Origin of the sequence: Bacillus cereus group sp. Sample62 (assembly GCF_036851315.1) — a bacterium.
GTDB classification, from domain to species: domain Bacteria; phylum Bacillota; class Bacilli; order Bacillales; family Bacillaceae_G; genus Bacillus_A; species Bacillus_A wiedmannii.
Genome location: NZ_JAFLPK010000002.1, coordinates 230,685 through 288,355 on the forward strand (window position 1 = coordinate 230,685; position 57,671 = coordinate 288,355).

Consider the following 57,671-nt stretch of genomic DNA (forward strand, 5'->3'; position numbering starts at 1 on the left):
ATCTACGTTCGTTTTACATTGAAACTGTCATCGCTTGTCTTCCCATTTGAATCCAGGCTTGTTCAAAACTATTCCGATCAATTGCTCTGTGTTTGTCCTTCTTTAGTGGATCGTTAATATATACATATTGTTCATCATAATCGGTCACAACGACACTATGCTGGTGATATGTCACTTTCATTTCTCCTGCATCTGTACGCCATGTATAAAATTCATCATCAGGTAACCGTTTAAAACGGGCATTTGTTAATACCCATACAGGTTGCCCTCTGTCTATCGCCTCATATATTTGCTGAGGTTCTTTGTGACTTAGATCCTTCACTTTCTCTTCTGAAACATACTCCTTTGCCAATTCTAAAATCGGCTCTACATAAACACCTAGTCCAGGTTTATCAAATGTAGCTATATCCCCAATAAACCCTTTGTGCATATTCCCCTTTATACCCTTTCCCTGAAATGGTACAGACTTTATCTTTGCAGCGAGTTCCATCTTATCGACTTGTACACCTGAAAATTGCAACACCATAGCAAGGCTCGTTACTTCACAACCTCTCATCAATTCTGGTTTTTGTAGAATCAGCGGCACATCCAATGGCCTTACTATCACTTTTTCTTGCTCTATGGGCCTATTTTCTTTTTCAAGTACCTTTTCTGATTCTACTGATTCATTTCTCATATATTCTACTTCTGATTTTGCATTCTCCTCTTGTGGTATTGCAGGTTGTATTTTAGTAAATATAGGAATATCACCATGTGACATACCAATGTTTGTATTTAATACTGATAGTGTAAATACAAACAGGGTTGTTTTTCTAAATGGATTCATCATTATCTCTCCTCGATGCTTTATAAGGAGAGTGTAATTTGTTTATATTTAGATAAAATCATATTTATAGAAAGACAAAGTAAAATTCATATCAAGATTATATAAAGATAATTGCTTTACGTATTAATCTTATGTGCTACAAATATTGCTTTCAACAAGCAATATTTAACTTCTTTAAGTTCACGTTCTAATTTTTCGTACTTTGCAAAAAGTCCTCGAATTCTTTTCATTAAAGTATAATCTTCGAGATTTTAGGTATGTGGTTTGATTATTATTTACAAATCCTATTGCTATATGGTAATTACTATTTATCAACAATTATTTGTGAGATTTTAGTTTAGACTTTTATGTCTTTCTACACTTGTACATGGACATAAAATAGATACTTTTTAGAAGAGAAAGTATCCATTTTCATGAATATCTTTTGTTACTTATGTAGAATTAAATTTTAGTTGAATTTCACATTTAATTAGGTTTTACTATTTAGTTTTGTTTCAAATGCAGTTAAATTAGTTGAAGCCTTACTAAAATTTGGTTCAGAAAGTTGTTTAGGTCTTCGTACTTCTGTCTTCTATTGGAGCTACACCTTGTATCTCTTGTAATATAGAATTTGCTACATTTTCTCTATAAAATTCTTCAACTATATTTTTCAAATAAATACAATTTCTTTATTCCTTGAATAAAATCAATAACTCGGCATACAATACCTCTGCATCGAGCAGTTAGACTGGGCTAACTGCTCTTTTATTGAATAAATTTTTAGGGCATGTTAACAATATAGGTAATCCAAGTTTGAATACGAATAAACATTGTATTCATAGTATTTACTAGAGCAGTTAGTTTTTTCTAGCTGCCTTTTTGAGTTTTTCCGAATAAAATTCTAAATTATGTGTTCACGAGTAATAATGGTAGATAAAGAAATAGGAATTCATCATTTATTTAGTTGAGTGGATATGCAGGGGAATTTACTCCGTTATTGGATAAGGACGGAAAGTCAATGTTAAAACTATATATTCGAATAAAACAATTTATATTATTCAACTATATGGTAGCTTTAGTTTCACAAGGAAATAAACAACTTTATTATCTGTTTTGATTTCAGAAGTAAAGCTGAACTTAACTTTTTTAAAAGGAGATACTACAATTTAAGCAGTGCCTCCTTTACGTTTTTATAAGTGAGTTTTAATGACCTTATTGTTTCTATTCATTATGTCCAATGCTATAGATGGGCTGATGCAGCTTGAATTCACAGTGACTTCTTTAATTTTGTTTTTCCTTTTCTTCTAGGAATGAGCAGTTAGTTTTCTGCTGAATGCTCTTTTATATTAACTTGTTTGTCATCATATATTACGGATATGTAGCTATTAACTCATAGGGTCTTCTTTTAAAGAGCACTTGTACCTAGTGCTCTTTTTAGTTTCCTTATTTAGCTCACTTTTAATTTTACATAATATTTTTAATTCCGTTTATACTATAGTTGTAACTTTAAGTTACAACGTATTGTGGGTATCGTTATTGTTGGACAATAAAGCAGTTAGTTCATTGAGCTAGCTGCTTTATTATTTAAATAATAACAACATTAAACCTCTCCCTATAAATTGTTATTCATAACATCATTAGTTACTATATTTTAGTTTTATTTCCCACTTTTCCAGCATATTCTTTAAGAAGGGTGTTTAGCTAAAAAAGTTACCTCCTTATCGATGAGCACTCACTTATGTAGTGCTCCTTTTCATGCTGTACAATTCTGTTTTACTTGTATAATTATATATAGTTTCTTTTTTGAACCTCCCACATTCTTTTTTACAAGTTGCAATGAAACAGTTAGCTTTTTTCTAACTATCCTGTTTTTATTTTTCACTTTTTAGTTAAACGTACATATATTAACTTTGAACAATGGCCAATAGGATACTTAACCTACCTCTCTAAGAGCACATTTATATCTGTGCTCTTTTTTGAGTCACTTTAAAATAACGATTTTGTTTAGTTATCATTTGATTAATCATATTTAAAATTTTTTAACATATCTTAATTTTAATCAGGAATTACACTACCCCCCAGTAGATCTGTAGTTCCTGTAATTGAGCCTATAACTCTGATTAGAACCTGTTATAAACAACAGGTTCTATTTATGGTCATTCTTCATCCCCATCGTTGCGATAGGTAAGACTTTGAAGTTATCTCCATCTTTTGCGCCACTTAACACTGTACGTGCGAAATTCACTACATTCAAACACCTCTAGGCTACATTAAGCAATACAAACTTTATTAATGTATTCATTTCTAGCTTGAAGATAAAAAAATTCATGATTCCACATATTTATATTCTCTATCCATTTTGGATACTTTAAAAATGGATACTTATTTTATACATATTTTACTTGTATGATTTTAATCAAAATGTGAGGTGGTCGTTTATGATAAAAGGCTATGCAGCATTGCTTATTATAGATGTACAAGTGGGTTCATTTAAAGAAGAAAGAATGCTATATAAAGGAATTGAATTATTAAAAAACATTCAATTGTTAATCCATAAAGCTCGTACTGTCCAAGCGCCTATTTTTTACATGAAGTTTAATGGGAAAACAGGATCTTTATTAGAGCATGGAAATCCGGAATGGGCAATTCATGAATCTGTAGCTCCACTATCTGAAGATATCGTTCTTGAAAAAAACCACCCTGATTCATTTCATGAAACAAGTCTTCAACAAGAATTGAATAAAAGGGACATCGAACACATTGTGATTACAGGCGTTCAGTCTGAAATATGTATAGATGCGACGTGTCGACGTGCATATAGCTTAGGGTATGATGTTACTCTTGTTGAAGATGGGCATAGTACATATGACACTACATTATTATCGGCATCCCAAATTATTAAGCATCATAACGATATAATAGGTGAATGGTTTGCTGATTTGAAAAAAGCTCAGATAATTGAATTTTAATTAATCTTGAATAGGTTTTTCTTGATAGATATAGTACGAATCATTTAAATTTAGCTAAGGTATTAATCCTGTTTCCTATTATTAAATATATGTTTTACTGTATGCGATAATGTAATAATTATATTCTAATAATTAAATGCCCCTTTTAGGGCTACAGACACACCGTTATTAAGTAACAAAAAGCTTATTTTTTTCATTTTGGGGTAATTCTAAATTCTTAAGTTGATGGGCATGTGGTGCTATCCAAAAGTCAAAATAAACAAAATAGAGGAACAAATGCAGTTTTATAAATCAATGTTTGTGTCCCTGGAGTTTCCTTTAATGTTAATATTAACTGATTTAAAAATAGCCCTTGTTACTATTAAATTCCTTCCAATGATTAAGGAAGGAATTTATAGTTCAATTATACATGTTCCTTTTGATTGTTTATATGCATATCGTATTTTGACCAAAACTATATGCAAATGAGGTGAAAAAATGCCCATTACGAATCGATTTTCTACCACTACTAACGGGGCACTTGCGATTACAGGGAACACACTAGGTTTAAGTAAAATTAGTAACCAAAACCGTGCTGGTACAATCGGGGCAATTGGTGCATTCGTAACTACGAATACCGCTTTACAAGTACCTACTTTTCCTGCTGGTACAACGTTAAACTATACACAAAATAGTTCTACCGCTGTATTAAATATCCCTGCTGGTAGTACGATTCTTTACGCAGAACTCGTTTGGGGTGGAAACTATTTATCTCGTGATCAAAACATTACGAGTGTTTTAGGAAACCCTGTTTCTTTTACTACACCTGTTTCAACATACCCAATTACCCCTTCGGCTGTTACAGCTTCAAATCAAACTTTCGTTTCTGGATCTGTCACATTTGGATTCTATACACGTTCTGCAGATGTAACATCTCTCGTTCAAGCTGCTGGATCTGGCTCTTATACAACTGGCTCTGTCCCTGGACTTGTTGATCCTTTAGATGCTTCTAATGGGGCTATCAATTCTTCTGGATGGACGCTCATTGTCGCTTATCAAAATGGGACATTGCCAGCAAGAAACTTAACCATTTATGTAGCGGGTAACCGTGTTTCTGCTGATACCGGTAGTGCAGATGTAGCTGTTTCAGGATTTTTAACACCTTCCGGAGGACCTGTAAGCGGACGATTATTTTTGAGTTCTACCGAAGGGGATGCTGATTTAATTGGGGATCAGGCTCTATTCGGACCAAATTTCAGTTCATTAAACGCTTTATCCGGACCAAATAATGCCATAAATAATTTCTTCGGTTCCCAAATTAATAATGCTGCAGGAAACTTAGATACAACAGGGACATTTGGAACGCGAAATCAAAGTGCTTCTTCAGGTACAAACATCTCTGCAGGAAGACAAGGCTGGGACATTACTTCCATTGATATTTCTCCCTATTTAACAAATTCTCAAGTATCTGCCGCAATCCGTTTAACAACTAACGGAGATGCATACATGTTAAATACAGTCGGTTTACAAATTAATATAAACTCACCTAATATACAAGCAACGAAAAGCGTGAATAAAAGTGTAGCTACAATTGGAGACATTCTCACTTATACAGTTACTATCCCTAATACCGGACTTCTTCCCGCCAATAACGTTATTTTGACAGACATTCTCCCTAATGGGACTTCCTTTATACCTGGCACTGTAATGGTAGATAACATACCACAAACAAATGCAAATCCTGCCGCTGGTATATCTCTTGGAACAATCAATAATGGTGCTTCTCGTACAGTAACTTTCCAAGCGACTGTCGTTTCTCTGCCAAATCCAAATCCGATTTCTAACACTGCTAATATTACATTTCAATATACACCAATCGCCGGTGGAACGACCTTTAACGGTCTTGCAACAAGCAACTCTGCTGGAACACAAGTTAACCTCGCAGATATTAATGGCACAAAATCAGTTAATAAACTTTTTACCGATATTGGTGAAACGCTAACTTACAGTATTGCCTTAGCTAATATAGGAAATATCGCTGCAACAAATGTTATATATACGGACCCGATTCCTAGCGGGACTACTTTCATTCCAGGGAGCGTAACTGTGAACGGAGTTACCCAAGCTGGCGCAAATCCCGCTACTGGTATATCAATTGGATCTATTGCTGCTAATTCTACGACTACGGTTTCATTTCAAGTATTCGTTCCTTCTATCCCGTAAACAAATCCCATATTAAATAGTGGTACAACAACTTATCAATACATTCCTGTGCCAAATCAACCGGCAGTAAGCGGGACTGATACGACGAATATTGTCTCCACTCAAGTGAATAATGCTACTGTAACAATGACGAAAGCAGTAGATAAAAATTTTGCAGATATTGGTGATATACTAACGTACACCGTTTCCTTTACAGGTACAGGTAATACGAATGCAAACAATGTTATTTTTACAGATGTCATTCCTACTGGAACAACTTTTGTTGTAAACAGTGTAACAATTGATGGCACGACACAAGTGGGCGCAAATCCCGCTAACGGTGTGAACATTGGATCCATCCCAACTGGTACAACAAAAAATGTTTCATTTCAAGTAGTAGTAAATACAATACCCGCGTCAAACGTCGTATTTAATGGATCAAGCGCTTCTTATCAATATACCGTCAACCCTAGCCAATCACCAGTTACAAAAAACATTTCTTCTAATCTCGTTTCCACTCAAATTAATAATGCGAATGTAACATTAACAAAATCAACTAACAAACAATTTGCCACAATTGGCGAAACGATAAGTTATACAATCCTTATTACAAACAGTGGAAATACAGCTGCAACTAACGTACAGCTAACAGATTCACTTCCAAATGGAACGATATTAACACCAGGTTCGGTAACACTCAACGGTGTTTTACAAAATGTAGATTCACTCGTTTTCGTACCTATTGGTACAATACCAGGAGGAGCTACTTTCACCTTATCCTTTCAAGTAACAGTCATCAATATTACGACCCAAAATCCTATCATTAATAACGCCTTCGCTTCTTATCTATATACTGTAAATCCAAGTTTGCCACCGACTTCAAAAACAGCAAATTCTAATTCTGTTACATCAACAATTAGACTAGCAAATCTCCATGCTAATAAATCTGTAGATAAAACGTTTGCGGAAGTTGGTGATGTATTAACTTACACCTTTGCTCTTACTAACGATGGAAATGTTGCAGCGAACAATGTATTACTATCTGATTCAATTGCGAATGGAACCGCTTTTGTCCCAAACAGCGTTATAGTTAACAGTGTTACTCAGCCAGGCGTTACACCAGCTAGCATCAATATTGGTAGCATCAATGCTAATACTACAATTACAGCTTCATTCCAAGTAGTAATCACTAGCATTCCAAATCCAAACCCTATTTCAAATAGCGCTTCCATCTCCTATAACTTTATCGTTGATCCAAACACTTCACCTGTAAGTAAGAACACTACTTCAACCACTACATTTACTCAAGTAAACGATGCAAATGTCATTTCAGCCAAAACAGTGGATCGAGCGTTCGCTACCGTAGGGGATATATTAACTTATACTGTTACTTTGACGAATGCAGGAAGTGTTTCTGCTGATAGCCCTACTTTCGTAGATACGAATCCAGACGGTACTACCTTTATTCCAAATACTTTTCTTATTAATGGTGTACTTCAAAATAACGCAGATCCAAATATAGGTGTTCCACTACCTTCCATTGCTGCTAATGGCTCACTTACTGTCTCTTATCAAGTAACCGTCACCTCTTTACCAACACAAAATCCAACATTAAATTCATCTAGTACACAGTATAGCTTTATTCTAAATCCGGGCGATCCACCAACTATAGAAACATCTGTAAGTAACACTGTAAGTACACAAATTAATTTAGCAAATGTAGTGATTGTCAAAGAAGTAGATTTAACTATCGCCGATGTCGGGCAACCAATCACATATACAATTTCTTTAGCTAATCTTGGCAATACTACAGCAAATAATGTTATTGTTACCGATATAATCCCTAATGGCTCCACTATCGTACCAAATAGTATTTTTATAGGTGGTACTTTACAACAAGGTGCAGACCCTAGTACCGGTCTTCAAGTCGGCTCCATTCCTTCAGGTGGTTTTACAACGATTGTTTTTCAAATAAGTGCAAATAGTTTACCTTCACCAAATCCAGTTCAAAATAGCGCTGCACTTCAATATAGCTTTATCGCAGATCCAAGTTTACCTGCCGTTGTCAGAAACGCTACTAGCAATATAGTAACGACGCAAATTAATACTGCTAATATTGTTGCCACAAAACTAACAAGTACAAATTTCGCTGATGTTGGCGCTGTCATAACGTATGCAACAATTTTAACAAATAACGGCAATATCCCTGCTTCTAACGTAACGTTTACAGATATCATTCCAGCTGGTACCATCTTCCTTCCTAATACTGTAACGATTAACGGTGTCCCTATAGCAAATGCAAACCCTGCTAATGGCATTTTAATTGGGACGATAGGAGCGAATTCATCACGTACTGTTGCATTCCAAGTTTCTGTACCAACTATTCCTAGTCCAAATCCGATTACGAATCAATCGAGCACTACATTCCAATACACATACGACGCATCCAAATCAGTTGTAACGCAGATGGTGGCCTCTAACACCGTACAGACAACTATTAATAACGCTACGATTGCCGCTGTAAAATCGGCAGATAAACACTTTGCTAACGTAAATGATATTATTACGTATACAACTACTTTAACGAATAACGGGAACACACTTGCATCAAATGTAATTTTTACAGATGTAATTCCAAACGGAACATCATTTATTCCTAATAGTGTAACAGTAAATGGCAATACACTTCCTAATACAAACCCAGCAAGTGGAATTGCAATTGATCCAATAAACCCTAATACAAGTGCAACAATCTCATTTCAAGTAATAGTAAATTCCATTCCTAGTCCAAATCCAATCCCGAACCAAAGCAATACAGCGTACCAATATGTCATAGATCCTAACTTACCTCCAGCGTCCGCCAATGCGTTAAGTAACGTAATAACAACTCAAATTAATAACGCTACAATCGTCGCTACGAAGTCAGTGAATACACCGACAGCTGCAATTGGGGATATCGTTACTTATACGATTGCAGTTACGAACACAGGGAATATCCCTGCTAGCGCTACAGTTTTAACAGATGGACTCGGTGCAGGCGCCTCATTTGTGCCAAACTCTGTAACTATCGATAATATTCCGCAGCCAGGGTTAGATCCATCACTTGGTATTCACTTAGCAGATATTCCCCCAGGAGATACTGTATTCATTACTTTTCAAGCACAAATTTTAGCGATACCACCTAGTGGCACATTAACAAATAATGCTCTTGTAAATTATGAATATACCGTAAATCCAAACCAATCACCCGCTGTTGGTAGTACAGTTACGAATACGACGGTTACGCCAATTATTGATGCAACTCTTTCTATAAATAAAACTGTCAATTCAAGATTTGCTACTATTGGAGATACACTGACTTTCACTGCTATCATTACTAATTCCGGTAATACTACCGCAAACAATGTTATTTTTACAGATGTAATTCCAAATGGTACATCATTTATTCCAAACAGTTTTACGGTAAATGGAACAACTATTCCTAATGCAAATCCACAAAATGGTATCAATATTGGCAACTTGAATTCAAATGCATCTGCTACACTCAGTTTTCAAGTAAACATTACATCACTCCCAAATCCGAATCCAATCCCAAACCAATCATCGCTTCAATATAGCTTTATTGTAGGTATAAATGAACCGCCAGTTTCACGAACAGTTCAATCTAATAAAACTTTTACACAAGTAAATACTGCTTCCGTTATCGCAACAAAAACTGCAAGCAGTGCATTTGCTGCTGTTGGAGATACAATTACGTATACAACTACCCTCACCAATAGCGGAAATACTACCGCAAACACACCTGTTTTTATCGATATATTACCACCTGAACTTTCATTCGTTCCTGATAGCGTACAAATTAATACCATCCCACAACTTGGATTTAGACCAGATAGCGGGATTTCTTTAGACTCAATTCCAGTTGGAGGAACGACAACAATTAGCTTTCAAGCTATCGTTGGCTCAATACCAGTTACAAATCCAACTTTGAACCAGTCTAGCACGACATACTCGATCATTGTTGATCCTACCCAGCCGCCGGTGACAGAAACAGCTACAAGTAATCCAACTTTAGTTCAAATTAACGAAGCGATTATTCAAGCAACGAAAAGTGTGGATCGACTATTTTCTGACGTAGCACCTGGAAATTCATTTTTAACGTATACTGTTTTATTGGAGAATATAGGAAACACAACTGCTACGAATATCATTTTTACAGATCCGATTCCAAATAATACAGTGTTTATAGCGGATAGCGTTCGAGTAGGCGGGGTTTTATTACCTGGGGTAAATCCAGCGAATGGGGTACCAATTGGGGATATTATTGCAGGAGATTTTACAAACATTACCTTCCGCGTGCAAGTAGTTAGCATTCCAAATCCAATTTTCACAATTGGACCTGGGGGGCCAAACTCACCAGTTGTAAATGGCGCTTCTATTGATTATCAATTTATGACAGGACCTAATTTACCACTCGTTTCAAGAAGTACGACATCCAATCCGGTTTCGACACAAATAAATTCCGGAGAAATTACACTTGTTAAATCTGTAGATAAAACTTTCGCAACAATTGGCGATACAATTTCTTATACGATTACATTAAGTAACCCTGGAAATGTTACTTCACAAAATATAATTTTCACAGATATTTTACCTGACGGAACGACATTCATATCTGGCACTCTTACAAACGATTCTGGTACACAGCAGATCGGAAATCCAGCTAACGGGATTCAGATTGGAAATATAAATCCAAACGGAACGGCTGTGATTACTCTCAACGTACTTGTTACAAATATTCCAAGTATAAATCCAATTTCTAATTCTAGTTCTGTACAATTTTCACATGTGGTCGACCCTAGCCAACCTTCCGTATCACAAATGAATGTATCTAATGCTGTTTCGACAACTATTAATAGTGCAATTTTAACAACCCAAAAAAGTGCTGATAAATCTATCGTTTCAGTTGGAGATACGATTACGTATACAACTACTATTACAAATACAGGAAATACAGCCGCTACGAATATTACTTTCACAAGCGCTATTCCAGCTAGCATTACCTTTATACCAAATTCATTCACGATAAATGGCGTTCAGCAGTCTGGTGCACAACCAGCACTGGGAGTAACTATACCAAATATCGCACCGGGTGAAACAGTAACTGTTACTTTCCAAGTAAATGTTATTTCTGTTCCCCCTTCAAATTCGATTATGGGTAATGACACAATTTTATATTCTTATACTGTCGATCCAAACGGAACTCCTATTACAACTTCTATTTCAACAAATATCGTTACAAACCCGGTACTAGATGCTATGATAACGATGGTGAAATCTGTAGATCAAACACTTGTAACACTAGGTGATACCATTACCTATACGACAATTTTAACGAATAGCGGTAATACAAACGCTACGAATATTACTTTCACTGACCTCATACCAGATGGTACGACGTTTATAACTGATAGCGTTACAATAGATGGCATCACACAAATCGGGCTCAACCCTAATACAGGTATTACAATTGGATTAATTGCTCCTAACAGCTCAATATCTATAGCATTTCAAGTTACCGCTACTTCTACACCAGCCCAAAATCCTATTGCCAATTCCGCTACTGCTTCTTACACATTTATCGCTGATCCTAATGCCCCTATTGTTTCAAGGACCGTTACTTCAAACACAGTGTTCACTACGATTAATACAGCTACCATTCTTTCATTAAAACAAGTCGATAAATCCTTTAGTCGTATTGGAGACACACTCACTTATACTGTCGCTTTAACAAACAATGGAAACTCATCTGCGCAAAATGTTATATTCACAGATACCGTACCGAGCGGAACAGCATTTATTGCAGACACATTTTCTATTAATGGAATTCTTCAAAGTGGTGCAAATCCAGTGAACGGTGTAAATATCGGAACTATAACAGCTGGGACTACAGTAACAATTTCGTTCCAAGTTACTGTAACGTCATTACCAACTGAAAACCCCATTGTAAATTTCTCATCAACATCGTACCAATTAGTCTCACCGCCTGATGCAGAAACTTCAATTAGCAATCCTGTTTCAACGCAAATTAAAGAAGCACTATTATCCATGACGAAAAATGAAAGTGTATCCTTTGCAGATATCGGGCAAACTGCTTTTTACACTACTTCTATTTCGAATATAGGAAATACAGATGCAACTAATATTGTATTCACAGATGTATTACCAAATGGAGTCACATTTGTTCCTAACACATTAACTGTCGATGGTGTTTTACAACCTGACGCGAATCCAAATACAGGTGTATTACTTGCAACACTTCCGCCTAATGAAATATATAGTATCGTCTTTCAAGTTACAGTGAACAGCATTCCCCCTATTAATCCAGCACCAAATACAGCATCAACAACATATGAGTTTACTGTTGATCCTGTTAATCCTCCAGTATTAAGTGCGGCTACTTCCAACACTACGCTTCTTCAAATAAACAACGCGAATATTATAAGTACAAAAACAACAGATCTTACTTTTGCGGATGTTGGTAATACAATAACATTTACACTTAACCTCCCGAATACAGGGAATGTGACTGCAACTGATGTTACCGTTATCGATACGCTTGATAGCAATTTAACTTTTGTTCCAAACAGTTTCACAGTTAATGGGCAAACCATTCCAAATGCTGATTTATCTACTGGTGTAAATATCGGTTCAATTAACGGTGGTACTGCAGCAATTATCACATTCCAAGCTACCGTTACAACCCTACCAATCAACAACCCTATTTCTAATTCAGCTCTTACCACTTATCGTTATATTGTTGATCCAGACCAGTCACCTATTACAACTTCCAATCAATCTAATACAACGACAACACAAATTAATAGTGCTATTCTTACTGCACAAAAAAATTCAAATGTGTCAACAGTAGATATTGGGCAAGATATCATCTACTCCGTTACAATTACAAATAGCGGAAATGTTAATGCAACGAATGTTATTTTTACCGACGTTATTCCAGACGGAACTTCCTTTGAACCAAATAGTTTTACACTTAATGGAACTATTATCGAAAATGCAAACACCATTACAGGTGTCCCAATTGGTGATATCGCGCCAAACGAATCTGCCATTGTAGAATTTCATATTACTTCAAATGAAATCCCGGCTATTAATCCAATTACGAATCAAGCTAGCGTTAGCTTTCAGCATATCGTTAATCCAGATAATCCTCCTGTTTCAAAAAACATTACTTCAAATAGTGTTATCACAACAATTGAAAGTGCTATTTTAACTACTACTAAAATCGGTGATAAAGCTTTTGCAACGATTGGTGATACAATTACGTATACAACTACAATTACGAATACTGGAAATATCCCTGCCAATAACGTTATTTTCTCAGACCCGATACCATCGTGGACACAATTTGTTGCCGGATCCGTTATTGTTGATGGCACTCCATTACCATCCACTTCTATTACCAGCGGTATTGGCATAAATACGATCATTCCAAATCAAACTGTAACAATCATATTCCAAGTTCAAATCGTAAGCAATCCATCAACATTCACACCTGAACTCCAAAACTTAGCATTTGTTAACTTCCAATATAACGTAGGCAATGCATTACAGGCTCAGCCTGGCAATGTGGAAACGAACGTCTTCGTTACTTCTATTCATTCAGCAATACTTTCAGCTGTAAAAACTGCTAGTACAGCCTTTGCGAATATTGGAGACACGATCACTTATACAGTTTTAATACAAAATAGCGGCAGTACAAACGCTACGAATGTAAATTTCTCAGACCTCATTCCAGCTGGAACGACCTTTATTGAAAATAGTTTTGCCGTAAATGGAAGTACCATTCCAGGTGCAAATCCAAATAACGGAGTTAATATCGGAACCGTTAGTACGAACAGTTCCTTAACCGTTACTTTCCAAGTCATAGTTACATCTACTCCGCCTTCAAACCCAATTACAAACGTTGCATCCGTTCAATACGAATTTCTTGTTGATCCGACTTCTCCTCCTGTTACAGGCACAATTACTTCTAATAGTGCTTCTACACAAATTAATAATGCTACTGTTACAACGGTTTTAGAAGCAAATCGAACAATTGTATCTATCGGAGATATAATTACGTATACAGCAACATTAACAAACACTGGAAACTTCCCTGCAAACTCGGTATTACTCATTAACGGTGTTCCTGAAGGGGCATTATTTGTTCCCAATAGTGTTACGCTTAACGGAATTTCACTTCCAGATGCAAGTCCAACTCTCGGTATTCCAGTTGGCATTATCGCACCAGGTGATTCTGCTACAATTACGTTCCAATTTCTTGCAAACTCTATTCCGCCACAAGGAGCAATTATAAATCAAGCACTTACAAGTTACACATATATTGTCGATCCAAGTCAACCTCCAGTTACAGCAACATCTTCATCTAATACGGTTAATACAGCTGTCGTTGATGCATCACTATCTGTAATTAAAAATACAGATTCCCTCGTACAGTCTACTGACGGTACAATCACTTACACTGTAGTCGTTCAAAATAACGGGAATACAACTGCAAATACAGTTACTTTAACAGATTTGGTCCCAGAGGGAACTGCATTTATTCCGGATAGTGTGACCATTAATGGTGTTTCAGCTCCAGGTACTGATCCAAACGTAGGGATCTCATTAAACTCCATTGCACCTTCGGAAATCGTCACCGTCACATTCCAAGTTATCGTTCAATCCATTCCAAGCGTGAATCCAATTTCTAATATAGCTCGTATTGACTATACTTTTATCGCTGATCCAACTGCTCCTATCATCTCTCGAACAATTACGTCTAATCCAGCTTTCACACAAATTTCGGATGCGAATGTTCTTTCTTTAAAAGCAGTCAATGCACAACAAGCAACAACAGGTGATATTTTGACCTATACGATAACGCTAGAAAATACCGGAAATATTCCAGCTACGAATCTCATATTTTCAGATACGCTTCCAGAAGGGACTACATTCGTAGACAATAGTTTTACACTTAACGGAACAACTATACTTGGTGCCAATCCAAATGTAGGTGTTACTTTGCCTAACCTAGCAGCAAACGCTACTCACCTTATTGCTTTCCAAGTTCTTATTAACGATCCATTCTCGCAACAATCGATTACAAATCAATCTAATACAACATATACAATTCAACCAGATCCAGGGCAACCGCCTATTACTGAAACATCTACAAGTAATATTGTCATTACAAATTTCGTGCAAGCACAATTAACAATTACAAAAACGTCCAATCCAATAACTGTAGATATTGGCGGAACTATACTTTATATTTCTGAAGTGAAAAATAGCGGCAATGTTGACGCAATAAATATTATTTTTACAGATTCGATTCCAGTTGGGACTACATTCGTTCTCGACAGTGTCACAATTAACGGTGTACTTCAGCCTGATGCAAATCCCGAAAACGGAATACCAATTGGAAAGATTCCACCAAACAGTTCCAAAACAATACTATTTCAAGTACAAACAAATAATCCACCTACTGAAACCGAAATTGTAAATCAATCTTCAGTAACTTACCAATATATAAGTATTCCTACAGCTCCACCAGTGAATCGCTCTGCAAATTCTAACATTGTTACAACATCACTTCAAAATGCGAATATTATTTCCGTTAAAAGCGCAGATGTAACTTTCGTCTCCATCGGGCAATTTATTACCTACACAAATACACTACAAAATATCGGAACGGTTCCAGCTAACAATACGGTGTTCATTGACAACATTCCAGAAGGGACAATATTCATTGAAGATAGCTTATCAATAAATAATGTCATTCAGCCTGGTACGAATCCTGAAAATGGAGTAACTCTCGGCACGATACAACCAGATGAAACAGTCACTATTTCATTCCAAGTACAACTTACAAATATACCTGAAGACAATACAGTCATTAACATCTCAGACACTTCATATGAATACCAAATTGACCCTAGTTCTCCAATTATTCAGCGTAGATCATTATCAAATACAGTAAACACGGAAGTCCGTACAGCAAATGTTAGTGCAATTAAATCTGCTAACAGATCCATTACACGCATCGGTCAAATTATCACATATACCATCGCAGTTACAAATGCTGGTACAGTACCTATTACAAATACTCTCCTAATTGACGCAATCGCTGCTGGCACCACATTCGTTCCAGATAGCATTCTTGTAGATGGCATACCAAGACCTAACGAAAATCCAAGTACCGGAATCTCACTTAATATTATCCTTCCAAACAATACAATTATCGTTACATTCCAAGTAAATGTAGACTCGATACCTTCTCAAAATAACATGAATAATATCGCCGTCATCCACTATGAGTATCAGCCAGACCAAAGCTTACCACCAATTTCAGAAACGACATCTTCCAATACTACAAATATACAATTTATTGATGCCATTCTTATCGCTACAAAATCCGCTAATACAGTATTAGCTAATATTGATGAAACTATTGAATATACAGTACTCATTCAAAATAACGGATCCACTACAACTAACTCCATCTTTTTTACTGATATTATAGAAGATGGAACAGTATTTATTTCGGGGAGTGTAACAGTTAACAACACTGTACTTCCTGCAGCAGATCCGAATATCGGCTTTTCCATCCCGAATATCACATCAGGTCAAGTAGCTACAATAACATTCCAAGTTTCGGTTACGAATTTACCTGCTGCAAACCCAACACCTAATACTGCAAACATCGTCTACGACTTTATTTTCAACCCTGACTTTGCACCAATTCAAAAATCGACTACTTCCAACACTACTTTCGTTCAAATTAATGATGCTGATATCGTTTCACTTAAAACTGTTGATTTGACTTCTGTAACAATTGGTGATGTTTTAACTTATACAACAACTTTAACAAATACAGGGAATACGGATGCTACTGCTCTTGTATTTACAGACAATATTCCTGGTGGAACAACCTTTATAGACGGTAGCGTTTTAGTAAATAACATTCCGCAGCTTAATGCCAATCCAAGTACCGGTATATTGTTAGGAACGATTGCTCCTAACATTTCTATCCCAGTCACATTTTCTGTTACTGTCGTAGCGCTTCCAGCTAGTGGTCGTATTCAAAATCAATCCACTTCTCGTTATACAATTAATAGCGAAGAACAAATATCAACTAGTAATATTACCTTCACTGAAGTTATTTCTGCTAATATAATTGCAACAAAAACAACGCCTATCCAATACGCTGACCTACAAACGATTATCCCTTACACTATTTCCATCACAAACAATGGGAATATACAAGTGGAAAATATTATCGTTACAGATATCATCCCAGCAAATACGAGCTTTATAGAGAATAGTGTTATTGTGAATGGAAGCGCTCGTCCAAATGATAATCCACTTAGCGGGATACAACTTGATAACATTCCGCCTAATACGACAGCAACTATTCTATTCCAAGTACGGGTTACTTCAATTCCGCAAACAAATCCAATCTCTAATACGAGTACAATTGAATACCAATACACGTTACCAAACCAGCCGCCTATTACCGAAACTATTATTTCATCAGCTGCCGTAACAACAATTAATCATGCGACTTTGAATAGTAATAAAACTGTTGACCTTGCATTTGCAACGGTTGGTGATGCGTTAACGTATACGATTACACTAAATCAAACCGGTAATGTTGCAGTAAATGATGTAATCATTCAAGATATTATTCCTCAAGGTACTACGTTTATAGAAAATAGCGTCATTGTAAACGGAGAAACTCTTCCAGGAGTGAATCCAGTAAGCGGCATACCAATTGGTACTATAATTGTAGATGGAGATGCTATCGTTTCATTCCAAGTAACTGTGACTACTATTCCAACACCAAATGAACTAAACAACAACGCAATTACTACTTTTAACTATATAGTCAACCCAAATAACGTACCCGTTACAAATACGACTACAACAAATACCGTCACAACTACTGTCCAAAATGATAATGTCATTGCCATAAAATCTGTTGATGTAACGAATGCCTTACCTGCTCAAACTTTAACGTATACAATTACGATTATGAATAGCGGTAATGTAACGATTGAAGACCTTCTTGTTATAGACACCATACCAATAGATACGACTTTTGTTGCTGGTAGTGTTACGATTAACGGAATCAATCAGCCTAATGAGAATCCGGAAAATGGTATTACGTTAGGAAATCTTGCTCATAATGACTCTGTCATTATTACGTTCCAAGTGACAATATCTTCTTCTACTCTTCAACCTACAATTAATAACGATGCTACTGTTTCCTATACCGTTATCATTGATCCAGATGAACCACCTATTACAATTACAAAGCAAACAAATACCGTTACAACAACATTAATCGAGCCAATAATTAACATTGAGAAAACAGCAGACAAATCTATCGTCGTTATAGGAGATGTTATTACATTCACATTAGAGGTATTTAATGATTCCACAATTCCGACAATTAGTACTTCTGTTATAGACACAATTCCAGCTGGTACAACATTTATAGAAAACAGCGTAACTATTAACGGTACTTCGGTTCCAAATGTTCGTCCAGACACTGGTATTAATATTGGTTCTTTATCTGCAGGTACAGTAGCAACTATAACATTTCAAGTCCTCGTAACTTCTATTCCTTCAAACAGTACAATTATAAATTCTGCAACAGTTACCGCTGCTTTTCAATTGACACCACAGGATCCAATTATTACTTTCATTGTTAATTCAAATATTGTTCGTATACCAGTTCAATTTATAACTACAACAGTCACGAAAAATGCTTCCGTCAGCTCAGCTTATTTAAATCAATATTTTGATTACACGGTACGCATTACAAATACTTCCAAAATTTCACTCTCAAATATTTCGTTACAAGATACTATTCCAGCAGGTTTACAATTTATAAACGGCACTGTCTTTATTAACGGTGAACGCTCTCCACTAGCGAATCCGAATATCGGTTTCCTAGTTGCCACTAATTTAGAGCCAAACGAAACAATTATCGTGTTATTCACAGTACAAGTAATAAGTCCACCTGTTAATAATGAGTTTAAAAATACGGCCAATATTTCGTTACAACTTCAAGTCTCGCCTACCGATCCACCAATTACAGTAACCGTTACAAGTAACGAGAACATCGTCACCTTTGTTCCAGAAAATCCAGATGAAACACTTCCAAATTTAAATTGCTTCTTTGACGGTGAACGCTTCATTCGCATTACTCCTCGAAATATAAGAAATTACCTTTGGGCTTGGATTTGGTGGCAGTAATTAAATAAAAAATAAAAAGCTTGTAATTTGGATGTTATCCAAATTACAAGCTTTTTTGACATGGTACCTCTAGTTACTTAATCTATTTCAAACCTCTGATAAAAAATTATTCAGTCAATTTTTTAGTTGAAAAGAAAATATTAAGAAAAGTAAAAGGTGAAATTGAAAGAAAAGTGTAAAAGCTTGTTCACTTATATAATTTATGTAAGAAATACAGGTAATGTATATGAAGCAATCGAAGTTATGAAAATAAAATATATAATACGGGGTATAGCTAGTATTGATATTTGGCAGCTAATATCTAATTCGGTAACCAATCAAATTAACTCATTTTACTTTCTTGGGTAAAGCTGAACCTGAATGTTCAATTATTGAATGAACATGAACATTAATTTGGGCATCACTAAAATAATTTTCGCCTTGATCCCAATTCTTACGTATTTTCTTCCATTTTTTATAATTATGCCGCTTATATACTTCTCCTAACGCTAATACATCTACCTTATATTTTTTTTGAACAAGCTTTATTGATTTTTGAATCCTTTGTTCCACCTCTTTTGAAATATCCTTCGTTAAGCGTTTTTCATTCATGAATTTTTTATGATCACTAAAATGCAACTCCGCTAAAGCACCTTCGAGAAATAGATGAATATCAAACTTCGGTTTTGTAGTATTTTCAGTAAATACCTGTATTTTTCGGTGTAGCTTATGAATTTCATATGTAATAAGCTGGTCCTTTTTACGTATGGTAAAATAACCTCCTAATTTTTCACCGATTATAAAGTTTATTCCCACTGTCTGTTCGCCGTTTAACATTCCAACACACTTGTTATCCTTCCCACGAAACAACGCAGCCCCATCCATTTCTATCCCCTGTTTTGTAGGTTTTAAGACAGGTAGTACAAAACTTCGGTTTGAAATTATCTTTTCCTGCACGTCACCAATTCTTGCTGCCTCAACCATCTGAGCATTTTTAGGAGGGTGTTCAGCTAGCATATCAATATACTGTGCCGGTAAATTTTCTGATTTTGCATTTTGTTTCAAGATTGCTTCTGCATTTTTCTCAGAAACAAATAGACGAATATTTCTTCTCATTTCATGATCTCGAATGTATACATCTAACGTATTTTGTAAAACATTTGGATTCGATAGTAATTCTTCAGAAAAAATGATTACTTGTATATGTGGAAAAAATAAAGTACGACTAATCTTTTTAGCGATTATTCGTATTTGTTCAAACACACTATCTCCTTTTGCACTCACATCAATATAATTATTCCCTGCGCCTTTTCCACCTTCTTGCGTTAACTTACTGGGAAGTACCATTTGATACGTCCCTTTCATAATTGGATTAGATTTCTTTTCCTTAACAATATCGTAAGCGGCACCTACTACAAAGCCTCTTTCTTCTATCTCCGCTAACTCAGAGCAACCGCTGATAGCCCCAGCTATAAGCGCAATTGTTATAACTTTAAAAAGACATTTCATTTCCACCATTCCTTCATTTTATCTTATATACAATAAAAATTAGTAAAGGCGCTAACACAATAAATCTCATATCAAATCACTTAAAATCCAAATAAGCCCACTGTGTGAAAAGAAAGTTTGGATAGCGATATCTCGAGGCATAGAAGATGCACCTATACATCACTGGTTGAAGATGCCACAAAAAACAAGTTCCCAACATCTAAGTTTTTCATCTCTATACTCAAATGATTTCAATTATTTTTGCTTCTCAAGATTCATTATAGAACCTTTATTTTTTTGATTAACTTAACAATTAATCTTCATGTAATTAAAAAGATAGATTATTGATTTTTATGAAAGGAAAAGATGTTTATGACACTACATGGACGTTCAGAATATTTACTGAAAGAATGAATGAAAAAATTACACTGTAAGAATAAATTTAATTTTGTGTTTTTTGAAGACAGCAGATGCAACGGACCTGAAGGTAGCTGTTTTAAGATGGGTGGTGAATTCGAACTTTTATTACAAAGAGCAGCTAAATTAGATCCCTTGTTTATTATTCATGGAGGAGACAAGGTTTATACAGTAGAAAAGAAATATGTATAACACTAAACAAAATCATTATCCCTAAAAACAAAATATACGGATTAAATAATTATAAAGTAGACTATTTAGAAAAATAATTATATCTTACCCGGCTTAATCCTATTTTAGCAATGCATGCGCAACCTAATATAGGGGTAGCGTCACATGCCCATCAACTTAAGAATTTTCACTACCCCCAAGTGACAAAAAACGTTATTCTTTCTAAAAAGCTAGCTAGAAAGGGTGACATTTTTTATGAATCTTTCGATTCAAGATGAATTACAACTATTTTCTGAAGAACTGTATCGTCATTTAACCCCTTCTCTTTTGGAAGAACTCGCAAAAGAATTAGGTTTTGTAAAAAGAAAACGAAAGTTTTCTGGAAATGAATTAGCTACCATATGTATTTGGGTAAGTCAACGTACAGCGAGTGACTCGCTTGTTCGACTATGCAGTCAATTACATGCGGCCACAGGCACTCTTATGAGTCCAGAAGGACTCAATAAACGCTTTGATAAAAAAGCGGTTGAATTTTTGAAATATATTTTTTCGGCATTATGGAAAAGTAAAATCTGTGAAACATCGGCCATTTCAAGCGCGGCGCTCACGTATTTTCAACGAATTCGTATTTTAGATGCGACGATTTTCCAAGTACCAAAACATTTAGCCCATGTATATCCTGGATCAGGTGGTTGTGCACAAACAGCGGGTATCAAGATTCAATTAGAATATGACTTACATAGCGGACAGTTTCTAAACTTTCAGATAGGTCCAGGAAAAAATAATGATAAGACCTTTGGAACAGAATGCTTAGACACATTACGTCCAAGCGATTTATGTATCCGTGATTTAGGTTATTTTTCATTAGAAGACTTAGATCAAATGGATCAACGAGGTGCTTATTATATATCCAGATTAAAATTAAACCATACCGTGTATGTAAAAAATCCGTTTCCAGAATACTTTCGAAACGGAACCGTAAAAAAGCAATCACAGTATATCCAAGTTGATTTAGAACATATTATGAACAATTTAAAACCCGGTCAAACATACGAAATAAAAGAAGCTTACATTGGAAAGAATCAAAAACTATTCACACGTGTAATTATCTATCGTTTAACAGACAAACAGATACAGGAACGTAGAAAAAAACAAAGTTACACTGAAAGTAAAAAGGGTATTACATTTTCAGAAAAGAGTAAACGATTAACGGGTATCAACATATATGTCTCAAATACGCCTGAAGGAGTTGTTCCGATGGAACAAATACATGACTTTTACTCCCTTCGCTGGCAAATAGAAATTATTTTTAAAACGTGGAAATCCTTATTTCAAATTCATCATTGGCAAACTATCAAAAAAGAGCGATTAGAATGTCATGTGTATGGAAGACTTATTGCCATCTTTATCTGTTCTTCTACGATGTTTAAGATGCGTAAACTTCTTTTGCAAAAGAACAAAAGAGAATTAAGTGAATATAAAGCCATTGGGATGATTCAAGATCATGTATCGCTGTTATATCAAGCGATACAGAGAAACACCCAAAATCTAACAAAGATTTTAATCCGTTTGTTCGACCTCCTACAGAAGAATGGACGGAAATCTCATCGATATGAGAAGAAAACTATCTTTGATATTATGGGTGTTGTCTATGAGTATAATGGGTTTGGAAAACAAAAGAAAGCTGCATAATTTTTAAAATGAAACTCGTTAGAGTTTATTTGGTGTGTGTACTTTTCAATACCAAAAGTACATTACGTGTTTTTTAGTTTGTTTGAACGAAAGTTCATTTTGTTTTCGTTCTTAAGTTGATGGGCATGGGGTAGCGTCAGGAAAATGCGGATTTACAACGTTAAGGAATTCAATATAAAAAAGCCTAATTTCTCGGTGTTGCAAGAGCTTAGGCCTTTTTAAAAAACTATAAATACCGTTTGAATTAATATTAGGATCCATCTTGGTACTTCAACTTTCCGGAGTTAACTAAATTAACTTTAACTTTTAAATTCTTTATACTGTGTTCATTTAAGTAAAACGAGTCTGTTTTTACTTCTTCTTTCCATTTTCTTGGATTCTGACGGTATAATGATTCACCTAATTTGTAGATATCTGCATTTATTTCTATTCCTTTTTCAAAGGATTTTAGAATTTCTAATTTGATAATATCTTCAGTTTTTGTAATCAACTCTTTATCACTAATTTCCTTGATCTTCTCATTTATTCCAGCTTGAACTTCAACTCGAATATTAAAAAGTATGGGCTTACTACTCATAATAGGGGAAATTGTAATCTTAGGTTTCTCTATCACTACGGAAACAACAGCGCTATCATTCTCAATAATCCACACAGGAGATCGAACGTTTTTTTCATCCATCCATCTTAGACCGTTTAAATCAGTCTCAGAAAGCCATCCTTCTAGGCGATTATTCCTTACAAAGAACGCTCCATCATTTCTTAATAATGGTGCTTTTTTGGATTCTTCTTTCCAATTTTCTGTTGAAATTTTAAGTGATGGGATATAAGCAGTTTGCCCCATCGGATCACTATCTCTAATAAATTGATAAAATTGTTTAGGTTGTATGTAAGACCGTTGTTTATACCTTTCCTTTGGTTCATGGAGAATGGTAGACAACCCCGATAATGTAAAAAAGGCTTTTGTTTTAAGTATATCATCAATGGGTTCCTTTGTAGCGTATAAGAGAATATTATAGCGTATTTCTCGGTACCGATTAATAAAATCAATAGAGTCTTTAATATCTTGTCTGAGCAGTCTTTCGCTTAATATTATTGTAGATACATGTCCCCAAAAAAGTCTTTGTTGAGCATCCTTATATAATTGATTTAATGCTTCCGTAATGGTAAAACCTTCACCTCTTCCTATCCACACTGGTGGTTGTTTATCAGGTCTAGCCCCCTCTAACTTAGCAACGTTAGAAAAGTCAAGTAACTGAGCATAAGCTATATATTTTCCTTCTTTAAAATCTATACCAAGAGCTGCAACATAATAAATATCTTGAACTTCTTTAATATTCCAACATCCAGATAACATTGCACTAGTGATAAGCATCATAATTATTAGTTTTATTTTGTGCAGCTTCACTGTTTTCCTTCTCCTTCGTCCGTTTTAGAACTATCATTGGTTCGGAGATAATCAACTCTATGTCTATAACTTCTCCACGGTAAACGAAACAATCCCTTGAAAAAATCTGAACTAGATTTTGGGAAAACTAAAGCTAAGTAAGGGATTCCAAAGGAACGTAATCTTGAGATATAAAGAACGATTACGAATCCGGCAAGCATAAATCCATATAACCCCATCAAAATTGAACATAATAGTACAAACCCTCTGAGTATGGATACTGCTCCTGCTAATATTTGGTTTACTAAGGTATATCCCGCAATAGCAGATAAAGCAGTAATAACAATGACAGAAGGGGAGATAAAACCCGAACGGATTGCAGCATCCCCAATGATTAGTCCGCCTACCACTGAAAGGGTTTGACCAAGGGGGGAGGGTAATCTTTGACCGGCTTCACGGAACATCTCAAAAAGGAACAAAACAATTATAAGCTCAAGTGGTGCTGGAAATGGTAGACCTGATCTTGCAACAGTCACAGTCGCAAGAAGAGGGAAAGGAATTTGATCTTGGTGATAAGCAAGTAATGCCATCCAAAATCCGGGTAGGAAGACAGCTAAAAGAAATCCTATCCACCGATAAAAGCGTGCAAATGATACAGTTAGAAAATTAAAGTGGGAATCTTCTGCAGCTTTTATTAGGGGTACCGCCAGCATTTCGGAAAAAAACCACGCTAAGAGAATATATATAAGAAAAGAGCCAGAATTTACCCCGCTAAGAGTAAATCGGCTCTTTAATATATAAAGGATGCACAGAAAAACCTAGAGGGGTTCAGCCGAGATACTTGTAGAAATGGGTCATAATCATACATTATTTTACAAATACATCTTATCTTGAAGGTATATGGATTATATAAAGTTAAAAATATAGTGTTAAACCCAAAAAAACACCATAACAGTGTTCACGGTGTTTTCCATATTAAAAATAAGACTATTATTTAAGTACTCTGAAACTGATTCATATTGTAGAAATATCCATTTTAAGATAATGATACGCTTCAAAATCTTCATTAAATATATCTGTAACTAATTTTATAGCCTCCGTATCATAAAAGCTCTGATATGTCGGCAGCCGAGGGAAAGATGGATCTGTAATGTCAGCTTCAGCGTAGTTTCCCTTATGAATCATCTTAGGCGCCTGATGATGCCATGATCTCGTTAATGTGTCTAGTGGGATAGTCTGTAAGTTATATTTGTTTTCTATTTTTGAGATTTCATTAGAGAAATTCTCTAAATATATATAATTGGTTACAAACTCTTCTTCTCCTTGAATATATTGTTGTGAATAGTGTGGATTAAGATAGTCAGAATCTGCCCCATTCGCGTGAAGATAATGTAAAAAATGTTTAAATGATTTTTTCTTTTTGCATGTACTGTCGTTATAAATAAACTTTCTAATAGGTTCCCACTCTGGATTTTCTATACCTGGTGGAGCAATAAGGGGTCACCATACCCAAAAAAGAAAATTGTACATTTAGACAAAATTTAGACACATTTAAACTGATTCCTGTACGTTAAGGAACCGATTACTTAGTTTACTACTTTTTTTAAAGAATCAAATAGTGAAAATTTCGTGGAAATTTGCTTAACGTAAGTTTTATATCAACTATTACGTTGGAGTACAGCCAAGGTACGTGTATTATCTACTATGAAAATCAGGAATATTTAAAGTATTCTAAGAAGAAGAATTGAGTGATAAGCTACGTTAACTACTTGATATCTTAACTAAGTAAATTATGTATTTAATGTATTCAAGGTAGTGCAATGAGAAGGTATCGAATAACCTTGCTTGGATAAACCGTGTCTCTTAAGAGCTCCTTAAGGCGCGTCCGTTACCTTGAGGGCAACGAACGGTTGTAGACTTCGATGTTGCAAGGATCGTTGTCAAACAAATTGTTTACATGTATTCAATGTAAAACTCTTATTAAATTAAGGTTTTTACTCCTAAGTATAGATAACATGTATATCTCGTCTGTATCCCTTTTTGACTTGCTCTTGATTGACCAAATAAGTCAAAATACCTTTCTAAATTTCCCTCTGATATTCCCCTATTTTATCTTATTCAAACTTGCATTCCAATAACCCATTTCTCATACGCCTGTTTCTAAAATAATAATTTAAATTGGGACCTCTGAGAGATCCCAATTAATTAAAAAGTAATGTCTCCTCTTGTTACATCATTTACAATTTTTATACTAATCCCTCTAACATCTCGAAGACTTCTAAATTATTTTTTTGGTAGTTCAGGGAATAAATAATGTAATATACAGATGGTCAAACGTCTGGATTTGCCTTTATACGGATATATATGCATATACATCGATGGATTAAAGTTTGCCTCAATAATTCCATAAGCATTTTTATTAGCTGCAGGAACTTCTGTATTTTCAATAATCAAATCAATACCACTAATATTTGCTCCAAGTGCCGACACAGCATCTACGGCAATTTTCTTATAATCATCGGGAATTTGATCTGTCATATCAATTGAGTCTCCACCTGTACTGACATTAGAATTTTCTCGCAGAAAAACAATTTCATCACTTGTTGGAATAGAATCTTTTCGATACCCTTGAGCTTTAAGCATTAGGACCTCTAATTCACCTAATTGTATATTTTCTAAAGGTGTTCTATGGTCCATTCCTCTTAATGAATTCAGGTTCTTTTGAGCGACTAACTCTTCAATCGTATGTGAACCGTCTCCTATAACATTGGCTGGAATTCGTAATAAAACGGCAGAAACTTTGCCATCTAGCACAAAAAATCGATATTCTGTTCCATTAATAAATTCTTCTATTAATACTGATGAGTCCTCTTTAAATGCTATTGTGAGTGCTTTTTGATAGTCTTCGTAACTTGCTCCGTTTTCTTTAAAGATAGATATTCCTAAACCATAATTTGTTGTTTTTGGTTTAACGACAAAAGGCTTTCCTGCAAATATATCATAGGAACGTAAGGCTTTTTCTATATCACTAAATTCCTCACCTATTGGTACACGAAATCCATGCTGTTGAAGAATTTTCTTTGTTACTGTTTTATTTTCCATAATTAATGGTGATATATAACTATCTTTACTTGTCATATTCCCATTTTTCACATATTCAACATGATTTCCTAACTGTAGTTTTAAAAATTGATCTTGTCGATCTAAAACGTCTACTTGTAATCCTTGTTGAATAGCATCAAACATTAAAATTTGTGTAGACAACTCCATGTCAGTAAATCCTGATAGTTGATATGGTTTATCCCATGCTTTTTTATAATTTTCTTTAGCAATACGGGAAGCTACCTGACTTTGACTACTTTTTATAATCTCTTTATAAAGTCTTCCAGCTAAAGTCTTACTTGGATCTGTTAGCATTTCTCTCAAGTTAACAAATAAGGTATTCGAAACAGTTATGTCTAACAGCCCTGTTAAATGTTCCATCTCATCAATAATACGCTCAGCATCTGTTTTAAATTGCGTATGTTCTAACGGATGTTCAAGAGCCACTAAATTATTTTGAAAATCACCGATTTTTACCCATTCATCATTATTATCGTCTTGATCAATCCAGAGTAAATAGATGAGGAAAAGATGTAGAAATTCTGCTTGTTCATGGCTAATTCCATATGTTTCAAAAGGATTTAAATCTAGGTTTCTTAATTCAATATAACGAATCCCATGATTTTTTAAATCTGAAACTTGAGGACCGCCCCTTAAACGGACAGATGCATAAAATTCTTTTTCTTCTAATAAAACCCCTTTACTTACCAGCGAAGAAAGATCAGATATATAGTTCTGTAAACTACTATAGGATACTTGAACATCATTTTCATTACTATAACCATATTTACTATTTCTAATGCTTCTTACGGCGTCATTTAAAGGATTTATTTCAAAGAAATTCTTTTCACTACTAGGAGAAGCACCGAAGAAATAAGTTATTAACCATCGATAGTGTAAATAATTCCTTGTGACTTTCAGATAAATTTCTGTTTTAAATTGATGATAATCTTTTATTTCTGATTGTAATTCAAATAATGCCTGAATCAAATTATCGCTAAATTCAAAATTGTAATGAATACCACTAATCATTTGTTTTCGTCGACCATAAGAATTAGATAAATATCGACGATATAAAACATTTTCATGATTATTAAGTTTCGCAATAACAATATCTTCTTCTTTTTCGGGCAACTGTGGTGGCATGCTTAATGGCCAAAGCATTTCGTTATTTCCCATAGAACGATAGGCAACATCATGGATAGCTGCTAAATAATTAAATAAATCTCCTAGTGTCTCAGTAACTGGTGTGATTAATTCCATTTGTGTTTCAGAGAAATCTCGCTGAATATAAGGATGTTCATCTCTTACTGAAATACTTTTGGGATGTTCCGTTTTAGCTAAACTTCCTGATAGGTCAACTCGTTGACTTTCTTTTTCAACTCCAAAACGTGCTTTTAATAAATATGGTTTAATACGGTCATTGTTTAACATTTTTTTCATTTCCATACAAACTGTACCTCCCATCAACTCAAATATTTGATATAGAAATAGCTAAAATTATAACCATTATTTTTTTGAATTTAGCATTTGGATATTAATGGCCAAAGCATTTTATTCTTATCCACGGAAAGAGAAGGGATTTCACGAATAGCTGCTAAGTAATTAATCATGTCTTCTAATGTTTTAGTATTAGGCTGAATATATGATCTTGTATCTCTTATCGAAAACGGTTTAGACGTTTCAGTTGAACTTTCAAATAAGTCAACTTGTCGATTTTCCTTTTCAATCTCATAACGAGATTTTAATAAGGATGGTTTAACACGGTAATTAAATAACATTTTTTTAATCCACATGAACTCTTCCTCCCAATTTATTTGTTTTTACAAACTATATAATATGACAAAATATAACAATCAAAAGCACCCACATCTCTACATGCGGATACTTTTGTTACTATATTTTGCTGTAAACTTAAATACTTCATATGCCATTGGAAGTGGGTATTGTTGTAAATAAGAATCATCTTAAATACTTCATATGGAAAGAGAAATGCTCATTTAAGAAAGTGGAAATAAAGAAGTAGCTATGATCATAGCCCTCCATTTTTTTATAAGTTACCATTTGACTATTTTTTTGAGCGTTCTCTAAGAAAATATGTTCTTCCAATTGTTTCGGATAAAACTCGTCTTGACTACCTTGCATAATAAGAATTGGTGGAATAGTAGCTTCTTTAATTAATTCTGAAGCATCCCATTCTTTCCAAGAATCTTTGTCTTCACCTAAATAAGAGGTGAAAGCATTTATTCCCCATGGTACTTGACTAGGAGTTAAGATTGGAGAAAAAGCAGAAACCGCTTTGAATCTCTTAGCATTTTTCAAACCGATCACTAAAGCCCCATGTCCTCCCATTGAATGCCCCATTATGCTTTCTTCACCTGAAAAATTAGGTACTATAGTCGAAGCAATGGATGTTAATTCATCTACGATATACGAATACATTTTATAATGCTGTGCCCAAGGATCCTGGGTAGCATTTAAATAAAAACCTGCCCCTTGTCCAAGATCCCATGCTGCAACATCAGAAACGTATTCTCCACGTGGTGAAGTATCTGGCATAATCACTGCAACTTGATGTTTTTCAGCCAAACGTTGAAATCCACTTTTTTGACTAAAATTATCATCTGTACAAGTTAAACCAGATAACCACCATATAAGTGGAATTTTTTTCTTTTCTTTATTTGATGGTAAGTAGATACTAAATTTCATATCACATTGCAAGACTTCGGAATAATGGCTATACTTACGTTGCTCTCCTTCGAAAGAACGATGTTGTTCAATACATTTAAGACTCATTATCTCACTCTCCGTAAGTTAAAATCGTACGAATGGATTCACCTTTGTGTAATAAGTCAAATGCCGCATTGATGTCTTTAAATTCTAAATGATGAGTAATAAATGAATCTAAATCAATATCACCATGCATATAATCTTCGACCATTTCTGGAAGTTCAGATCTTCCTTTAACTCCACCAAAGGCTGATCCACGCCATACTCGGCCCGTTACTAATTGGAATGGACGAGTATGGATTTCTTTACCAGCACCAGCTACTCCGATAATAATACTTTCGCCCCAACCTTTATGACATGCTTCAAGAGCGGATTTCATTACTTCAACATTACCAATACATTCGAAGCTATAATCCACGCCACCATCTGTCATTTCGACTATAACTTCTTGAATTGGGCGATCATAATCTGCAGGATTCACAAAATCAGTCGCTCCCATTTTTTTAGCGAGTTCCCATTTTTGGGGATTCAGGTCAACTGCAATAATTCGGCTTGCTTTTGCTTGAACCAATCCTTGAATAGCTGCTAATCCAATCGCTCCTAAACCAAATACAGCTGTTACAGCTCCTTCTTCAACTTTTGCAGTGTTGTGTACAGCACCAATACCTGTAGTCACACCACATCCTAATAAAGCAACTTTATCTAACGGAGCGTTTTCATCGATTTTCGCTAAGTTAATCTCATTAACAACTGTATATTCACTGAATGTACTAGTTCCCATGTAATGATAAAGGGGCTCTCCATTATAAGAGAAGCGAGTTGTTCCATCAGGCATTAAACCTTTACCTTGTGTTTCTCGTACAGCACTACATAGGTTTGTTTTACCAGAACGACAGAATTTACATTCTCCACATTCAGGTGTATATAGTGGAATAACATGATCCCCAGGTTTTACTGAAGTAACTTCATCACCTACTGAAACGACAACACCAGCACCTTCATGGCCTAATACAGCAGGAAATACTCCTTCTGGGTCGTCACCTGATAATGTAAAAGCATCTGTATGACAGACAGAAGTATATAGTATTTTTACTAATACCTCTTTTGCTTTTGGCTCTTCTACATCGATTTCTACGATTTGAAGTGGCTCCCCTGGCTTAAATGCAACAGCAGCTCTACTTTTCAATTGAATCCCTACTTTCTTTTTTTATTGTTTACACCACTAAGATTACACTTTATAATTTTAATTACAATACTGACAAATTTGTCACTATAAACATTTTTTTCGCGAGAGGAAGGTCAAAAATTATGGTTATTCATTATAAGGACAAGGAATTTTTCACTGGAAAAGATTTAGCTTTATCTGTGATAGGAGGGCGTTGGAAAATAGCAATTATATGGTGTTTGTTACAACGTTCGCCATTAAGATTAAGTGAAATACAAAAAAAGCTGCCTGAAGTTAATCAACGTATGTTGATTAGACAATTAAGAGAATTAGAAGACGATAAAATAATTACTCGATGTGTATACCCCGTAGTGCCTCCTAAGGTTGAGTATGAACTTAGTGAAATTGGTCATCAACTAGAGAATGTTGTAACAGCCATCTGTGATTGGGGAGATGACTTTAGTGATTTTGTAGAAAAAGATTCGGACGAACTTAGTTGAAGAAACAAGTAAATATCGATTCATTAAAAATAGTGCGTAATTGTATGACTTAATCCATAAATTTGCATACAAAAAACCGATAACTTTGCATCGAATGCTGTAAAGTCATACGTAACGACTAGTTAAGATAATTAACGAAAATATACGCTAAGTAAATTTCGACATAAAATGAGCCGAATTTCCTACTCTAAGGGGTCCCGCCACATGCCCATCAACTTAAGAATTTTCACTACCCCCAAGTGACAAAAAACGTTATTCTTTCTAAAAAGCTAGCTAGAAAGGGTGACATTTTTTATGAATCTTTCGATTCAAGATGAATTACAACTATTTTCTGAAGAACTGTATCGTCATTTAACCCCTTCTCTTTTGGAAGAACTCGCAAAAGAATTAGGTTTTGTAAAAAGAAAACGAAAGTTTTCTGGAAATGAATTAGCTACCATATGTATTTGGGTAAGTCAACGTACAGCGAGTGACTCGCTTGTTCGACTATGCAGTCAATTACATGCGGCCACAGGCACTCTTATGAGTCCAGAAGGACTCAATAAACGCTTTGATAAAAAAGCGGTTGAATTTTTGAAATATATTTTTTCGGCATTATGGAAAAGTAAAATCTGTGAAACATCGGCCATTTCAAGCGCGGCGCTCACGTATTTTCAACGAATTCGTATTTTAGATGCGACGATTTTCCAAGTACCAAAACATTTAGCCCATGTATATCCTGGATCAGGTGGTTGTGCACAAACAGCGGGTATCAAGATTCAATTAGAATATGACTTACATAGCGGACAGTTTCTAAACTTTCAGATAGGTCCAGGAAAAAATAATGATAAGACCTTTGGAACAGAATGCTTAGACACATTACGTCCAAGCGATTTATGTATCCGTGATTTAGGTTATTTTTCATTAGAAGACTTAGATCAAATGGATCAACGAGGTGCTTATTATATATCCAGATTAAAATTAAACCATACCGTGTATGTAAAAAATCCGTTTCCAGAATACTTTCGAAACGGAACCGTAAAAAAGCAATCACAGTATATCCAAGTTGATTTAGAACATATTATGAACAATTTAAAACCCGGTCAAACATACGAAATAAAAGAAGCTTACATTGGAAAGAATCAAAAACTATTCACACGTGTAATTATCTATCGTTTAACAGACAAACAGATACAGGAACGTAGAAAAAAACAAAGTTACACTGAAAGTAAAAAGGGTATTACATTTTCAGAAAAGAGTAAACGATTAACGGGTATCAACATATATGTCTCAAATACGCCTGAAGGAGTTGTTCCGATGGAACAAATACATGACTTTTACTCCCTTCGCTGGCAAATAGAAATTATTTTTAAAACGTGGAAATCCTTATTTCAAATTCATCATTGGCAAACTATCAAAAAAGAGCGATTAGAATGTCATGTGTATGGAAGACTTATTGCCATCTTTATCTGTTCTTCTACGATGTTTAAGATGCGTAAACTTCTTTTGCAAAAGAACAAAAGAGAATTAAGTGAATATAAAGCCATTGGGATGATTCAAGATCATGTATCGCTGTTATATCAAGCGATACAGAGAAACACCCAAAATCTAACAAAGATTTTAATCCGTTTGTTCGACCTCCTACAGAAGAATGGACGGAAATCTCATCGATATGAGAAGAAAACTATCTTTGATATTATGGGTGTTGTCTATGAGTATAATGGGTTTGGAAAACAAAAGAAAGCTGCATAATTTTTAAAATGAAACTCGTTAGAGTTTATTTGGTGTGTGTACTTTTCAATACCAAAAGTACATTACGTGTTTTTTAGTTTGTTTGAACGAAAGTTCATTTTGTTTTCGTTCTTAAGTTGATGGGCATGGGGTCCCGCCAACCAAATGACATAAAACCCACGTTAATAAATTTTATGGAAAATAAAAATCCGGTTTTCCTGTATTAAAAAATATTTTACAAAGAAAAAGCTGATTTCCTTATCTTAAAGAAAATCAGCTTTTGGCGTAGTTATTAATTTAGAGGTTGATGGGGTTCAGCCGAGATACGTGTAAAAACGGGGCATGAGCTGTAATATATTTCCATTGTTGGGTTTTTAGATAAAAATATCTACCTCATGATTAACAAAAAGCTGATTACCTATGCGCTATAAATGAACTGCCCCAATTGTTAAACAAAACCTAGCAATTGGGGCAGTTCATAGTTATCATTTGACTCTTCTAGTGACCTTCTCAAGTAAAGCACCCTTTGGTTGAATAAGATTTATTTATTCATTCCCATCAATCGCTTAATTGTTCTTATTTGGGGTACAGTCACATGCCCATCAACTTAAAAATATTAATTACCGTCAAGTGTAAAAAAACGGTATTTTTATTTGTTAGTTTGATGGACATTTTCACCTTTCAGATAGTCTCTTTTATTCTAATTTCTTTATTTCTTTCAGCTGTTCTATATCCTTTTCTGAAGCATTTTCTATTTTATACAGTTCATAGCTACCTTTTATTTCATTTATCACTGCAAATTCAATTTCATTCCGAACATAGCTTTTATTTTTTCCCTTTTTATAACCAATAACATTATCTAATATAGTTTCCCCACTATCTTTTTTATACAAATTATAGCTAACAGGTGGACGACCAATTACATACTTATTATCAGAAAATCCGACTATATCATCCCTCCCTAATCCTGCCGAAACACTCCAGACAAACATAATCTGAAATATAGAAAAAACAACAGTACCACATAAGAACAAAAATAGGATTAATTTAAAAAATAATTTTAAAAGTATCCTGCCCAAAAACATTCCCTCCCATTTCATCTCAGGCTAGCAAGAACAAAACGCGAATTTTTTAGATTATTGAACTCAATCCCCCGTTTGTTCCATAAGAAAAAGAGTTACCGCAGTAACCCTATTATTTATAATACACGTCACTAGGAAAAACTATGGATGAATTAATTCAATTTCCCACAATCTTTTAATCTCCACCAATTCCTGTCCATTAAATTCCATTCTGTATATATCTGGTTTTGATGTCTGTAGTAAAAAATTCAAACCATACTTACTATCATAATACCCCATCATCAAAGTCATAACAGCTCCATGGGTTCCTAATACTACTTTCTGTCCTCGATAGGTGTTTAATAATTCTTTTAAGACTTTTATAGCACGTTTCTGACAGTCGACATTAGACTCTCCCCCCGTTAAAGCAAAATCGGGTTCTAAAAATGACTTTGTTATCAAAGGGAATAATTCTTTATCTGACATTCGTTCCTCTTCAGCAATAAAAATTCTCTCTTTTAAGTCTTCAAATACTAAAACTTCTTGTCCTATTTGCTTCGCTAACTGCTGAACAGTTAGAATTGAACGATTGTATGGACTTGAGATAACAATGTCAATTCCCTCACCTTGTAATACATCTGTTATTCGTTGCACATCTAACTTTCCTTTTTCAGTTAATCCTCTTGTTTTTTCTTTTCCAGATTTCGGAGAATCCCCATGTCTCACCATATATATGAAAGTTTTCATAATTCCCTCCATTTTTCCAGGTTCCTTTACAATTCCTTTCTCATATTAGCATATATATCCAATTCAGTCCTTACGAAAATAAAAGAAAACTGCGAATTCTAAATAAATTCACGATATTTGTAAGAAAAACACGAAGTTTTCAATATCCTCTGGTATAAAAAAGCGTTATTCTTTCTAATCTAGCTTGTTTAGAAAGAATAACGCTTTTTGATGAATCTTTTGATTTATAGTGAATTCCAATTATTTGCTGAAGAATTATATGAAGATCTTACTCTTTCATTTCTGGAAAACTTCGCTAAAGAACTAGGGTTTGTACAACGGAATAGATAAAATTAATACACTCTTATGGATTGGTTCTATTGCTAAAGACTTATTTTCTCCTCTATTCAACCTTTTAATCAAATAATATAAATTTAAAATCACCTCTAGAGAAAATTAAGCACATACTAGCAAGCAAATTCTATTAGAAATGCTCCCAAAATAAATAGCATAAAGCTGCAAACATCTCCCTCTCTAAAAAACAGTGCATATTTACAGAAATGAACGCTTTTGTAATAAATAATTCCATTAATCCCCATAATCATCCACAATCACTTGAATGACACGATACGATTCTTCTGCCACTATCTTATTACTTGCCTTATTGGCATCATATGTAATTAACGCCTTCCAAAGTGCCCAACCTCTTGCTCTATTCCACGTTTCTTCATCTATTTGCAATACTTCTTTAAATACGTTTCTACTACTTTTATCAAAAAATGTCCATGCCATCGCTGCATCACAAGCCGGATCTCCTACTCCTAAAATACCAAAATCAATTACGGCACAAAGCTTTCCGTCCTTAACAAGTAGATTTCCTGGTGCAACATCTCCATGAACCCAAACTGATTTACGCTCCCACGTTGACTGAAGGGCTACATCCCAAAGATGCTTTAATACGGTTTCATCAAAAACGTCCTTATTATTTTCGATAGCATCTCTCGCCTCTTCATCATATACAGATATAAGCCCGCCTCGGTAAAAATTATGTGCTCCAGCTATTGGGCCGTTACTCGCATCAATGGATTGCAATTCTACTAAAAATGATCCTAAGTCCGCCGCAAATTCATGTAAATCACGAACATTTTGTTTCGTAACAGTATCTCCTTCTATCCACTTATTAATAGACCAAGGCCATGGATACTCTTCAGATGGATTTCCTTTCGCAACTGGTGCAGAAATCGGTAAAGAAAGCTCCTTACATAATATAGGTAGCCACTTATTTTCTTTCTCTACTTGCGGTGCATATGCCTCATCACTTGGTAATCTAACACTCATCTCATCCCCTAGATGAAACGTTCTATTATCATGTCCACTAAACTTTACAGGCTTCACCTCTAAATGTGCCCATTTAGGAAACTGTTCCCCTATCAATTTTTTAACTAACTCCGTATGAATTTGATTCATTCACTTACCCCCTTCTCTTTTGAAACTTACTAAGTCCATCTGTACTCCCAACATATTCAAAACCATTTTTCTTATAAAAATCATTCAACGTACGATTATGCCCAACACAATCTAGTTTTAAAAACTCTTTGTCATTTTGTACATTCTCTTCTACCCACTGTAAAATCCATTCTCCAATCCCATTCCCCTTATACTTCCGTTTCACCGCAAATCTATGAATATATAAAGAATCTGAAACTTCCTCCTTACCAAAAATACGCTCATCCCATTCATTTTGTTTAGGAGATACTGTAACCGTACCGACAATTTCATTTTCTTTCACAACAACATACGTATATTTCTCTTTTATACCTTCTAATATTTCAGCCGTAGCCTCTCCGCATAGCAGATACTGCCATTGATCCACTTCTTTATGTTGTAGCCACTCTGCTACTTCTTTTAATAGAGTGATGATGCTATCGCTTTCCTCTTCAGTAGCAGTTCGAATTGTATATTCTTTAACTGTATTTCTCTCCATATTGCTGTTCCCCTTTCAAAACTTACTTCTCTCTTTATTCATTTTCGTTTTATACATTATATACCAAAATTAACCACTACGCCTTCAAAGATATCTAACCTGTATTTCATCAAAAAAAACCGCTCACTACTAGTGAAACGGTTTTAATTCCTTCAACATTCACTTCGTCTTCACAAAATAATATAAAAACCACACCGCATGATTTTGTTCATCGGCAGCTATTCTGCGCAACAACTCTTTCAGATGTGCATCCGATGTTTCATCGGAAATTTCCAAATAATAATCTACCGTCTTCTGTTCATCTTGTATAGCGAATTCTAATCCTTGTAAGTACGTATTCGGGCATTCTTCTGTAATTTGTGGCTTTGGCTGCTGACCTGTTAAATTTGTATAGATTTGTACAAAATGATGAAAATGCTTTATTTCATCGTTACGAATTTCAAGAATTTGATTTCGTTCCGCCGCATTTGGAGCCATATTAGCTAATTTCGCATAGCAACTTATTGCACTAAATTCTCCATTAATTGCTTTCTCAATATCACGAATCAACTTATCATTTTGCCTATACCAATCATAATAATTCGAATTATCCATCGTATCCCCTCCATTATTCCGCATAACATTTTATGCAATTTGAAATAGCAGGAGCATGTATAAAATAAGGAACTGCAAATCCGAATTCTTCTATTCCCTTTAACCTATAAGTTAATAAAAAGATAAAAACGCTTCACTCCTAGTGAAACGTTTTTATCTCTTATGCATTTACTTCCGTTTTATGTTCCTTTACTACACGTTTGAATGCAGTCGCTAAAATAATCATCATACTTACTACGCCAATCCAAACGAGCACTGTTACAGGTGTACTCCAGCTTAAGTCTTTTCCGAAGAAGAATATTTCTCTAAGCCCTTCAATCATAAATCGCATAGGTAACCATGCATACACCCAGTCTTGGTAAAATGGCGACAACATTTCAGGCGCTAATGATAATAACGGTGCACCAAAGAATAGTAAGAGAGCAAATACACCAATTCCCTTTAATCCAACTAATGAAAGTACCGCCGATATCATTAAGAAGAAACTAAAGGACGTAATAGATAAAAACAGTGCCGTATCTGTGAAGTTCGTAATATTTAACCCTACCATACCATCCGCGATCCATGTAAGGCCAAATCCAATGACAAGTGTCGCAATAGCTCCTGTTATTATTTGTTTTAGTTTTAATAAGAAGTTTTCTTTTCTTGTACCTACTGGTATTTTACTTATCGCAATAAAAATAATTGCTGCGCTCGCTAAACTTGCAATCCATAACGGCTGGAATAAAGACATTGGCGAGTTACCGTTCGCACTATTTTTGCCGGTTTCATTTACGTTTGTCACTTTCTTTGCAATCGGTGTGACTACCTTTGAAACTTGGTCTGCTGTTAATGTAGCTCCTTTTGCTTTATATCCTTCTAATAATTGCGTGCGAACAGTGTTATTCATATTATCAACTACAGCATTTAACATTTGTCCTGCCATAGTTGAAGCTGCTGTATTCATTCCTTGATTTATGAATATTTCTACCTCTGGCGAAGATGGCTGTGGTGTTCGTAATAATGCCTGCTTTGTACTAAAATCTTTCGGAATGACTAATGCTGCGTAATACTCTTGATTATTTAATCCTTTTTGCACAGATTCTTTATTTTTTACTTCTACCCACTTTACCGCGGGTTCTTCCTCTGATTTTGATGTCTTTTTCATATTATCAACAATCGTTTGCCCCATATTCATCTTCGGTTGATTCGGGATTTCTACTCCTTGATCCTCATTTACGATTGCGATTGGCAAGTTTTTCGGCTGTGGTTGAACAGTTGGAAATAACGTTAATGAAAAAATAAAAACAACAAGTAGTGCAATAACTGGTGATAACAATAACAGTTTATTTTTAAACATTTTCTTTTCTCCTCCTATAATTTGATTTATAATAACCAACAACGTGTTGTTTATTTATATTTTGAATTATATGTTCGAGTTGAACCTTATACAATAATCAAAAATCGTGAATGTGTCGGTTATAAGACACATCCTTGAAATGTGTTGGCTAAAATGAAGGAGGACATACTTTGCGTGATAGTAATTTAGATTTACGTGTTGTTCGTACGAAAACTGCTATACGAAATGCATTTGTAGAATTAATTGAAGAAAAAGGTTTTGACGCCATTACAGTGAAAGATATTACAACGAAAGCAAACATTAATCGCGGTACTTTCTATGCGCACTATCAAGATAAATTTGATTTAATGACGAAATGCCAAGAAGACATTATGTATGAGTTTTCCAGCATTGCAAAACGGAAGTTTCCAGAAGTTATTGCTGACCTTGGATCAAATCCTTCCCCAACGATGCCGTTTATACTTATCACTTCTATTCTTGAATTTCTAAATGAAAATAGTGATTTTATGAAAGCTGTACTGAGCCCAAAAGGAGATTTATCTTTCCAAACAAAACTGAAAGACTTTATGTGGAAAACACTATTTGAAGATACGAATGGTGCTCTCATTAACAAGGAGAATTTACTTGTTCCAAGCCAATACTTAGCTTCTTATATGGCATCTGCCCATATTGGTGTTATTCAGCAATGGTTAAATAACGGACAAAAAGAAACACCTGAGGAAATTGCTCGCATTTTATCAACAATCGCCGTTCATGGACCTTTTTATGCGGCTGGTTTAAAGAAATGAGCCAGCTATATATGACAAAAGATCATCCACTATAATAGCGGATGATCTTTTGTTTCATTACAACACTTCAATATATCCTTCTGTTCCATGTACTCGAATTCGTTGCCCATCTTTTATTAATTTCGTAGCATTCTCCACACCGACAACTGCTGGTAAACCATATTCACGCGCAATCACTGCTCCGTGTGTCATAAGTCCACCAACTTCGGTAACTAACCCTTTTATAGACACAAATAACGGTGTCCAGCCTGGGTCAGTAAAAGCAGTAACTAATATATCTCCATCTTCTAAATTCGCATCTTCCATGTTTAAAATAACGCGTGCTCTTCCCTCTATAACACCGGAAGAAACCGGCAGACCAACAATCGCATCAACTGGAAGATTTTCTCGTTTATATTTACCTGTAATGATTTCCCCATCAGACGTCATTACACGCGGTGGCGTTAGTTTCTCATATAATTTGTACTCATTTTCTTGTTGATGAATAACCTTGTAATCTAGTTTATTCGTGCGAATAACTTCGTGAAGTTCTTCAAAAGTTAGATAGTATATATCATCGACTTCACGAATGACACCGCTCTGCACAAGTTGCTCAGCTTCTTTCAATAATGCCTGCTTATATATGAAATAACGATTAATCATGCCGTACTTTGGATATTCACGATAACCGATAAAATTACGTATATTTCGAATCATTCGCTTCGTTTCTTCTACCTTTTGTTTACCATCCGGCAAATGCTGCAATCGCTCCACTAACTCTTCTTCTTTTTTCAAAGCTTCCTGCAGTCCTTCTTCAAACTTCCGTTTACTAGCGCCAGCTTCAAAGTCTCTTATATTATTTAAAATCATTGGGATAATGGTTGTTGGCTTTTCACTCCAGCGCGTTTTCGTAATGTCGATTTCTCCGCTGCATCTCATTCCGTATTTATTTAGAAAAGTTAGAATGGCATCTCGAGCTTTTTCTCCGCCTTTAAATTGAACTAATTCATCTAAAAAGCTATCATCTTCTACATGTTGTAAATACGCAATAACTTCTGGGTACGGCCGAATCACATCTGCAACATCCAGTAATGCTAGCCCCATTTCAGACGTAATATTATTTTGTACGGATTGAGAAAGTGTGTCTGCTGCATTCTTTTCGCCTAGCCATTGCTCCATTTTTTCATTGATCCATGTTGAAGCATCCATACCTGCCATAATGACAGCCATACTTTGCGGATGAAATAATATTTTCTTTAATTGCTGCATGTCTCCCAAAATAAAATCAAGTACATCCACACCTGATTTCGTTTGCATGTTTCGTTTTAACTCTTCGATTGATGCTTGATTCATCTTTATTAAATCCGTAACGATCGCTGGATTGTTTTCGATTTCTGGTTGTGAGCTTGCAGGTGGTCCACTTTTACGAACGCTCTTTTCTTTTTCATCATCTGGTAACAATGTAATAAAATCATCTCGCTCGACTACAGTCGTTAATGCATCTTTAATAAGCGGTTCCGAATTCCCTATCATATTTAATAAAAGTTCTCTACTAGTAGGCGAAGCCAATCTTTGTGCAACATCAACAAACAACCTTCCTCCAGCTTGAAACCTCTGTCCAAAAGATGTTAACTGGAATAAAGACATTCCTAATGGCTTCAAAGGATCGGTCATCATTTGCTGGTGACCAACCGATACATATACATGATTTTCCTCATCATTTACTTCTGGTATTGGATATAAAGTCGTGATTGGGCGACTTTGGACAATATAAAATATATCATCCACTAAACACCATTCAATATCTTGCGGACAACCAAAATAAGCTTCAATCTGTCTTCCAATCTGTGCTAGTTGTAAAATTTGTTGTTCAGACAATGTTTGAATTTTTTGCTGAGTCCGATCAATCTGTTTCGTCTCTGTTCCACCCTCTTTTAAAGCATAAATAGCTATTTTTTTAGTCGCTATCATCGTTTCTATAACTTCGCCTTCTTTTACTTTATAATTATCGGCAGAGACCAATCCTGATACTAATGCCTCACCAAGTCCAAAACTGGCATCGATTGATACTACCTTTCGGTTAGAAGTAACCGGATCAGCAGTAAATAAAATGCCCGAAGCCTCAGGGAAAACCATTTTTTGAACGACAACACATATAGAAACTTGATTATGTTCAAAACCATTTTGCATGCGGTACATAACTGCTCGCTCTGTAAATAAAGAAGCCCAGCACTTTCTTACATGCTGCAAAATCGCTTCTTCTCCGATAATATTTAAATACGTATCTTGTTGACCAGCAAATGAGGCATACGGTAAATCTTCAGCCGTAGCACTAGAACGCACGGCATACGCATGTTCATTTCCAAAACGTGAGAGATAATGAGCTACCGCTTCCACTACATCAACTGGAATTTCCACTGCCATAATGGTTTCTCTAATTTGCTTGCTGATTTCACCAATTTGAGCTCGCTCTTCCATTTTCAACTTTGTTAGCTGCTGCAACAAAGTTTGAAGCTCTTCATTTTGCTCGACGGCTTTTTCATATCCTACCGTTGTCACACAAAATCCTTCTGGCACTTGTATCCCTTGAATTTTTGATAACTCACCTAAATTCAATCCTTTTCCACCAACGAGTGAAAGCTGCGTTTTTTCTATTTCCTGAAAATCGAGAACGAAAGAACTCATTTAACATCTCTCCTTACTAATCATGTGTTCTTGATTGTAACAGTAGTAAATGAGAATAAACAGTCTATTTCGAACGTGATTTACATGATATAATTAAGTTAGGAAGAAAGTAATAAGATGCCCCGCTTTTTAAAACTGGGGCATCTTATTTAATATCCATGTTCATCTTAAATATTTCTATTGTGTCAGCAGCTTTAATATATCCACCAGCATCTTTTAAAGTACATTTGATTTTATGACTATTTTCTAAGTATACATCATTATATAATACCTCCATTACTGTATTATATAATGTCGCTGGAGTAAGGTTTTTTAGATTTAATTGTATGCCAGCTTTTATATCTTCTATTCTTTGAGCCACTATCGGTTGATCTCCCATAACTGGTATAACGATCATAGGAACACCGAAATACAAACTTTCACTAGAACTATTCATTCCCCCATGTGTAATAAAAAGATTAGCCTGTTTCAAGACCTCTAGCTGAGGCACATAATTATAAACCTTGAAATTATGTGGAACATTTTTCAATTGGTTAATGTCAATATGTTTTCCTACAGATAATATGATAGTAGCAGGAAAATTTTTAAATGTTTCAAAACATGTATAATAAAAATCCATTTGTTGATTAAATACAGTTCCCATAGAAATATAAATAAGTTTCTCTTCTTCCTTTTGTTTAAAAGTAATTTCTTGCATATCTTTCCGTGATGTAATAGAGGGACCAACAAAAATATAAGAATCATCTAATTCCTCCACATCTGGTTGGAAGAATTCAGATGTATATACAAGAGTAATATTTCCAGCACACGTCATTACATTTTTCTTTTCATTCATAGAAAAACCATATACCTTTTGCCATTTTTCTAGAATACGCGTAACTTCTTGATAGGAAGGTGATGTTTTATCTCCTTCATTGTGATTGTTCATCAGGGCGTTAAATACCTTTTTAGTAACTGCAAATGTTGTACATGAAGAAATTCTAGGTACATTTAGTGCTTCAGCTATAATCCATCCTACTGCAAAATTGTTATCATATATTACATAATCATATTTTTCTTCTTCCAGCTCTTCTATAATAATCTTTATTATTTTGTCCATGGATTTTACCATATGCAATAATAGTTCAGAGGGATGTATTTTTCCATTCACCCTTTCCAACATGTCTACTTTTGCTAAAAAATTTTCATATGGACGAAACGAAGCTCCTGTTTTTTCAATTTTCCCCTTATACTCCTCTACACAATAGTAAACAACTTCTTCTCCTCTTTTTACTAATTCTTCAATAAGCGCAAGAGTTGGATTCACATGTCCTTCCCCTGGAAAATTAAACATCAGTACCTTTGCCATATGATAGTTCCTCCTCTAAAATTAAAATTCCCTATAATAAAGTGCGTTTCTCTCTTCATTTTAATAATGGATACTTGTGATAGTAAATGTAATAAACGAGTAAGAAACAAAGTCGATATACTATAAATTCTCCAAAGATGGATGCCTACAGTGGAGACTTTCTGAATTGTGACAGAAATAAGTTTGAATATGCACCCTATGTAAGTAAACAGAATGTGAAATACTAAAAGAAATGAATGAAATTGTATTTATAAAACGTCATCCACCAAAATGGATTTTCAAAATTAGGGAACTATAATGTTGTATTAACATATATTAAGGGGGATAAAAATTGGACAATGAAATGAATTACGGAAGTGATTACAAGTTTATTCCAGCAACTTCAATTGAAAGTGGTCATGGCATCAAAGTATTGTCTGATTTATTTTGTTACACGATTCAAATCGTCAACATATGTTTTGTTGGGAATCCGCATACCGATGATTTTGTTTTAGTTGATGCTGGAATGCCTAAATGTGCAAATGAAATTATCTCTGTTACCGAGAATCGATTTGGTACAAATAGCCGCCCAAAAGCAATTATTTTAACTCATGGGCATTTTGATCATGTTGGAGGAATAATTGAACTCATTAAGTATTGGGATGTTCCAGTCTATGCCCATGCAATGGAGATACCGTTTTTGACTGGACAACAAAGCTATCCTGAACCAGATCCATCAGTTGAAGGTGGTATGGTAGCGAAAATGTCTCCCCTATTCCCTAATGAACCGATTGATTTAGGAAATAGCGTAAAAGCACTACCTACCGATGGAACTGTTCCCCATATGCCAGAGTTTAGATGGATTCATACACCAGGGCATACTCCTGGGCATATTTCATTATTCCGAGAAAAAGACCGAACTTTAATTGCTGGGGATGCTTTTGTTACAGTGAAACAGGAATACTTATATAAAGTAATTACTCAGGAGCAGGAAATAAGCGGCCCCCCTCGTTATTTAACAACAGACTGGAAAGCCGCTAAAGAATCAGTCATTAAATTAGAAGAAGTAAAGCCTCTGGTCGCTATTACTGGACATGGGATACCAATGTCAGGTGAATTGCTATCAACAAGCCTCAAAACACTCGTTCAAGAATTTGATAAAATCGCTGTACCCGATTATGGAAAATATGTAGACAAAAAGATACATTAAGCATGAAAACGGAAAAAATTATTAAGTTTAATAAAGAAACACTGTACTTAGGCAACATCTGTATTATAAGAATGGAACTGCGCCTTGTGAATAAAACTCGATATTCCGAAAATACTATCTGTAGTATAAGCCTGCTTCTTACCCAGGTTGTACTTCTTATCATTAAAGGTTGATTAAAATGGGTTACGCTATATAGCATAACCCGTTTTTAATGAAATCTTTTATTTCATATACGTTTTAACAATGGAGGAAAATGATGAAACATATTGTTGCTTTATTAATTAAATACACAGCGATAACTGCAGTATTACTTACCGTACTCGGTATCTTTCAAGGCATTTCCATTCCTAGAGTATTACTCATTTCTCTTTTCCCAACAGGAGCTTCCTATTTAATCGGCGACCTCTTCATTTTGCCTAAATACGGAAATACGATTGCTACAATGACAGATTTCGGATTAATCTTCTTCGGAATTTGGCTTTTAACACCCTTATTTACTAATTTAGATGCTACTCGTAATATCGGACTTTCTTCATTTATAGCCACATTAATTATTGGCGGAATAGAGGTTTTCTTCCACATTTATATGAAGAGATTAGTACTGCGTAATGACGATGCATTAAGAAATCACAACCATATTCATCATGATAAGTATGCTATGGAGATGTCAGATGAATATATAGATTCTTCCACAATCAATACATCCAAATTTAAGGATACATCTAAAAAATAAAAAAGTGGCTAATGCCACTTTTTTATTTTTGTTTATTAAGCTTGGTCAGAATTTCTTACATGTAACGGAGGTGGAACTACCCACCCTTTTTTCTTACTTAAACGCAGCAAAGTTACACCTGCTTGCGCTTTTTTCATATGAAATTGTCCGAATAGCATCCCTACATCTTCTCGAAGACATTTTCCCATCACTTGACTACATGTCACAAGCCCAGCTGCTAATCCTGTAGAAACAGCTGCTGCTATTTCAGCATCATTAATACGCGCTCCTGGAGGAATGTCTTCGATAGATGCAACTGGTCGTTCTGGAGGAGCAGGCGGTAATGCTACGCCATTAACCTTTAAAAGAGTTTTTAACTCTTCTATTTCCGAGTTCATATCATTTTCAATTAAGCTTTCTAAAAACTTCTTCAAATCTTCGTCACCTGTGTGATTCATAAACACTTGATGACTTGCGATTCCACCTTGTGCTGCTAGAAGATAACTCCAAATATCAAATACTTCTCCGTAATGTAACGGTTCATTTTGAGGATTGCCACTTAAAATACCCATTTTTAAATTCCTCCCTTTCGAAAATATCATAATAAATATTGATTTCAATATTGAAATCAAATTTTTAAGTATGCTTTTTCCTGCAAAAGATTTTCTACTATGCATGGAAAACACCTTTCCAACACTGCGTGTTTATTGTTTAGGAAAGTAGTTTACAAATAAAATACTCAAAGATTATGAAAGAAGATTATCAATAATCTTTGAGTGAGAATCCATTTACTATAAGGGTTTGTTTTTATACATATACAAAAGAAATTGATTTACATATCTGCTATATTGTATGCCAATTTACTTAGCGGTTAGCTCTACCACCAAGTTGTTGTTCAGCCATTGCTACTAAACGCTTTGTAATTTCACCACCAACAGATCCGTTTGAACGAGCTGTTGTATCTGCACCAAGTTGTACACCAAACTCTTGTGCAATTTCATATTTCATTTGATCAAGAGCCTGTTCAGCGCCTCGAACTAACAATTCATTACGACTTCCACTATTATTGTTTGCCATATCGTTTCACCTCCAATGTTTTTAATATGCTACAAATTATGAAATAATAATTATCCTTTTTATGGGAGTTAGATTATGTATAAATATTGAGTTTCTTCTTAAAATAGGGCAAAAGATATAAGAAAGAAGAGCTACTATAACGTACTTTCATAACAACAATATGTATAAATTCCTCTTTACTAAAGATTTCTTTGCCAAGAGATACATATAAATTATGAAAAATGATTCCTTAAGGAGATATGAGATGAAAGCTGTAACCTATCAAGGGCCAAACCAAGTACAAGTTAAACAGGTGGATGATGCAAAGTTAGAGAAAAAAGATGATATTATTGTAAAAATTACTTCAACCGCTATTTGCGGTTCTGATTTACATTTATATCAAGGTAACATGCCGTTACCTCCAGGATACATTATTGGTCATGAGCCAATGGGAATTGTTGAAGAAGTCGGCCCAGATGTTACTAAAGTAAAAAAAGGAGATCGTGTTGTTATTCCCTTTAACGTTGCTTGTGGACATTGTTTTTATTGCCAGCATGAAATGGAAAGCCAATGTGATAACTCCAATCCTCATTATGATTCTGGTGGATACTTTGGTTATACAGAGAAATTTGGTAACCATCCAGGCGGACAAGCAGAATATTTAAAAGTTCCTTTTGGAAATTTCACTCCATTTGTTATACCGGAATCATGCGAACTTGAAGATGAATCCCTACTATTTTTATCAGATGTTTTACCAACAGCCTATTGGAGTGTAATAAACGCAGGCGTTAAGCCAGGTGATACTGTTATCGTCCTAGGTTGTGGACCTGTTGGATTAATGACACAAAAATTTGCTTGGATGCAAGGTGCTAAACGTGTAATTGCAGTGGATTACTTAGATTATCGGATGAATTATGCAAAAAAGATTAACAATGTTGAGGTATTTGAGTTTACAAAATTCCCCGATATGGGAGAACATTTAAAGGAAATTACACATGGTGGTGCCGATGTAGTCATTGATTGCGTGGGGATGGATGGAAAAAAATCGCCTCTAGAATTTCTGGAACAAAAATTGAAATTACAAGGCGGAACTCTCGGCCCTATTCAAATAGCTACGAAAGCCGTAAGAAAATATGGAACGGTTCAAATGACCGGCGTTTATGGTGGTAATTATAATGCATTTCCACTCGGGGCATTTTGGGTTAGAAATATTAATTTGAAAATGGGACAAGCACCTGTCATTCATTTTATGCCGGAACTATTTGAAAAAATAACAAATAATGAATTTGATCCAAAAGAGATTATTACACACAAAATTCCCCTTGAAGATGCAACCTACGGTTATCAAATTTTTAATAATCGTGAAGATGATTGTATAAAAGTCATTTTGAAGCCTTGAAGATACAATTCATTATTCTTAGTGCAAAGATAAGATTACACTCCGTAATCTTATCTTTTTTATTAAATTCTAAATAGCTATTCCCCCATTTTCATCTCACATCGAAAATAGTTATTTCAAGCATTTTAAGGTAACGATTTATTGGTAAAAAAAAAAAAAAAAAAAAAAAAAAAAAAAAAAATGAATTTAAGTATTAAGTAACCAACTAGCGGACACGATAACAATGTTAACTAACTTAAAAAGAGGTGTACTTCATGTTTTATTATAAAGAAGAAATAATTAATATGATTAAGCCGGATAAACCAGACCCAGCTGCTGCAAAAGTTTTACAAGAAATATTAGGCGGGCATTATGGTGAAATGCGTACAATGATGCAATATTTCTTCCAAAGTTCAAATTTTAGAGGTAAAGAGAAGCAATATCGTGATTTACTTCGAGGTGTTTTTTTAGAGGAAATAAGCCACGTAGAACTTGTACAACATACAATTAATCAACTATTAACTGGATCTGGTGAACCTACGCCAGGAAATGCTGGTATTGATAAAGCACCGCTTGATGAAGCAGTTAAACATGCAAACCCCCATCACTTTATTGTAGGTGCTCAAAGTTCATTGCCTGTTGATGCAGCTGGAAATCCGTGGAATGGATCTTGGGTATATAGTCATGGAAACTTAATTAGCGATTTACTGGATAATGTCGTACTTGAGTCTACAGGCGTACTTCAAAAGACTAGAATTTATGAAATGAGTTCTAATCAAACATTTAGAGAAACTCTTGCATTTTTAATTGTACGTGATAATGCACATCAAAATGCTTTTGCAAAAGCTTTAGAGACATTAGGGGTTGAATGGGGGAAACTCTTCCCTGTGCCGAACTATGATATTAATAAATATCCAGAGTGTAGAAAATATGTGGACATGGGATTCCATAATGCACAATTTAATTTCAGCTTAGATCCAACAAGAATGGAAGAAATATTCCAAGGTGAATCACCAAGTAGAAACAAAGGAACATTAACAGTAACTGACCCGCCAAAAGGTTTTCCTGTACCAGAGCTTCCTGAAATACCAAATGAGCATAGTCCCGGATTAAAAGATATGGATCTTTAAGATCATTATGGCCAACTATTTATTAATGGTTGGTCATAGTTCTTTATAAAGATTCATGTAAGCTTGTTGTTAATATGATAGGATGTTTTAATAAATCCTCTTTATTTAAAAGTGATGTTGATCATATTTCTGTTCCTCTTAATTTTGTTTCTATGAACCATTAGACGCTACTGTATACTTACTTATAACCTCCCTACCTCTATTCACATATAACATCCCTATATTGTAAAAAAGAGGAGGGGCTTGCCCCCCTCTTCTTTTAATTTTTCTTTAAAAGAGTTGCTCCTGCAATCCCTGGGTGTGTCATTTCGAATGGATCTAGAATTAACTCTAAGTCTTCTTGTGACAATACACCATTTTTCACACAAAGTTCTCGAACGGATTGCCCAGTCGCGATTGCTTCTTTCGCAACGCGAGCTGCTGCTTCATAACCGATATGAGGGTTCACGGCTGTAATAATTCCTACACTCTTCTCAACATACTCTTTTAAGCGATCTTCATTCGCTTCAATTCCTTTTAAGCAATTATCTGTAAAGGCACGGAAACCGTTATTCATAATGCTAATTGATTGAAGTAAGTTGAAAACAAGTACTGGTTCCATAACGTTTAATTCTAATTGTCCTGCTTCTGAAGCAAGGCAAATTGTATGGTCGTTACCAATTACTTGGAACGCAATTTGATTAATTACTTCTGGCATAACAGGATTTACTTTCCCTGGCATAATTGATGAACCTGGTTGACGAGCTGGTAGCATAATTTCCGCTAAGCCAACACGTGGACCTGATGCCATTAAGCGAAGGTCATTCGCAATTTTAGACATGTTCATCATACATACTTTAAGTGCTGCAGATACTTCAGTATAAGCATCCGTATTTTGCGTCGCATCTACTAAGTCTTCTGCACCAACAAGTGGTAGTTCACTAATTGCAGCTAAATGTTTTACAACTGCTTCAATATATTCTGGATCTGCATTTAAGCCTGTACCAACTGCAGTTGCTCCCATGTTCACTTCATATAAGTGTTGACGTGATTGCTGAATTCGTTTCATATCACGTTCAAGTACACGAGAGTACGCTTTAAATTCTTGTCCAAGACGAATTGGCACAGCGTCTTGTAAATGTGTACGACCCATTTTAATAACATGGTCAAACTGCTCTGCTTTTAATTCAAATACATCGTGCATATAACCCATCGTTTGTAATAAACCTTCTAATGCGTTTAATGTAGCGATATGAATCGCCGTTGGGAATGCATCGTTTGTTGATTGCGCCATGTTTACATGGCTATTTGGACTAATATAATGATAGTCTCCCTTTTCCATTCCTAATAATTCAAGAGCACGGTTGGCAATGACTTCATTTGCATTCATGTTCATTGAAGTACCTGCTCCGCCTTGGATTGGATCTACGATAAAATGATCATGCCATTTTCTATCAAGAATTTCTTGAGCAGCTTCTGCGATCGCGCCGCCCTTGTTCAATTCCAATCTTCCTACATCTGTATTCGCAAGCGCTGCTGCTTTTTTTACAATTGCGAACGCTCTAATTGGGGTACCGCCACATGCCCATCAACTTAAGAATTTTCACTACCCCCAAGTGACAAAAAACGTTATTCTTTCTAAAAAGCTAGCTAGAAAGGGTGACATTTTTTATGAATCTTTCGATTCAAGATGAATTACAACTATTTTCTGAAGAACTGTATCGTCATTTAACCCCTTCTCTTTTGGAAGAACTCGCAAAAGAATTAGGTTTTGTAAAAAGAAAACGAAAGTTTTCTGGAAATGAATTAGCTACCATATGTATTTGGGTAAGTCAACGTACAGCGAGTGACTCGCTTGTTCGACTATGCAGTCAATTACATGCGGCCACAGGCACTCTTATGAGTCCAGAAGGACTCAATAAACGCTTTGATAAAAAAGCGGTTGAATTTTTGAAATATATTTTTTCGGCATTATGGAAAAGTAAAATCTGTGAAACATCGGCCATTTCAAGCGCGGCGCTCACGTATTTTCAACGAATTCGTATTTTAGATGCGACGATTTTCCAAGTACCAAAACATTTAGCCCATGTATATCCTGGATCAGGTGGTTGTGCACAAACAGCGGGTATCAAGATTCAATTAGAATATGACTTACATAGCGGACAGTTTCTAAACTTTCAGATAGGTCCAGGAAAAAATAATGATAAGACCTTTGGAACAGAATGCTTAGACACATTACGTCCAAGCGATTTATGTATCCGTGATTTAGGTTATTTTTCATTAGAAGACTTAGATCAAATGGATCAACGAGGTGCTTATTATATATCCAGATTAAAATTAAACCATACCGTGTATGTAAAAAATCCGTTTCCAGAATACTTTCGAAACGGAACCGTAAAAAAGCAATCACAGTATATCCAAGTTGATTTAGAACATATTATGAACAATTTAAAACCCGGTCAAACATACGAAATAAAAGAAGCTTACATTGGAAAGAATCAAAAACTATTCACACGTGTAATTATCTATCGTTTAACAGACAAACAGATACAGGAACGTAGAAAAAAACAAAGTTACACTGAAAGTAAAAAGGGTATTACATTTTCAGAAAAGAGTAAACGATTAACGGGTATCAACATATATGTCTCAAATACGCCTGAAGGAGTTGTTCCGATGGAACAAATACATGACTTTTACTCCCTTCGCTGGCAAATAGAAATTATTTTTAAAACGTGGAAATCCTTATTTCAAATTCATCATTGGCAAACTATCAAAAAAGAGCGATTAGAATGTCATGTGTATGGAAGACTTATTGCCATCTTTATCTGTTCTTCTACGATGTTTAAGATGCGTAAACTTCTTTTGCAAAAGAACAAAAGAGAATTAAGTGAATATAAAGCCATTGGGATGATTCAAGATCATGTATCGCTGTTATATCAAGCGATACAGAGAAACACCCAAAATCTAACAAAGATTTTAATCCGTTTGTTCGACCTCCTACAGAAGAATGGACGGAAATCTCATCGATATGAGAAGAAAACTATCTTTGATATTATGGGTGTTGTCTATGAGTATAATGGGTTTGGAAAACAAAAGAAAGCTGCATAATTTTTAAAATGAAACTCGTTAGAGTTTATTTGGTGTGTGTACTTTTCAATACCAAAAGTACATTACGTGTTTTTTAGTTTGTTTGAACGAAAGTTCATTTTGTTTTCGTTCTTAAGTTGATGGGCATGGGGTACAGTCAGGAAAATGCGGATTTACAACGCTAAGCCCATTTCCCCGACTATTCCCCCAGTTTTAACAACGTTAAGAAAGTTTTAATGGTCTTAAAGAATCTAACGAGACCACTTTCTCCGAATTAAAATGATATTCTCCTAGTAGATTAATATGTTCCCAACCTAGAGGCGACATATGGTGTAATAATTCTTCATTAAAACTACCAGACTGTTTTTGATATTCAACTGCTTTAGTTAGATGTAAGGTATTCCAAATACTAATAGCATTGATGATTATGTTTAAAGCACTGGCTCTTTGCAATTGATGTTGTATAGTCCGTTCCCTAAGCTCACCTTGTTTTCCGAAGAAAATAGCTCTTGCTAATCCGTTCATGGCTTCTCCTTTATTTAATCCCCTTTGTATTTTTCTTCTTAATGATTCATCCGATATATAATTCAAAATAAAAATTGTTTTTTCTATTCGACCCATCTCACGTAAGGCTATAGCCAAGCTGTTTTGTCTTGAATAAGATCCTAGTTTCCCCATAATAAGGGATGCTGAAACTGTTCCTTCTCTTATTGAGTGAGCTAATCGCAAAACATCCTCATAATTTTCTTTAATGACCTTTGTATTTATTTGTCCACGTAAAATGGCTTCTAATTTTGGATACTCACTTGCTTTATCTATTGTAAATAATTTTGAGTCTGCTAAATCTCTTATTCTTGGGGCAAATTTAAATCCTAATAAATGAGTCAGTCCGAATATTTGATCTGTGTAACCAGCTGTGTCTGTATAATGCTCTTCTATGTTTAAATCCGTTTCATGGTGCAACAAACCATCTAAAACATGAATCGCATCCCTTGAATTAGTATGAATAATCTTTGTGTAGTAAGAAGAGAATTGATCACTAGTAAAACGGTAGATGGTGGCTCCTTTTCCAGTTCCATAATGTGGGTTTGCATCTGCATGTAGTGATGAAACACCTAACTGCATTCTCATACCGTCTGATGAGGATGTTGTACCGTCTCCCCAATAGGAAGACAATTGTAATTTGTGATGAAAATTTACTAATACGGCTTGGGCTTTATTCATTGCATCTTCATACATGCGCCATTGAGATACATTGGCTAATTGCTTATATGTAAGTCCGGGTGTTGCTTCAGCCATCTTGCTTACACCTATATTCATTCCCATTCCTAAAAGGGCAGCCATAATAATAATCGTTTCTTCTTTATCCGGTTTTCGATTATTGGAAGCATGAGTAAATTGCTCATGAAATCCTGTTATATAAGCAATATCCATCAGTAAATCGGTTAATTTTATTCTTGGTAGCATCTGATAAAGGCTTGCACTAAACTTTTTTGCTTCTTCTGGTACATCTTTTTCTAAGCGTGCAAGTGACAGCTTTCCTTTATCAAGAGAAACTCCATCTAACTTGTTGGAATTGGCAGTTAACCACTTTAACCTTTCATTAAGGCTGCTGGTTCTCTCCGTTATATAATCTTCGAATGATAAACTAACTGATAATCTCGTATTCTCTTTCGTTTGATTCCATGTAAATTCGGAAAACAAATATTCCTCAAAATCTCTATATTGTCTGCTGCCAACAATGGAAACATCTCCTGCCCGAACATGCTCCCGAAGTTCTGTTAAAACAGCCATTTCATAGTAATGACGATTGATTGTTGTACCATCATTCTCGTATAAATGCTTTTTCCAACGTTTTGAAATAAAATCCACAGGTGAGTCATCAGGTACTTTTCGTTTTCCGGATTCGTTCATTCCTCGGATAATCTCTACAGCTTGTAAAAGTGGCTCATTTGCCTTTGTAGAATGAAATTCCAACACCCTTAATAGCGTTGGCGTATATTTTCTTAGTGAATAAAATCGTTTTTGCAGTAAGTCTAAATAATCATAGTCAGCAGGACGTGCAAGCTCCTGGGCTTCTTCGACCGAAGAGACAAAAGAATTCCATTCAATAACGGATTCTAAAACCTCAAAAACGTCTAATTTTTCCTGTTTTGCTTTGATCAAAGCTTGTCCGATGTTCGTAAAGTGTATAACTTTCTCATTCAGCTTTTTACCGTTCAGTTTCTGAATTTCCTCTTGAGCCTTACGACCTTTTGATAAGAGACTAAGTATTTGTCTGTCATGAATTTCAAAAGCTTTATCCGTCAAATCTTGATTAAGATGTAATAAATAGACGGTTAGTATTGAATATCGTTTATTTTCCTGAAAATCACGGAATGCATAAGGTTCATATCTTGAACCCAAGCGAGACAGCTGTAACAGGCGATTGCGGTGCAAATGATTAATTTGCACCGTTTCTAATTCCATTCCTCGTATGTATTCGAGTCGTTCTATTACTTTTAAAAAGGTTTCGGGTGAAGGATGTCCCGGTGGTTCTTTTAACCAACCCAATATCGTTTTATTGGATTCTGACGAATGCTGCAAGGTAATAATATCTTCAAGTTTTTCTTTTTGTTCATTTGTTAGGGATTGACTAACCGTGTTAAATAGCTTCTTTTCAGCCATTGCCCTTGCTTCCCACACTATTCTTTCAAGTGTAGTGATAGCAGGCAGTATGATTTTGTTTTTTCTTAGAAAATCTATGCATTCATGTAGTAGATGAATGGCATCACCATTTTCCAAAGCCAATTGATGTAGGTGCTTAAATGTCATTCTATATTCTTTCAGGCTTAATCACAGGGTTACTGCTCTAGTCCGTCAGATATATTACAATAAAAGGAAAATGGTTTAGCTTTGCTGCTTTTCTTAGTTATCTTGATGGTCTCTATGTTTGAAATTATACTATTAAAAAAACATGTAGATCAGAGGGAGAACCAGTGAAGAAAAATTGGAATGAAGAAGAGCTTTTAGCAAACTTTATGTTAATGCCAAATGAACTACATCTATCTATGGGGAATAAAACAGAAACGAACCGTTTGGGCTTTGCCGTGTTACTAAAGTATTTCCAACAGAAAGCTAGATTCCCTAGCCAAAAGCAAGACATCCCAAAAGTAGTGATCGAGTACATAGCGAAACAGCTTGATGTTTCGCATGATCAATTTGATGAATATAGTTGGGGTGGAAAAGAAAAGACTTATACCCGACATCGAAAAAATATAAGGGATTTTTTTGGATTTCAGGAGCTTACACGTACAGATAATGATCGTTTGGGACAATGGTTAGAAGAACAAGTTCAGTCTACACATGATACAGACTATTTAAAAAACCAAGCATACAGTCTCTTTCGTAAATGGAAAGTTGAACCTCCTTCTATTGGGAGCTTAAAGCGTATGATTGACTCTGCCATTGATACTTTTGAAAAGAGCTTATATAAAATGACATATCAGCAATTATCTGCTAAGACGTGCACTCGGTTAGATGCTTTACTTGAGTCCCATGCTGATGAGGATTCTGATGGAGAGGAAACCGACATTTTAACTTTTCGTCAACTATTATCTTCTCCTCGTAAACCAAGTGTAAATGCGATGGAGATGGAGGTTAAAAAACTGTTAGCTATACGACATCTCCAAATTCCTAATGGCTTGTTTCATCATATGACTCCAAAATTACTAAAGAAATATCGACTTCGTGCAGCTACTGAGACTGTAACGGAATTGCGAGCACATCCAGCACCCATTCGCTACACCTTACTTGCCATCTTATTTTGGCATCGTCATGCTGAAGTTATCGACTATTTAGCTGATCTGTTGGATGAAATCACTCTCAAGTTCGGAAATAAGGCCAAGAATACTACCCGTAAAGAAGCAGTAGAAGAGTTGGAAAGGGTTCAAGGGAAAAATAAACATATTATCAACTTATTAAAAGCGACGGTTAATCATCCAGATGGAATTATTCAAGATACTCTATATCCGATTGTAGGCGCTTCAACAATTCGGGATATTATTAAAGACATGACAAGAAATCACCGAGAATACAAAGAAAAAATCTATATAAAGATGCATTCTTCCTATCGGGGGCATTATCGGATTGCTTTCTGTAATATCTTAAAAAATCTTACGTTCAGATCTAATAATCAATCTCATCAACCTGTCATTGAAGCTCTTCAACTAATTCGAGAATATGGTGATAGTGGTCAACGTTTTTTTGCAGCTAATGACGAAGTTCCTATTGAAGGAGTGATCCAGCCCAAATGGAAGGATATCATTATTGAGACGGATAGTAAGGGAATGGAGAGGGTTAACCGAATCAATTATGAGATTGCTGTTTTACAAACACTTCGAACGCGCCTCCGGTGTTTTACCGTTAATATCAATAACATGTGTTGTATTATCGATTTTACGAGTACTGATGTTAGAATTTACTTTATCAAAAGATAATGTAGAACTGCCCCACATTTCATTAAATTCAACCTCATATATACCAGCTAGTTCTGGCCAATTGATTTCTACAACATGTTGTTGGTTACCATCTAAAATTCCTTGTTCCATATTCGTTTCAGAACCATAGGTCCTAAAATTACTCTCAATCCTTACTTCTTTATTAAAACAAGTATAAAATGATTCCTACTTCAAATACTAAAAAAAAACTATTGAAGGATATGATTCAAATGACACTCCATCTAAATAAAAATAACTGCCCTAATTATGAAAAAATTAAATACATCCTCAACGAATCACCAGACTTAATGTGTAGAACACTTGAAGTTGGTGGAGATTGTCTCGAAGTTATTTTCATGAAAAATTTAATTAAACAAGAGTTTCTAAATGAGTATGTAATTAAATACATTCAACAACTTCCGATAGAATACATAACTTACTCTTATTTATTGAAAAACATACCAATGAACGAAGTAAAGAAAAACCTTAAGGAACAAGAGATTATCTCTTCCCTCTTAAATGGATTCGCTTATATT

Annotated in this window: 29 protein-coding genes and 5 pseudogenes (1 of these 34 only partly in view); 13 read left to right on the forward strand and 21 right to left on the reverse strand. The window is 35.0% G+C overall.

Annotated features, from left to right (window positions below; all coding sequences use genetic code 11):
• Window positions 1-13: 13 nt before the first annotated feature.
• Window positions 14-829 (reverse strand): C39 family peptidase, encoded by an 816-nt coding sequence (locus J0835_RS28215; RefSeq protein WP_001997354.1) that lies wholly within the window; start codon window positions 827-829, stop codon window positions 14-16.
• Window positions 830-3,243: 2,414 nt separating this feature from the next.
• On the opposite strand from J0835_RS28215, the gene J0835_RS28220 reads away from it, so the two are divergent.
• Window positions 3,244-3,774: a cysteine hydrolase family protein gene (locus J0835_RS28220; protein ID WP_000589748.1), complete on the forward strand. Its 531-nt coding sequence runs from the start codon at window positions 3,244-3,246 to the stop codon at window positions 3,772-3,774.
• A gap of 477 nt (window positions 3,775-4,251) precedes the next feature.
• Window positions 4,252-19,284 (forward strand): annotated as a pseudogene (locus J0835_RS28225) (beta strand repeat-containing protein).
• Window positions 19,285-19,611: 327 nt separating this feature from the next.
• On the opposite strand, the gene J0835_RS28230 reads toward J0835_RS28225, so the two are convergent.
• On the reverse strand, window positions 19,612-20,772 hold the full coding sequence (locus tag J0835_RS28230; RefSeq protein ID WP_061531599.1) for a Ger(x)C family spore germination protein: 1,161 nt from the start codon (window positions 20,770-20,772) through the stop codon (window positions 19,612-19,614).
• Between the two features lie 822 nt (window positions 20,773-21,594).
• On the opposite strand from J0835_RS28230, the gene J0835_RS28235 reads away from it, so the two are divergent.
• Window positions 21,595-23,031: an IS4 family transposase gene (locus J0835_RS28235; RefSeq protein WP_001053964.1), complete on the forward strand. Its 1,437-nt coding sequence runs from the start codon at window positions 21,595-21,597 to the stop codon at window positions 23,029-23,031.
• 250 nt (window positions 23,032-23,281) lie between these two features.
• On the opposite strand, the gene J0835_RS28240 is transcribed toward J0835_RS28235, so the two are convergent.
• The 7 genes and pseudogenes from J0835_RS28240 to J0835_RS28270 form a co-directional block, all read right to left on the reverse strand.
• Complete coding sequence (locus J0835_RS28240; protein ID WP_000766211.1) at window positions 23,282-24,436, reverse strand: Ger(x)C family spore germination protein; 1,155 nt, start codon at window positions 24,434-24,436, stop codon at window positions 23,282-23,284.
• Window positions 24,433-25,128, reverse strand: a complete 696-nt coding sequence (locus J0835_RS28245; RefSeq protein ID WP_000881732.1) for a spore germination protein — start codon at window positions 25,126-25,128, stop codon at window positions 24,433-24,435. Before J0835_RS28245 ends, J0835_RS28240 begins: the two co-directional genes overlap by 4 nt.
• Window positions 25,129-25,429: 301 nt before the next feature.
• Window positions 25,430-25,912: pseudogene (locus tag J0835_RS28250) on the reverse strand (sulfotransferase family 2 domain-containing protein); the annotation flags it as partial.
• 786 nt (window positions 25,913-26,698) lie between these two features.
• The gene (gene gshAB / locus J0835_RS28255; protein WP_000425291.1) at window positions 26,699-28,966 is read right to left on the reverse strand and encodes a bifunctional glutamate--cysteine ligase GshA/glutathione synthetase GshB; all 2,268 of its coding nucleotides are present in this window, start codon (window positions 28,964-28,966) and stop codon (window positions 26,699-26,701) included.
• A 74-nt stretch (window positions 28,967-29,040) separates the two neighbouring features.
• A complete protein-coding gene (locus J0835_RS28260) occupies window positions 29,041-29,313 on the reverse strand; it encodes a hypothetical protein (RefSeq protein ID WP_000264853.1) in 273 nt (90 codons plus the stop codon).
• Between the two features lie 166 nt (window positions 29,314-29,479).
• Entirely contained in the window at window positions 29,480-30,313 is an 834-nt protein-coding gene (gene fghA, locus J0835_RS28265; RefSeq protein ID WP_000053341.1) for an S-formylglutathione hydrolase, read from the reverse strand.
• Window positions 30,314-30,317: 4 nt separating this feature from the next.
• A complete protein-coding gene (locus J0835_RS28270; protein ID WP_000842153.1) occupies window positions 30,318-31,433 on the reverse strand; it encodes an S-(hydroxymethyl)glutathione dehydrogenase/class III alcohol dehydrogenase in 1,116 nt (371 codons plus the stop codon).
• Window positions 31,434-31,555: 122 nt separating this feature from the next.
• Here J0835_RS28270 and J0835_RS28275 point away from each other — a divergent pair, with 122 nt between their 5' ends.
• Together J0835_RS28275 and J0835_RS28280 are read left to right on the forward strand one after the other, a co-directional pair.
• A complete protein-coding gene (locus J0835_RS28275; protein ID WP_000234699.1) occupies window positions 31,556-31,912 on the forward strand; it encodes a winged helix-turn-helix transcriptional regulator in 357 nt (118 codons plus the stop codon).
• A 294-nt stretch (window positions 31,913-32,206) separates the two neighbouring features.
• Window positions 32,207-33,643, forward strand: a complete 1,437-nt coding sequence (locus tag J0835_RS28280) for an IS4 family transposase (RefSeq protein WP_001053964.1) — start codon at window positions 32,207-32,209, stop codon at window positions 33,641-33,643.
• 674 nt (window positions 33,644-34,317) lie between these two features.
• Here the strand turns inward: J0835_RS28280 and J0835_RS28285 are convergent.
• The 6 genes from J0835_RS28285 to J0835_RS28310 form a co-directional block, all read right to left on the reverse strand.
• Entirely contained in the window at window positions 34,318-34,701 is a 384-nt protein-coding gene (locus J0835_RS28285; RefSeq protein WP_140384233.1) for a hypothetical protein, read from the reverse strand.
• Between the two features lie 144 nt (window positions 34,702-34,845).
• Entirely contained in the window at window positions 34,846-35,430 is a 585-nt protein-coding gene (locus J0835_RS28290; RefSeq protein ID WP_000846744.1) for a histidine phosphatase family protein, read from the reverse strand.
• Window positions 35,431-35,997: 567 nt separating this feature from the next.
• On the reverse strand, window positions 35,998-36,876 hold the full coding sequence (locus J0835_RS28295; protein WP_088053649.1) for an aminoglycoside phosphotransferase family protein: 879 nt from the start codon (window positions 36,874-36,876) through the stop codon (window positions 35,998-36,000).
• 4 nt (window positions 36,877-36,880) lie between these two features.
• Window positions 36,881-37,393, reverse strand: a complete 513-nt coding sequence (locus J0835_RS28300; protein ID WP_000440849.1) for a GNAT family N-acetyltransferase — start codon at window positions 37,391-37,393, stop codon at window positions 36,881-36,883.
• A gap of 159 nt (window positions 37,394-37,552) precedes the next feature.
• Window positions 37,553-37,987 (reverse strand): ferritin-like domain-containing protein, encoded by a 435-nt coding sequence (locus J0835_RS28305; RefSeq protein ID WP_088027672.1) that lies wholly within the window; start codon window positions 37,985-37,987, stop codon window positions 37,553-37,555.
• A 160-nt stretch (window positions 37,988-38,147) separates the two neighbouring features.
• Window positions 38,148-39,365, reverse strand: coding sequence for a YhgE/Pip domain-containing protein (locus J0835_RS28310; protein ID WP_140384185.1), 1,218 nt, complete (start codon window positions 39,363-39,365; stop codon window positions 38,148-38,150).
• Window positions 39,366-39,496: 131 nt separating this feature from the next.
• Here J0835_RS28310 and J0835_RS28315 point away from each other — a divergent pair, with 131 nt between their 5' ends.
• Window positions 39,497-40,114 carry a TetR/AcrR family transcriptional regulator gene (locus J0835_RS28315; protein WP_001205681.1) on the forward strand — a complete coding sequence of 206 codons (618 nt, stop codon included), beginning with the start codon at window positions 39,497-39,499 and terminating at the stop codon, window positions 40,112-40,114.
• Between the two features lie 57 nt (window positions 40,115-40,171).
• On the opposite strand, the gene ppsA is transcribed toward J0835_RS28315, so the two are convergent.
• Entirely contained in the window at window positions 40,172-42,778 is a 2,607-nt protein-coding gene (ppsA, locus tag J0835_RS28320) for a phosphoenolpyruvate synthase (RefSeq protein ID WP_088053650.1), read from the reverse strand.
• Window positions 42,779-42,923: 145 nt separating this feature from the next.
• Window positions 42,924-44,126, reverse strand: a complete 1,203-nt coding sequence (locus tag J0835_RS28325) for a macrolide family glycosyltransferase (RefSeq protein WP_001151408.1) — start codon at window positions 44,124-44,126, stop codon at window positions 42,924-42,926.
• Between the two features lie 331 nt (window positions 44,127-44,457).
• Here J0835_RS28325 and J0835_RS28330 point away from each other — a divergent pair, with 331 nt between their 5' ends.
• Window positions 44,458-45,315, forward strand: coding sequence for an MBL fold metallo-hydrolase (locus J0835_RS28330; RefSeq protein WP_000368290.1), 858 nt, complete (start codon window positions 44,458-44,460; stop codon window positions 45,313-45,315).
• Between the two features lie 256 nt (window positions 45,316-45,571).
• On the forward strand, window positions 45,572-46,048 hold the full coding sequence (locus J0835_RS28335; protein ID WP_140384195.1) for a YndM family protein: 477 nt from the start codon (window positions 45,572-45,574) through the stop codon (window positions 46,046-46,048).
• Between the two features lie 35 nt (window positions 46,049-46,083).
• On the opposite strand, the gene J0835_RS28340 is transcribed toward J0835_RS28335, so the two are convergent.
• Together J0835_RS28340 and sasP are read right to left on the reverse strand one after the other, a co-directional pair.
• The gene (locus J0835_RS28340; protein ID WP_000512140.1) at window positions 46,084-46,599 is read right to left on the reverse strand and encodes a DUF3231 family protein; all 516 of its coding nucleotides are present in this window, start codon (window positions 46,597-46,599) and stop codon (window positions 46,084-46,086) included.
• Window positions 46,600-46,891: 292 nt separating this feature from the next.
• Window positions 46,892-47,104 (reverse strand): small acid-soluble spore protein, SasP family, encoded by a 213-nt coding sequence (sasP, locus tag J0835_RS28345; protein ID WP_000002841.1) that lies wholly within the window; start codon window positions 47,102-47,104, stop codon window positions 46,892-46,894.
• Window positions 47,105-47,348: 244 nt separating this feature from the next.
• Between sasP and J0835_RS28350 the strand changes: the two genes are divergently transcribed.
• On the forward strand, window positions 47,349-48,482 hold the full coding sequence (locus J0835_RS28350) for a zinc-dependent alcohol dehydrogenase (RefSeq protein ID WP_088030125.1): 1,134 nt from the start codon (window positions 47,349-47,351) through the stop codon (window positions 48,480-48,482).
• Window positions 48,483-48,736: 254 nt separating this feature from the next.
• The gene (locus J0835_RS28355) at window positions 48,737-49,591 is read left to right on the forward strand and encodes a manganese catalase family protein (RefSeq protein WP_088028766.1); all 855 of its coding nucleotides are present in this window, start codon (window positions 48,737-48,739) and stop codon (window positions 49,589-49,591) included.
• A gap of 259 nt (window positions 49,592-49,850) precedes the next feature.
• Here the strand turns inward: J0835_RS28355 and aspA are convergent.
• Window positions 49,851-51,137, reverse strand: a pseudogene (aspA, locus tag J0835_RS28360) (aspartate ammonia-lyase); the annotation flags it as partial.
• Between the two features lie 104 nt (window positions 51,138-51,241).
• On the opposite strand from aspA, the gene J0835_RS28365 reads away from it, so the two are divergent.
• Window positions 51,242-52,678, forward strand: a complete 1,437-nt coding sequence (locus tag J0835_RS28365; RefSeq protein WP_001053964.1) for an IS4 family transposase — start codon at window positions 51,242-51,244, stop codon at window positions 52,676-52,678.
• Window positions 52,679-52,879: 201 nt separating this feature from the next.
• On the opposite strand, the pseudogene J0835_RS28370 reads toward J0835_RS28365, so the two are convergent.
• A pseudogene (locus J0835_RS28370) lies at window positions 52,880-55,489 on the reverse strand (Tn3 family transposase); the annotation flags it as partial.
• 146 nt (window positions 55,490-55,635) lie between these two features.
• Between J0835_RS28370 and J0835_RS28375 the strand changes: the two are divergent.
• Together J0835_RS28375 and J0835_RS28380 are read left to right on the forward strand one after the other, a co-directional pair.
• A pseudogene (locus J0835_RS28375) lies at window positions 55,636-57,054 on the forward strand (DUF4158 domain-containing protein); the annotation flags it as partial.
• Window positions 57,055-57,365: 311 nt separating this feature from the next.
• Window positions 57,366-57,671, forward strand: partial view of a spore germination protein gene (locus tag J0835_RS28380; protein ID WP_000172443.1) — the 5' end (the start) only. The gene runs 1,179 nt beyond the window's last position; 306 of the gene's 1,485 nt are visible here — the first part of the coding sequence; its start codon is at window positions 57,366-57,368; its stop codon lies off the right edge, out of view.

What these genes read in the sequence shown, in the direction of transcription:
- ppsA (WP_088053650.1), bottom strand. Translation starts at nt 42,778, where the DNA reads ATGAGTTCTTTCGTTCTCGATTTTCAGGAAATAGAAAAAACGCAGCTT.
- J0835_RS28220 (WP_000589748.1), top strand. Translation starts at nt 3,244, where the DNA reads ATGATAAAAGGCTATGCAGCATTGCTTATTATAGATGTACAAGTGGGT.
- J0835_RS28355 (WP_088028766.1), top strand. Translation starts at nt 48,737, where the DNA reads ATGTTTTATTATAAAGAAGAAATAATTAATATGATTAAGCCGGATAAA.
- J0835_RS28350 (WP_088030125.1), top strand. Translation starts at nt 47,349, where the DNA reads ATGAAAGCTGTAACCTATCAAGGGCCAAACCAAGTACAAGTTAAACAG.
- J0835_RS28280 (WP_001053964.1), top strand. Translation starts at nt 32,207, where the DNA reads ATGAATCTTTCGATTCAAGATGAATTACAACTATTTTCTGAAGAACTG.
- J0835_RS28295 (WP_088053649.1), bottom strand. Translation starts at nt 36,876, where the DNA reads ATGAATCAAATTCATACGGAGTTAGTTAAAAAATTGATAGGGGAACAG.
- J0835_RS28365 (WP_001053964.1), top strand. Translation starts at nt 51,242, where the DNA reads ATGAATCTTTCGATTCAAGATGAATTACAACTATTTTCTGAAGAACTG.
- J0835_RS28335 (WP_140384195.1), top strand. Translation starts at nt 45,572, where the DNA reads ATGAAACATATTGTTGCTTTATTAATTAAATACACAGCGATAACTGCA.
- sasP (WP_000002841.1), bottom strand. Translation starts at nt 47,104, where the DNA reads ATGGCAAACAATAATAGTGGAAGTCGTAATGAATTGTTAGTTCGAGGC.
- fghA (WP_000053341.1), bottom strand. Translation starts at nt 30,313, where the DNA reads ATGAGTCTTAAATGTATTGAACAACATCGTTCTTTCGAAGGAGAGCAA.
- J0835_RS28230 (WP_061531599.1), bottom strand. Translation starts at nt 20,772, where the DNA reads ATGAAATGTCTTTTTAAAGTTATAACAATTGCGCTTATAGCTGGGGCT.
- J0835_RS28235 (WP_001053964.1), top strand. Translation starts at nt 21,595, where the DNA reads ATGAATCTTTCGATTCAAGATGAATTACAACTATTTTCTGAAGAACTG.
- J0835_RS28340 (WP_000512140.1), bottom strand. Translation starts at nt 46,599, where the DNA reads ATGGGTATTTTAAGTGGCAATCCTCAAAATGAACCGTTACATTACGGA.
- J0835_RS28215 (WP_001997354.1), bottom strand. Translation starts at nt 829, where the DNA reads ATGATGAATCCATTTAGAAAAACAACCCTGTTTGTATTTACACTATCA.
- J0835_RS28275 (WP_000234699.1), top strand. Translation starts at nt 31,556, where the DNA reads ATGGTTATTCATTATAAGGACAAGGAATTTTTCACTGGAAAAGATTTA.
- J0835_RS28300 (WP_000440849.1), bottom strand. Translation starts at nt 37,393, where the DNA reads ATGGAGAGAAATACAGTTAAAGAATATACAATTCGAACTGCTACTGAA.
- gshAB (WP_000425291.1), bottom strand. Translation starts at nt 28,966, where the DNA reads ATGGAAATGAAAAAAATGTTAAACAATGACCGTATTAAACCATATTTA.
- J0835_RS28245 (WP_000881732.1), bottom strand. Translation starts at nt 25,128, where the DNA reads ATGCTGGCGGTACCCCTAATAAAAGCTGCAGAAGATTCCCACTTTAAT.
- J0835_RS28260 (WP_000264853.1), bottom strand. Translation starts at nt 29,313, where the DNA reads ATGTGGATTAAAAAAATGTTATTTAATTACCGTGTTAAACCATCCTTA.
- J0835_RS28325 (WP_001151408.1), bottom strand. Translation starts at nt 44,126, where the DNA reads ATGGCAAAGGTACTGATGTTTAATTTTCCAGGGGAAGGACATGTGAAT.
- J0835_RS28290 (WP_000846744.1), bottom strand. Translation starts at nt 35,430, where the DNA reads ATGAAAACTTTCATATATATGGTGAGACATGGGGATTCTCCGAAATCT.
- J0835_RS28305 (WP_088027672.1), bottom strand. Translation starts at nt 37,987, where the DNA reads ATGGATAATTCGAATTATTATGATTGGTATAGGCAAAATGATAAGTTG.